Here is a 55,413-nt window from a genome sequence, read left to right as displayed (position 1 = left end):
CGGGTCGATCCGCACCTGGCAGCGCAGCGCGATCGCATGCACGGGGTCGTCGCCGACTGCGGTAACCGCGACGCGCGCCGCCAGCACCGGTGTCACCGCGTACGGCTGCGGCGACACGTCGACAACGCGGAACGTCAGGTCTGTCACCGCGATACCACCTTGCTTCGGGCGGCGAGTTCGTCGAAGAACCCGGTGATGTAATCGCGGACTTCTCGGCCGCCGTCGAACCCGTGCCACAGCATCCGCATCCGGCCGACGAACTCGTAGCAGACGTCGATCGGCACCAGATAGCAATCCGGCGAACAGGTTTCGTCGCTGGGCACCCGAACGATCAGCGCCTCGGTGTCGTCGGCGAGCATGTCCACGCGCGGGTCCGCGTCGCGAATGGCGCTCCAGGCGCCCAGGTCCAACTCTGATTCCGTCGCACCGGCCGGTCCGGGATAGAACGCGACGACACGGCCGAGCGCCGAGTTGCGGAAGAAGAATGCCAGACCGACCGGGATCTGCAACGCATCCCACTGCCGGCGATCGATGCCGAAATCGCCGAAGCTCAGAACTCGGTCCGGAATCGCCCGGTAACGCAGGTCGGCGTTGGTGTCGGTGAACAGCAGATAGCATCCGCGGCACACGCACATCAGTTGCCGGCCTTCGACGTTGACGACGTGCTGGTGTTCGTCGGCGATCGGATCGGCGCACATCTCGCACCGCTCGCCGGCCGGTTGGGTCGACCCGCGGCTTGCCCGGATACGGGCCAGCACGTCGTACGCGCCGTCCATCACGAGCCGCCCTGCAAAGCCATCGACAGCACACCATCGCGTTGCAGCAACGGAATCGGCTCGAGGTGCGCATCAGCGTGGCCGTTCCCGTCGACACAGCGCCCGGCGTGAACCACGTCGAAGTGAGCGTGACAGCGCGGACATCGCAGCACCGGTGCCGTCGAACCCATCACCCGGTGCAGCGCCGCGCCGGCCAGCGATTCGCCACAGCATCCGCAGCGGTCGCGGTAGGCGAACAGGGTGTCGTCGACGCGGCACGCCAGCACCACTGCGCCGTCGACCCGGAAGCCGCCCACCTCACCCGGGGCCAGCGTGGCGACGTCGGGCACCCGATGCCAGACGGGTTTGGTGTGGACACGGCTCATCAGAGAGTCGGCGGGAATCGGCTGCGGCGGTTTGGGTTCGGCCGCGACGACTTCGATCGACTCGATCTCGGGAGCGGCAGCGCGAATCGCCTCCTCGACCGCCAGCTCCAGGGTCACCGAGGAGGACGGACAGGTGCGGCAGCTGCCGGTGAACTGCAGCCGCACGACCTGACCCGTGACCTCGATCAGATCCACGTCGCCACCGTGACTGCCCAGATACGGCCTCACGCTGTCGAGGGCATCAGCCACCCGCCGCTGGACCGGATGCGGGTGAAGGTTGTGCACCAGAAGCAGGCTGGCAATCAGTGGGTCCGCTGCGAAGGCTTCTGCCAGTTCGGGATTCGCGGACACGACGAGCCGCATCACCCTTTCCAGACCGGCGCCGTAGAGATCGGTGACCTCACGGACCAGTTGCTCGGCACGCTGCTGCGCCACCGGGCCCGCGGCTGCGCTGGCCTCGAGCAAATTCTGAATCCGATCGCCGGCCGTGCGCCAGTGCGCCTCTGGCTCAAACCCTTCCGGCTCGGTCACACTTGCTCCTCGCGCCGGCGATCGGCCATACGTCACTCCCCGGTCACGGACTGGGTCGGAGAGTGCAGTCTCTCGAGCGTCTTGCCCTTGCCCAGATACATGTGCACACCGCAGGGCAGGCACGGATCGAAGCTGCGGACCGTGCGCATGATGTCGATGCCCTTGAAATGCTCCCTGTCGTTCTCCTCGAAGATCGGCTGGCCTTGCACGGCATCCTCGTACGGCCCCGGGGTGCCGTAGCTGTCGCGTGGGTTCGCGTTCCATGGGGTGGGCGGATATGGGTGGTAGTTGGCGATCTTGCCGTCGCGAATCACCATGTGGTGGCTCAGCACACCGCGAACCGCCTCGGTAAAGCCGCACCCGATGCCCTCGTCGGGCACGTCGAACTTCTCCCAGGTCTTGGTGCGCCCGGCACGGATCTCCACCAACGCCTTCTCGGCGAAGTGCAGGGCGGCCGCCGCAGCATAGGCCTGGAAGTAGGTGCGGGCCCGGTTGCGTTCGATGGTGTTGCTGCCGTGCTGCGGCACCTTCCACTCCAGCTCGACCGGGCCTTTCAGCGCCGTCTTGGGAAGGTTGATCTTCACGCTGTGGCCGGTCGACTTGATGTAGCCGATGTCGACCAGCCCGGCCAGTGCCGTCGACCACAAGCGGGCCAGCGGCCCGCCGCCGGTGTCGAGGGCGAGATGATCTTTACCGTCGAACCAGCGCGGCGCCATCACCCAGCTGTAGTTGCCGTCGAAGTCGCGCTTCTGCGGCTTGGGATTGGTGTGTTGGTTCCATGGGTGGCGCCGGTCCACCGGATTGCCCAGCGGATCGGTCTTGACGAACATCTCCTGGTCGGTCCAGTCGTCATAGTAGCTGTGCCCCAACAGGATTCGAATGCCGAGGTTGATGTCGACCAGCGAGGTGGTGACGAGCTTGCCGTCCACCACCACGCCCGGCGTGACGAACATCTTGCGGCCCCAGTTCTCCATGTCCTTGTAGGAGAAGTTGCAGTGCTCGGGATCCTGGAACGACCCCCAGCAGCCGAGCAGGGTTCGACGCAGGCCGACCTTCTCGTACCCCGGCAGCGCCTCGTAGAAGAAGTCGAACAGGTCGTCGTGCATCGGCACCACGCTTTTCATGAACTCCACGTAGCGCATCAGCCGCGTCATGTAGTCGGTCATCAACTGGATGGTGGCGGTGGTGCCGACACCACCCGGGTACAACGTCGACGGGTGAACGTGGCGACCTTCCATGAGGCAGAACATCTCTCGTGTCCACCTGCTGACTTGCAGTGCCTGCCGGTAGAACTCGCCGGTGAACGGGTTCAGCGCGCGCATGATGTCGGCGATGGTCTTGTAGCCGTGCATGTCTGCGTGTGGTGCCGCAGTGTTCTCGGCCTTGGCCAGTACACCGGGATTGGTCTCCGCGACCATCTTCTCGCAGTAGTCCACGCCGACCAGATTCTCCTGGAAGATGTTGTGGTCGAACATGTATTCCGCGGCCTCGCCGAGGTTGACCAGCCACTCGGCCAGGTGGGGCGGCTGGACGCCGTACGCCATCTGCTGCGTGTAGCAGGAGCAGGTGCAGTGGTTGTCACCGCAAATCCCGCAGATGCGGCTGGTGATGAAGTGCGCGTCGCGCGGGTCCTTGCCCTTCATGAACAGCGAGTAGCCGCGGAAGATCGACGATGTCGAATGGCATTCCACCACTTCTTTGTTCTCGAAGTCGATCTTGGTGTAGATGCCCAGGCTGCCCACGATCCGGGTGATCGGATCCCACGCCATCTCGACCAGCTGGCCGGGTTCACGCTTCGCCTGTGTCGGTTCGGGGGTGATCGTTGTCATCGGACTTCTCTCTCGTTGATGCGTGTGGCGCTGCTAGAAGACGCGAAAGCCGCTGGCAGAGCGCAGAACACAACGCGCACCTACCAGGTGCGGGTTGCTCCCGTTTCCAGCTTGGTTCCCGGATGCCGCCACTTCGGCTCTTTGTCGACAGTGCGGCCGGTGATGTGACGCAGGCTGCGGATCACCGAGCCGTACATCGTCGACGCGGTGGACGACAACTTGCCGCCCGGGGGTTCGTCCATGAACGGCATGAACTTGTCCGGGAAGCCCGGCATGGTGCAGCCGATGCAGATGCCGCCGACGTTCGGGCAACCGCCGATACCGTTGATCCAGCCACGCTTGGGCACGTTGCACTTCACCACCGGACCCCAACATCCCAGCTTCACAATGCATTTCGGGGATCCGTACTCGGTCGCGAAATCGCCCTGCTCGTAATATCCGGCCCGATCGCACCCCTCGTGGACGCTCTGGCCGAACAACCACTTCGGCCGCAGCGCGTCGTCGAGCGGAATCATCGGCGCCTGACCTGTGGCCATGTACAGCAGGTATGTCAATGTCTCGGAGAGGTTGTCGGGATGGATGGGGCAACCCGGGACACAGACGATCGGGATGCCCGCTTTGCTCTTCCAGTCCCACCCCAGGTAGTCGGGGACTCCCATCGCGCCGGTGGGGTTACCGGCCATCGCATGGATGCCTCCGTAGGTCGCGCAGGTGCCGACGGCGACCACTGCGGTGGCCTTCGGCGCCAGCCGATCGAGCCATTCGCTGGTGGTCATCGGTTGACCGGTGGCCGGATTGTTACCGAATCCGCACCAGTAGCCCTCGTCGTGCAGCTGCTCGTTCGGAATGGACCCTTCGACGACGAGCACGAACGGTTCCAAATCGCCGCGGTCGGCTTTGAAGAACCATTCGAGGAAGTCGTCGGCGCCCCCGTTCGGCCCGCATTCGAAATCGATCAGGGGCCAATGGACGGCGACCTTTGGTAGCCCCGGAAGTGCGCCGAGAGCAATTTCTTCGACACTGGGTTGGGTGGCGGCAGTCAACGCCACGGAATCGCCGTCACAACTCAGACCGGCATTGATCCACAAGACATGGATCAAGGTCTCTTCTGCTTGGACTGCTGCCTCAGTTGGCATTTAGCAGCTCTTTCCGGGACGACCCGTGTCCCTGCACCACAGGAGTCGACCATCGGCCCACTTGCGTGGCGCTAGTTTCTGGGTCTACTCCCGGAGCAAAGACTTGTCAACGTCCAGTTTCGCAATAGTTGTTTGCGTGAGCGTCAATCCACGCGTACCACGCAGAGGCGCCGTCACCCGTCGTGGCCGACACCGGGATGATGTCGACATTCGGGTTGATCGACCGCGCATACGATGCGCAGACATCAAGATCGAAATCGACATAGGGGAGTAAGTCGGTCTTGTTGATCAGGACGAGTTCGGCGGCAGAGAACATATGGGGATACTTCAGCGGTTTGTCGGCGCCTTCTGTCACCGAAATGACGACGACTTTGGTTTGCTCGCCCAGGTCGAACAGGGCCGGGCAGACCAGATTGCCGACGTTCTCGATGAACACCACCGAGTTGGGCTCTGGTGCCAGGCTTTCCAGCGCACGGCGGGTCATCTCGGCGTCGAGGTGACACCCGGCGCCGGTGTTGACCTGAACCACGCGGCAGCCGGTGGCGCGGATGCGTTCGGCGTCCAGCAACGTCTCCTGGTCACCCTCGATGACGGCGACCGGTCGCCGGCCCTGCAGCTCGCGAATAGTGCGCTCCAGCAGAGTGGTCTTGCCGGCGCCGGGGGAACTGGTGAGGTTGAAGGCGGCAATGTTGCGCTGCGCCAACCATTTTCGGTTCCGCTCCGCGAGCTCGTCGTTCTTGGCTAGGACTTTCTGTTCCAGCGAGATGGTGTGCGTCGCCGGCCCATGCTCGTGGGGGTGATCGTGGTGATGGTCATGGCTGTGCGGGTGGTGGTGGCCGGTCTCGCCGGCGACGGTGATGACTGCACCGTCGTCGCCGCATCCACAGGTAGCGCACATGTCAGCTCACTTCCATCGAGAGAATCCGCAGTTCGCGTCCGGCAAGCACTTCGACGTCGGCGCTGCCGCATCCGCACAGCAAGATCAGGTCGTCGACGCCGAACTCGGCGCCGCAGGCGCGGCACCGCGCCAACGCGGGCTGCAGATCGAGATCCAGGCGCGCTCCTTCGGCAACGGTGCCTTCAGTGGCCAAGCCGAAACAGAACTGCATGGAGTCGGGAACCACGGCGCACAGCGCGCCGACTTGCACCCGGACGCTGTGCACGCGCCGGCCTCCGGCGTGTTCGCAGACGGTGTCGACCACGCTCTCAGTGATGGCCATCTCGTGCATCGCCCGCTCCGTCGCCCCGATGATCCTCACGATAGGACCGTGCTGCGCCTGTGCACAATGGCGCTTCCCGCCGCGCGGCCCCGAGCGTGCTTACGATCGTGCGATGGCGGAATCGCTTACCGACGAGGACCTCGCGGTGCTGCGGAACTGGATACGGGAGCACGGCATCGGGTCAGAGGTCACCGACGTGACACCGCTTGCCGGGGGCACTCAGAACATTGTGGTGGGACTGCGCGTCGACGGACGCCGGATGGTGTTGCGCCGCCCGCCGGCACATCCGCGGCCGACCAGTAACAAGACCATGCAGCGCGAGATCGCGGTGCTCCGCACGCTCGCGGGCACTGGCGTACCGCATCCCGAATTCGTCTGTGGCTGTGAAGATCTGGACGTTCTGGGGGTGGTGTTCTACCTCATGGCCTACGTCGACGGGTTCAACCCCGGCACTGAGGTGGCCCCGACCTACGTCGACAAGCCGAAGTTTCGCCACGACGTCGGCCTGCATTACGCGGCGGGTCTGGCCACCCTCGGCCAGGTGCCATGGGAAGGCAGCCCGCTGGCCGAGCTCAAACGACCGGGATCCTTTGTGGCACGCCAAGTTCCGCAATTTCGCGGCTTCGTCGAGGCCTACCGTCAGCAGCCCAACTACCCGCACGATGCGCTGCCTGGTGTCGATCGGCTCGCGGATTGGCTGGAGGACAACCAGCCACCGGATTCCGCTCCGGGCGTCATGCATGGCGATGCTCACCTCAACAACGTGTTGTTGCGTCGCGACCGGCCAGAGGTGGCGGCGTTCGTCGACTGGGAGATGTGCACGGTCGGCGATCCGCTGTTGGACCTCGGCTGGATGCTGGTGTGCTGGCCCAGCGATGCCGACCCACTGGGCAGTGGTAAGGCGTTGGCTGCGCTCGGCGGTTTGGCCAGCCGTCGCGAGCTGCTCGAGGCCTACCACGTGGCCGGCGGCCGTCGCACCGATTACCTGCCCTGGTATCTGGCGCTGGCGTGCTTCAAGCTCGGCACGGTGATCGAAGGGACCTGGGTGCGCTATCTCCAAGGGCAGGCCACTCGCGAGGCCGGCGAGTACCTGCACGCCGCCGCCATTCACCTTGTGACCCTGGGCAATCAGATCGCGTCGGGCCGAGATCTTCTCGCTTCGTAGGTCTGCTGACGAGGGCGTCAGAGAGCTACGGTGATGAACGTGAACATTGCTTTGTCAACCGCGCTGCGCACGTCGTTCGAGGATGCAGTCGAAAAGACCCGGGCTGCGCTCGCCCAGAACGGGTTCGGGGTACTCACCGAGATCGACGTCAAGTCGACGCTCAAGGAGAAGATCGGCGTCGACATGGAGGCCTACCTCATCCTGGGGGCGTGCAACCCACCGCTGGCACATCGAGCCGTCGATGCCGATCGCCAGATCGGCCTGCTACTGCCGTGCAATGTCGTCGTGCGAGAAGACCCCGACACCCCGGGCACAGTCCTGGTTGAGGCAATGAACCCGAAGGTCCTGGTGGACGTCACCGAAAACGCCGGCCTGCAACCAGTCGCCGACGAGGTTACGAAGAAGCTGCAGGATGCCATCGATTCGCTAGCTACCAGCTGATTCGGTTGCACCGACTGCGCAGCAGCGTCTATTGTCGGCGACGTGCCTAGGCTTCTCGTAGTAGCGGCCCGCAGCGGGGTCTGATTCAGGCCGACCCCCCGCTGTGGGTCGAGCTACTACGTCGGTCATCTTCCTTCGATCCGAGGACCGGCACCCATGACACCTTCACCGAGCACCGACACCGCGGCTCACGCCTACGACTCACCGTCGAGCCGTTTCCGCGTTCCCCTGCCGCGGGGGCTTCGCGAGGACGCCGAGCACATGTCGTGGGAGATATTCACCGCCACCTACAGTCCCGTCTCCGGCCCGCTGCGGCTCGGTTCGTTCACCTGTGCGGATGCCGACAAGCCGGCCACCCGGCTCGGACCTCAGCCGCGGATCTATCACGCGACCTTTGCGATCGGCGACCGCATCGAGACCGCCACCGTCGCGTCCACCGGGGCCGTCGACGCATTGATCTCTATGTTGTTCGGCTGCGGGATCTTCATCGACATGCTGCGCTTCCACCAGCTCGAGTCCGGAACCCACACCGCCACGTTCATCCAAGGCACCGACGGCCAGCACGTCCAATGGGCAATGGGCTGGGCGGAGGACAAGACCGAGTCGGCGCTGCGCGCGATCATCGCGTGCGCCAATCGCTTGATGTCGGTCGCGTGGTACACCGAGCTCGACGTCGACGCGAAGAAGTTCACCTGGCGGCGTCGATGAGCGCTTGCGCGAAAAGCGACAAGCGCCGAAATCACCGGCCGGTGAGCGGCCGCAGCACGATCGGCATGCCGTCCATCGGCACCGGCATGCCCGCGTAATCCCAGCGAGCCTTGTAGTCGGGCCGTGGCAGCTCGAGCCGGTAGTGGCGCAACAGCCGGTGCAAGATCGTCTTGATCTCCAGCTGGCCGAACACCATGCCGATGCACTTGTGCGCGCCACCGCCGAACGGGGTGAACGCGTAGCGGTGCCGCTTGTGCTCGTTGCGCGGTTCGGTGAAGCGCTCCGGATCGAACTTCAGGGGGTCCGTCCAGATCTCGGGCAGCCGGTGATTCATCCCCGGGTACGCGATGACCTGGGTGCCCTCGGGAATGTAGTAGCCCAGCAGGTCGGTGTCCCGCACGGTCTGGCGCATGGCCCACTGCACAGGCGTCACCAACCGGATCGACTCGTTCATCACAAGGTCCAGCGACTCCAGCTTCTCTAGTGAGTCGATGTCCAGCGGCCCGTCGCCAAGCCGGTCCGATTCGTCGCGGCAGCGATCCTGCCATTCTGGGTGCGCCGCAAGGTTGTACACCATCGTCGTCGCGGTCGACGTGGACGTGTCGTGTGCGGCCATCATCAAGAAGATCATGTGGTTGACGATGTCCTCGTCAGAGAACCGGTTGCCGTCTTCGTCTTCGGTCTGGCACAGCACGGTCAGCAGGTCGTTGCCTTCCTTGCCGCGGCGTTCGGCGACCCGCTCTTCGAAATAGTTCTCCAGGAGCCGGCGCGCCCGCAGTCCGCGCCACCACTTGAACGGCGGCACGCTGGTGCGGATGATCGCGTTTCCTGCGCGGGTGGTTACGGCAAACGCGTTGTTCACCTTGGTCACCAGCTCTTTGTCGGTGCCCGGTTCGTGGCCCATGAACACCATCGACGCGATGTCGAGGGTCAGCTCCTTCATCGCCGGATACAGCAGAAACCGCGCGTCATTGGCCACCCAGTCCCGCACGACGACCTGAGACACGACCTTGTCCATCTGCTCGACATAGCCGACGAGCCGGGAGCGGACGAACGCCTCCTGCATGATCCGCCGGTGATACATGTGCTCGTCGAAATCGAGCAGCATCAGCCCGCGGTGGAAGAACGGGCCGATCACCGGTACCCAGCCCTGCTGCGAGTAATCCTTGTTGCGGTTGGAATAGATGACCTGCGCGGCGTCCGGCCCCAGCGCCGCGACACCGGGCAGCACCGGCGAATCGCCGAACACGACGGGGCCTTTGGTCCTGTACAGATGCAGCATGTAGTCCGGGCCGCCGCGCAGCATTTCGATCATGTGCCCGAGGATGGGCAGTCCCGCGTCGCCCACGACCGGCTTCAGCCCGCTGCCCGGCGGCGGATCGGCAAGCTTTTTCTGCGGGAAATCCGTTTGGAGAAGTTTGCGTTCGACCGCACCCATGCCAGGGAAGTTGTTGAACGATGGCGTCAACCGGCGCTTCGCCTGATCGATCAAATAATCCCGGGTACTGATGGTCGCCATGCGTTCTCCCGCCGTTGAAGTGTGTGGTCGAGGTCACTCGGCTTTATCCTGACGGGCATACTTGACGGCTGTCAAGTTTGTCGTCGACCAGCGGTGATGGAACAGTGCAAGGCATGACTGCTGAGCCCGCACAGTCGGCCGCCCGCCGCAGCCGCGGCGACCGGCAGCGCGAGGCGATCGTCACCGCGGTCCGAGAACTGTTGCAGGAGCAGTCCTTTGCGGACTTGTCGGTCAGTGCGATCAGCGAGCGGGCCGGCATCGCCAGGTCCGGGTTCTACTTCTACTTCGACTCGAAATACGACGTGCTGGCCCTGATCCTGGCCGAGGCCACACATGAGCTCGAGGAGCTCACGCACTACTTCGCGCCGCGGGGCGCCGACGAGACGCCGGCCGAGTTCGCCACGCGGATGGTCGGCAGCGCCGCCGCGGTTTTCGCGCACAACGATCCGGTGATGACGGCGTGCAACAACGCCCGCAATACCGACGCCAAGATCCGCGAGATCCTCGACGGTCAGATCGACACCGTGATCGACCAGATCGTGCGCGTCGTCGAGGCCGAATGCGCGGCCGGCACGGCGCGGCCTATCAGCGACGACATACCGGCATTGGTACGCACTCTCGGTGCAGCTACGGCGCTGATGCTCTCCGGCGACGCGACCTTCCTGGGCCCGGACCGCGACGTGCAACGTGGGCTGCGAGTGCTCGAACGGCTGTGGCTCGCGGCACTGTGGGGCGGTGCGGGCGATACCCGGTAGGGTCACGCCCGTGGCGCAGGGGTTCGCAGGAAAACGGGTTTTCTTGACGGGCGCGGCCAGCGGCATCGGCCGGGCGACCGCACTGAAGTTGGCGGCCGACGGCGCCGAGTTGTACCTCACCGACCGTGACGCGGACGGCCTCGCCACCACCGTCGCCGACGCCCGCGCACTGGGCGCCACGGTGGCCGAGCACCGCGCGCTCGACATATCCGACTATGACGAAGTCGCCCGCTTCGCCGCCGACATCCACACGGCCCATCCGAGCATGGACATCGTCATGAACATCGCGGGCGTGTCGGCATGGGGGACCGTCGACCAGCTCACCCACGACCAGTGGAGCTCGATGATTTCGATCAACCTCATGGGGCCGATCCACGTGATCGAGACGTTCGTGCCGCCGATGGTGGCCGCGGGTCGCGGCGGGCATCTGGTGAACGTATCGTCGGCTGCTGGATTGGTGGCATTGCCGTGGCATTCCGCTTATAGCGCAAGCAAATTCGGACTGCGGGGGTTGTCTGAGGTGTTGCGCTTCGACCTCGCGCGCCACCGGATCGGTGTGTCGGTGGTGGTGCCAGGAGCTGTCAACACCCCGCTGGTGAATACGGTGGAGATCGCCGGTGTCGACCGGAACAACCCGCGGGTGCAGCGCTTAGTCAGTCGGTTCACCGGGCATGCAGTCGCGCCGGAGGCGGTCGCCGACAAAATACTGGCCGGAGTTCGCAAGAACCGCTTCCTGATCTACACGTCCAACGACATACGCGCGCTGTACATGTTCAAGCGGTTTGCGTGGTGGCCGTACAGCATCGCAATGCGAGTGGCCAACGACACCTTCACCCGCGTGATGCCGCGGACGTGATCGGCGCGGGCGCCGCCAACTCCAGGCGCACGCCCAACAGCCGCACCGGCCGGTCCAGCTCGAAGAGGTTGAGGACACCCAATGCCGCCGGCACGACCACGTCGGGGTCGACCGTCGGCTTCGGCAGCTTGCGGATCTTGGTGCGGGTGAAGAACGTCGACGTGCGGACGGTGACAGCGACACGCGTGACGATCCGCGACTCCGCAGTCACCTCGGCGAGTGTGCGACGCGCCAAATCGGCTATCGCTGCGTCCATTTCGGTGCGATCGGTCAAGTCGCGCGGAAAGGTGATCACGTGGCTGCGCGATCGCGGGATCCACGGCTTGGCGCTCACGGTGGTGTCGCCACCACCCTTGGCCAACAACAGCAACCACAGCCCGATTGTCGGGCCGAAGGCGCACGTAAGTGCGTCGGCGTCCGTCGCAGCGAGTTGGGAAACTGACGTAATCCCCATCGCCGCAAGCCTTTTGGCGGTTTTCGGGCCGACGCCCCACAGTGCGTCGACCGCGCGGTCGCCCATCACCGCCATCCAGTTCGCATCGGTGAGCGCGAAGATGCCGCCCGGCTTGGCGAATCCGGTCGCCACCTTCGCGCGTTGCTTGTTGTCGCTGATGCCGACCGAACACGACAGCTGCGCCTCCGCGGCGATCGTCGCGCGGATGCGCTCGGCCAGCTCCACCGGGTCATCCACGTCGGCGCCCACATACGCCTCGTCCCAGCCCCACACCTCGACCGGAAAACCCAAGTTGCGCAACAGGTTCATCACCTCTTCGGAGGCGGCGTCATAGGCGGCGGGATCCGACGGCAGGAACGTCGCATCTGGGCACTTGCGCGCCGCGGTGCGCAGCGGCATCCCCGCATGCACGCCGAACTCGCGGGCCGCGTAAGACGCGCAGGTGACGACTTTGCGCGGCTCTGTCGGGTCTCCGCTGCCGCCGACGATGACCGGCAATCCCGCTAGTTCGGGATGGCGCCGCTCCTCGACGGCCGCGAGGAACTGGTCGAGGTCGACATGCAGAATCCAGCGCGGCGAATTCGTCATCGGTGCCGTCTGCTCTTCGCGCGAGCGCTCATCGTCCGCACAACTTGCGCGCGACGTCTTCCCAACGGTCCCCGAGGGTGTCGAGCGCCAAGCCGGCGTCGCGCAGCTGATGAGCGACATAACTGGGCTCGAGAAGCGCTAAAAGCGCGTCGGCCTGGGCGTCGAGACTTCCGGTTGTTCCGGCCGCCTCGAGCAGAACGCGGACATGGGTGCGATGCAGGGTGGCCGGCGCGTTGTAGCGGGTCTGCGGGTCGCGGGCAGCGTCGCACAGCACGCCGAGGTGCTCGGCGACGAAAGTCAACCGCGCGCGGCCGTATGCCAGCAGGCGGTCCAGCGCAGGCGCGCCGGGCCCCAGCGGCGGCGGGCCGGACAGAAAGGCCCGCTGGAGCGCCTGCTCGTCCTCGTCGAGCAGCACGACCATCAACCCGGCGCGGCTGCCGAATCGGCGGAACAGTGTGCCCTTGCCGACGCCCGCCTCGGCGGCGATGTCGTCCATCTTCACCGCATCCGGGCCGCGCTCGGCGATGAGCCGCCGCGCCGCACCCAACAGCAGTTCGCGATTGCGGGCAGCGTCGCCGCGTTCCTGTGTGGTCTGGTCTGAGACGCGCAGCGGCTCGTGGGCGGCGACCATGCTTGACTTTAACTCAGCTGGAACAATTCGGACTGTGGTCCGGTTAGGGCATGCGAGGATCGACTCGAACGGCGGAAGGATCATCACATGTCGGACATCAGGGTGCTGGTCTTGGTCGGAAGCCTGCGCGCCGCCTCGGTCAACCGTCAGATCGCCGAGCTCGCGGCAGCCAATGCGCCGGAAGGTGCTGCCGTGACGCTGTACGAGGGGCTCGGCGAGCTGCCGTTCTACAACGAAGACATCGACGGCCAAACGGCGCCGGCGGCGGCCGGCAGGCTGCGCGCCGCGGTTGCCGACGCCGACGCCCTGTTGGTGATCACCCCCGAATACAACGGCGGCATCCCGGCCGTGGTCAAGAATGCGATCGACTGGTTGTCGCGGCCGTACGGCCAAAGTGCAGTCGCCGGCAAGCCCGTCGCGGTGATCGGTGCAGCACTCGGCCGCTACGGCGGGGTGTGGGCGCACGACGAAACGCGCAAGTCGTTCGGCATCGCCGGCGCCAACATCGTCGACGCGCTGGCACTGTCGGTGCCGATCGGATCGCTGGACGGCAAACATCCCGGGGAGAACGCCGCGCTCGTGGCCAACCTGCACGACGTGCTGCGGAAGCTTGTTGCTGAGTCTGGCTAACTAGTTTGCTATGCGGATGATCGCCGACGCTGCGGAGCGTCGGCGACCAACTTGTCGGTGCCTGGTGGTAGACCTGTCGTCAGGCTGCCCCAGCGACACGCCGAACGCGGCGCGACACGCCGTGGTCGGGCTCAGGCACCGGCTTACGACCAGGGAATTTCATCAATGTGGTTTCGAATATGTTGTATGTCCTCGCTTTGTGGGACACTAGGTGTAGTGTCCCAAGCACCGACAGACGCCGAGATGTTCGGGTCGACGGGAACGAGGATCCGGTGGTGAAAGCCCCGGTGCAGATCGGCCCCAGATCCGTCGAAATCTCGGAGTCCGGCGGTCCGCTGAGCCCCTGGGCTCTTGGTTTCGAGTGTCCGTGTCAACTTTCGCTGAGGAGCCGTACCGCCGATGACGATCACCGTGTACACCAAGCCCGCATGCGTGCAGTGCAACGCGACCTATAAGGCGCTGGACAAGCAGGGCATCTCTTATGACGTCGTGGACATCAGCCTCGACAGCGAGGCGCGCGACTACGTGATGGCTCTGGGATACCTGCAGGCACCGGTGGTGGTGGCGGGCAGCGAGCACTGGTCGGGTTTTCGGCCGGACCGCATCAAGGCTCTGGCGGGCGCGCTGAGCGCCTGACGCCGAGGCCGTAGCGAAGGAGGTTCAAGTGAGTCCGCACGGCGGGTTGGTGTACTTCTCCAGCGTCTCGGAGAACACCCACCGGTTCGTGCAGAAGCTCGGGTTGCCGGCCACCCGGATTCCACTGCACGGGCGGATCCGGGTGGACCAGCCTTACGTGCTGGTCCTGCCCACCTACGGCGGAGGCCGCGCGACGCCGGACATCGGTGCCGGCGGCTACGTGCCCAAGCAGGTCATCGCCTTCCTCAACGACGAACACAATCGGTCGCTGTTGCGCGGAGTCATCGCGGCCGGCAACACCAATTTCGGCGCGGAGTACTGCTATGCGGGCGACGTCGTGTCACGCAAGTGCAAGGTGCCGTATCTCTACCGCTTTGAATTGATGGGCACCGACGAGGACGTGCACGCCGTCCGTGCGGGCCTGGCTGAGTTCTGGAAGGACGCAACGTGCCACCAACCGTCACAACTGCAGAGCCTGTAGCGGCCACGTCCAGCGCGGGGCATCCGTCGACGGAGACGGATTACCACGCGCTGAACGCGATGCTGAATCTGTACGGGCCCGACGGCAAGATTCAGTTCGACAAGGACGTGCAGGCCGCGCGCCAGTACTTCCTGCAGCACGTCAACCAGAACACGGTGTTCTTCCACAACCTCGACGAGAAGCTGGACTATCTCGTGGAGGAGAACTACTACGAAGCCGAGGTGCTCGAGCAGTACTCGCGGGAGTTCGTCAAGTCGCTGTTCGACCGCGCCTATGCCAAGAAGTTTCGGTTCCCGACGTTTCTCGGCGCGTTCAAGTACTACACCTCCTACACGCTGAAGACATTCGACGGAAAGCGGTACCTCGAGCGGTTCGAAGACCGGGTGTGCATGGTGGCGTTGACGCTCGCAGCGGGCGACACCGACTTGGCGGAGAAACTGGTCGACGAGATCATCGACGGCCGATTCCAGCCGGCGACTCCGACGTTCCTCAACTCGGGCAAAAAGCAACGCGGCGAGCCAGTTTCGTGCTTTCTCCTTCGCGTCGAGGATTGCATGGAGTCCATCGGCCGGGCCATCAACTCGGCGCTGCAGTTGTCGAAGCGTGGCGGTGGAGTTGCGTTGCTGCTCACCAACATTCGCGAGCACGGCGCGCCGATCAAGAACATCGAGAACCAGAGCTCGGGCGTCATCCCGATCATGAAGCTGCTCGAGGACTCGTTCTCCTACGCGAACCAGCTCGGTGCGCGCCAGGGTGCAGGTGCGGTGTATCTGCATGCCCACCACCCCGACATCTACCGCTTCTTGGACACCAAGCGGGAGAACGCCGACGAGAAGATCCGCATCAAGACGCTGTCGCTGGGTGTGGTGATTCCCGACATCACGTTCGAGCTGGCCAAGAAGAACGAGGACATGTACCTGTTCTCGCCCTACGACGTCGAGCGGGTGTACGGCGTGCCGTTCGCGGACATCTCGGTCACCGAGAAGTACTACGAGATGGTCGACGACGCGCGAATCCGCAAGAGCAAGATCAAAGCGCGCGAGTTCTTCCAGACGCTGGCGGAGCTGCAGTTCGAGTCCGGCTATCCGTACATCATGTTCGAGGACACGGTGAACCGGGCCAACCCGATCGAGGGCAAGATCACGCACTCCAACCTGTGTTCGGAGATCCTGCAGGTGTCGACGCCCTCGGAGTTCAACGAGGATCTGACGTACAAGAGGGTCGGCAAAGACATCTCGTGCAACCTCGGGTCGCTGAACATCGCCAAGGCCATGGACTCGCCGGACTTTGCGCAGACCATCGAGGTGGCTATCCGGGCGTTGACGGCGGTGAGCGATCAGACGTCGATCAAGTCGGTGCCGTCAATCGAACAGGGCAACAACGACTCTCACGCGATCGGGCTCGGGCAGATGAACCTGCACGGGTATTTGGCGCGCGAGCGGATCTACTACGGGTCCGAAGAGGGCATCGACTTCACCAACATCTACTTCTACACGGTGCTCTACCACGCATTGCGGGCGTCCAACAAGCTCGCGATCGAACGCGGCACGCACTTCAAGGGCTTCGAGCGGTCGAAGTACGCGTCGGGAGAGTTCTTCGACAAGTACACCGACCAGGTGTGGGAGCCGAAGACGTCGAAGGTGCGAAAGCTGTTCGCGGACGCCGGCATTGCGATTCCGACGCAAGCGGATTGGCGGGAGCTCAAGGCGTCGGTGCAAAAGCACGGCATCTACAACCAGAACCTGCAAGCGGTGCCGCCGACGGGGTCGATCTCGTACATCAACCACTCGACCAGCTCGATCCATCCGATCGTGAGCAGAATCGAGATCCGCAAGGAGGGCAAGATCGGGCGGGTTTACTACCCGGCGCCCTACATGACCAACGACAACCTCGAGTACTACGAGGACGCATACGAGATCGGCTACGAGAAGATCATCGACACGTATGCCGCTGCCACGCAGCACGTCGACCAAGGGCTGAGCCTGACGTTGTTCTTCAAGGACACGGCGACCACGCGGGATGTGAACAAGGCGCAGATCTACGCCTGGCGCAAAGGAATCAAGACTCTGTACTACATCCGGCTGCGGCAAATGGCCTTGGAGGGAACCGAAGTCGAGGGTTGCGTCAGCTGCATGCTGTAGCGGCCTGCCGCTTCACGGTAGCGCTTCGCTCAGTTCACCCTCGGTGAGGCGGTCTGCTGCCACGGCACCCTGATCCACGGGTTCTGCCACAGCTGCGACTGCCACAGCGGGGACTGCCAGAACCGCTGCTGCCAGAACTCACACGGCACGAATTGTTCGGCAGGACACCATTGACGGTCCGCCGGACCAGTCCCCGGGTCGGCCGTGGCAACGGTCGGCAAGCCGATGCCCGACAACGCCACACCAGCGCCCACAACTGCCGCACCGACGATTGCCCGCATCCGCATACCGAAATGGTGCGCCGAGTGGGCAGCTGATACACGCGTTTCGCGAAAAAGCGTGGCTCAAGTGGCCACTCGGCACCAGTCAGTAGGTGTGCTGCGGGCCTTGCGCTTTTTTGTACATCCGCTTGAGCAGAAAGTCGCGCACGCGGCCGTTGTCGAGCACCTTGATTCCGGCGTTGGCGATGGCCGGGATGCCGGCCAGCTTGTGGAAGTAGCGGCCGCGGCGATACTCCCGACCCCACGCCTCTTCCATGCGCAGCGCGTAGTTGGTGAAGTCGTCGGGCCCGCCGTTCTGCAGCGCCATCACCGCGCATTCGCCTGCGGCCAAGCCTGATTCGAGCGCCTTGGAGATGCCCGCACCCGACGCCGGCTTGCCGGCCCCCAGCGAGTCGCCGGTGAACAGCACACCGGGACGCCATGGCGGCCACGCCGTGAAGCCCATCGGCAGCCGCCAGGCCCGCACGCTCTTGTTCTTCTTGAGCTCCTCGATCGGCGGCAGGTCCCATTCGGCTGGCAGCGACCGCAGGAACTCGCCCAAGAATTGCGTGGCGTTGATCTGCTGCCAGTTCTTGTAGCTGTTCACGTACCCCAGGCCGATGTTGAACCGCCCGGAGCCCATGGGGAAAACCCAGCCGTAGCCGGGCAATTGGTCGCCCCGGAAGGCCAGTTTCAGATAGATGTCGAGGCTGTCGGAGTCAGGGCGGTTCGCATACATCTCCGAGCGAATCGCGATCGCCGAGTATCCGTTGTATTCAGAGTCGATCTTCAGTGCGCGCTTGATCGGAGAGTACGCACCGTCGGCGGCGATCACGGCGTCGCCGTACACCTTCTCGCCGCTCTTGAGCGTCACGCCGATGACCCTGCCGTTGTCATCGACGATCGGCCCGGTGACTTCGGCGGACTGCCGCACCTCGGCCCCGGCCGACTCTGCGTGCTTGAGCAGCAACGTATCCAGCTCGGTGCGGCTGACGGTGTGTCCGTGATCAGGCATGCCCGGGCGCTTGGGGAACGACAGCTCCCACTGGCTGGGGCTGAAGACCGTCACTCTGTTGACGCGGTGGAATTTGGCCACTTCGCTGGCCAGGCCCATCTTCTGCAGATAGCTGACCGCGCGGGCGGTCAGGCCGTCACCGCACGGCTTGTCGCGCGGGAATTCGGCCTTGTCCAAGACCACGACATTGGCCCCGGCCTGCACGGCCTGCCATGCTGCGGCCGACCCGGACGGTCCGCCGCCTGCTATGACCAGGTCGTAGTGCTGCGTCATCGATCTCGCAATCGGTAATCGGATTTGATCCCGAATAGTACCCACGACCCGCGCATACAATTCGCCCCGCGACAGTCGGAAAGCGCTTATGAGCAGGTCAGCAGCCTGATACGGGTAGAGTGTTGCCCGTGCGCAGACCGGCGATGCCCAGACCCAGCGTGACCGCGGGCGGCAAGGTGGACGCCCGCAGCGAACGCTGGCGCGAGCACCGCAAGAAGGTGCGCGCCCAGATCGTCGACGCCGCGTTCCGTGCCCTCGACAAGCGCGGCCCTGAGCTGTCGATCCGCGAGATCGCCGAGGAGGCCGGTACCGCCAAGCCCAAGATCTACCGGCACTTCACCGACAAGTCCGACCTTTTCCAGGCCATCGGGGAGCGGCTGCGCGACATGCTGTGGTCGGCCATCTTCCCGTCGATCGACCTGTCCACCGACTCGGTGCGCGAGATCATCCGCAGCAGTGTCGAACACTACGTCGACCTGGTCGACCAGCATCCCAACGTGCTGCGGTTCCTCATTCAGGGCCGCTTTGTCGAGCAGACGGAGTCCACGATGCGGACCCTGAACGAGGGCCGCGAGATCACGCTCGAGATGGCCGCGTTGTTCAGCAACGAGCTGCGGGAGATGGAACTCGATCCGGCCGCCCTGGAGCTGGCGGCGTTCGCGACGTTCGGCTCAGCAGCGTCGGCGACGGACTGGTGGCTGGGCCCGAATGCCGACAGCCCGCGACGGATGGCGCGCGAGAAGTTCATCGAGCACCTGACCACGGTGATGCTGAGCGTGATCACGGGGACCAGCGAACTTCTCGGCATCAAGCTCGACGCCGAGCGGCCGATCAGCGAAGCGGTTCCGCTGCCCAGCCACTCGGTCGCCTGACGTCGCCGCGGGTCAGAGGCCGACGGGCACGACGGCGTCGGAGTTCTGCCCGCGCCGCACGAACATCGCGAGCACCGCGCCCACGCCGGCCGCAGCCGCTGCGACCACAAGTGACGTGTGCAGCCCTGCCATGAACGCGTTGTGGCTGCCCTCGGCGATCGCGGCCGACAGCGGGGCCGGCGCGCCGGGTATCGACGGTGCCACTCCTTGTGCGACGAGCTGCTTGGCCGCAATCAGCTTGGCCGCCAACGGTTCTGGGGTTCCAGCGGCCGTCAGCTCACCCGGCAGCGCCGCACCCACGCGGCTGCTCAGCACCGAGCCGAGGATCGTCGTACCCAGCACTCCGCCCAACTGCACGGCGGTGCTCTGCAGGCCGCCGGCCACCCCGGCGTCGTCGACGCTGGCGTTGCCGACGATCGCGTCCGAGCTCGCCGTCAGCACCAGCCCGATACCCGCGCCGAGCAGCGCAAACGCCGGCCACAGCGCGTCATAGCCGGAATCGGTCTGCAGACCCGTGAGCAGGAACAGGGCAGCCGCCACGGCGCCGAGCCCCGCGACCATGGCCGGACGCGGTCCGAACCTTTCGGTGACCAGGCCGCTCATCGGGGCCGACACCATCAGTGCCAAGCTCAGCGGCAGCGTCCGTACGCCCGACTCGACAGGCGACATCCCGTGCACGTTCTGCAGATACAGCGTCATGAAGAACAGCGCCCCGAAGAGTGCGAAGAAGTTGATGACGACCACAGCCGTTCCGATGGACAGCGACCGGTTGGCGAAAAGGTGCATGGGAACCAGCGGCTCCGGCGACCGCAACTCGATCATCACGAACGCCGCCAGGGCCGCCAACCCGGCCACGATGAACGCCAACGTGCTGCCCGCCAGCCAGCCCCAGTTCTGCGCCTTGATCAGACCGAACACGATGAGGAACAACCCGCCGCTGAGCGCGGTGATGCCGGGCACGTCCAGCCGGTGGGCGTTCGTGCTGCGGCTCTCGACGATCGCCATGGCGCCAATGATCAAGGCGGCCACGGCAATTGGCGCGTTGATGTAGAACACCGACTCCCAGCTGACGTGTTCGACCAGAAGGCCGCCGACGATCGGGCCCGCAGCGATCGACACACCCGACGCGGCGCCCCAGATTCCCACGGCTGTGTTGAGCTTGTCGGCTGGGAAGGCGCTGCGGACGATGGCCAGCGTGCTCGGCATCAGCAATGCGCCGAAAACGCCCTGCAGCGCGCGCAGCGCGATCACCCCGGACACCGAGCCGACCAGCCCGATGCCGACCGACGTCAGCGCGAAGCCGGCCACGCCGATGAAAAACATCTCGCGACGGCCGAACCGGTCTCCCAGCTTGCCGCCGAAGATCAGCAGCGATGCCAGCGCCAGCAGGTAGGCGTCGGTGATCCATTGCAGATCCGACAGCGACGCGTGCAGGTCGGCCGCGATGCGCGGGTTGGCGATCGCCACCACCGACGCGTCGAGCCCGACCATGATGACGCCGATCGACACTGCGGCCAGCGTCCACCACGGGTGGCCTCGCAGGCCGCGCTTCTCGGGCGCCCGATGCCGACCGCCGTGGGTCAGCTCCGGCGCCATCGTTACGACTGACATATTTGCTCCGTTCCTTAAGTGGAGGACAACTGCCACTTACCGCTATCGACAATACGGATAAATGGACGCGCGCCTCCACTTCAGCGGGTAGTCTGGGCCTGTGATTTCAAGCGCAACGAGGCACGCGAAGAAAGCCAGGCCACTGCGCGCCGATGCTCAGCTCAACCGCGACCGCATCTTGTCGGCGGCCGCCAAAGTGTTCGCAGAGCGCGGTCTCGGAGTTCCGCTCGAAGAAATCGCACGTCGGGCCGGGGTAGGAGTGGCCACTCTGTACCGGCGGTTTCCCACCCGGGCCGACCTGGCAGAGGCGGCGTTCGAGCGCAGCATGTCGCAGTACACGGAGGCGGTAGACAGGGCGCTGGCCAATCCCCGCGCCGGCGACGGCTTCCGCGACCTGATCTTCGAGGTCTGCGAATTGCAAGCCCGCGACGCCGGTCTGCGGGACTTGCTCACCACCGCATTTCCGGCGACCAGCACGGTCGAGCAACAGACGGCCGAGGCCGTCGACAAGCTCAAGGCACTGATCGCGCGAGCGCAGGCCGAAGGTGCTGTGCGCGCCGACTTGGTGGTGGCTGACGTCGTCGTGTTGCTCTTGGCCAATTCCGGCGTACTGGCCGCGACGGCCACGGCTGCGCCGGATGTCTGGCGGCGGTTCGCCGCGCTGATGCTCGACGCGTTCCAAACCGGAACCTCGCAGCTGCCGGCGCCGCCCGACGAGCAGCAATTGCGTCGCTCCGTCGCACTTCTCACCGGTTCCGGGTGACGCCTACACTGTTCCGCAGTTACCCGGTACCGGCGTTCCCAGGAAAGGACGGACCGCCATGACTGTCGCCGAACCGAGCGTGGCCACCCGACCGGACGCTTCGCCCGTCCATACCCGCGCGCTGATCATCGGCACCGGCTTCTCCGGCCTCGGCATGGGCATCGCCCTGCAGAAGCAGGGGGTGGACTTTCTGATCCTGGAGAAGGCAGACGAGGTCGGGGGCACCTGGCGCGACAACACCTATCCAGGATGCGCCTGTGACGTCCCGTCGCACCTGTACTCCTTCTCCTTCGAGCCGAAGCCGACGTGGAGCAAGCTGTTCTCGCCGCAGCCGGAGATCTGGGATTACCTCAAGGGCGTCACCGACAAGTACGGGTTGCGCCGCTACATCAAGTTCAATGCCTTTGTCGACCGCGCGAATTGGGACGACGCCGAGTGCCGCTGGCATGTGTTCACCGCGGATGGCCAAGAGTACGTCGCGCAGTTCCTGATTTCCGGGGCCGGTGCACTGCACATACCGTTGATCCCCGACATCGACGGCAAGGACGTATTCCGCGGTGTCGCTTTCCATTCCGCGCAGTGGGACCACAGCGTCGACCTCGCGGGCAAGCGGGTTGCGGTGATCGGGACCGGAGCCAGTGCCATCCAGATCGTGCCCGAGATCGTCAAGGACGTCAGCGAACTGCAGCTCTACCAGCGCACGCCGCCGTGGGTGGTGCCGCGGCCCAACAAGCCGTTCCCGGAAAGCCTCAAGCGGGCCTTTGCAACTGTTCCGGGTTTGCGGCTGGCCGTTCGCGGCGGCATCTATTGGTGGCTCGAGGGGCTGGGGTTCGCGATGACCCGGCAGCCGGCACTGCTGCGGGCAGTCGAGCTGGTGGGCCGGTGGAACATCCGGCACCACGTCAAAGACAAGGAGCTGCGCCGCGAGCTGACTCCGACATACCGGGCAGGATGTAAGCGAATTCTTTACTCGCCCAACTACTATCAGGGCGTCGCGAACCCGAAGACGAAATTGATCACCGACCGGATCAACCGGATCACGCCGGACGGGATCGTCACCGCCGACGGCACCGAGCGCAAGGTCGACGTGATCGTCTACGCGACCGGATTTCACGTCACCGACTCCTACACCTACGTCGACGTCAAAGGCGCCGGGGGCGAAGACCTGGTGGATCGGTGGAACCGCGAAGGCGTCGTGGCACACCGCGGCGTCGCCGTGGCCGACGTGCCCAACCTGTTCTTCCTGCTCGGTCCCAACACCGGGCTCGGGCACACCTCGGTTGTGTTCATGATCGAGGCGCAGATTCGATACGTGGCCCAGGCGATCGCCGCGGTGGACAAGCGCGGTGCTCAGGCGCTGGCGCCTACCCGCGACGCCCAAAATCGTAAAAACGCCGAACTTCAGCAAAGGCTCGCCGGCTCTGTGTGGAACACCGGCGGATGCCGCAGCTGGTATCTCGACGAGCATGGCGTCAACCGGACTCTTTGGAGCGGGATGACGTGGGAATACTGGCGCGATACCCGCAAGCTGGACCCCAGCGAGTACCGCTTCTGGGACGGCCGAACCGACACGAAAAATCTAGATGTTGGGGTGCCGGAGGTTGTCGCGCCCCAGAGGTAGTGTCGGTGGCGCGCTATAGAACCGCTATAGGCACGTCAAAACTCCTTGGTGAAGTGGGGTCCCGTGAGCGACATGAAACTCATCGACCGCGTTTCGGCGATCAACTGGAACCGTCTCCAGGACGAAAAGGACGCCGAGGTCTGGGACCGGCTGACGGGCAACTTCTGGCTGCCCGAGAAGGTGCCGGTGTCCAACGACATCCCGTCGTGGAACACGCTCACCCCTGCTGAAAAGCAACTCACCATGCGGGTGTTCACCGGCCTGACGCTGCTCGACACCATTCAGGGCACGGTCGGCGCGGTCAGCCTCATCCCTGATGCGCTCACCCCACATGAAGAGGCCGTCTACACCAACATCGCGTTCATGGAGTCGGTGCACGCCAAGAGCTACAGCGCGATCTTCTCGACGCTCTGCTCGACGGCTGAGATCGACGACGCGTTCCGCTGGTCGGAGGAGAATCCGAACCTGCAGCGCAAGGCCGAAATCGTGATGGAGTACTACCGCGGCGACGAGCCCTTGAAGCGCAAGGTGGCCTCGACGCTGCTGGAAAGCTTCCTGTTCTACTCCGGCTTCTACTTGCCGATGTATTGGTCCAGCCGGGCCAAGCTGACCAACACCGCCGACATGATCCGGCTGATCATCCGCGACGAGGCCGTGCACGGCTACTACATCGGCTACAAGTACCAGCGCGGCCTGGCGCTCGAGGATTCGGCCAAGCAGCAGGAGCTCAAGGACTACACGTACGAGCTGCTGTTCGAGCTGTACGACAACGAGGTCGAGTACACCCAGGACCTCTACGACGAGGTCGGGCTGACCGAGGACGTCAAGAAGTTCCTGCGCTACAACGCCAACAAGGCGCTGATGAACCTCGGCTACGAGGCGCTGTTCCCGCGCGACGAGACCGACGTGAACCCGGCGATCCTGTCCGCGCTGAGCCCCAACGCCGACGAGAATCACGACTTCTTCTCGGGGTCGGGGTCGAGCTACGTCATCGGCAAGGCCGTCATCACCGAAGACGAGGACTGGGACTTCTAACGTCTATACGCAGAGCCTCTTACTTAGATGGCCAGCGTGAAGCGAGCTCCTTGCTCTACCCCCATCGGCGTGGCCTGCCAGCGCTCGCCTAACCACGTGACCGAGGTCGTTGACTTTACCCGCCGGGGGCGGTTACTTCCCGTTCATGGCGCACAGTTTCTGTCCTTCAGCGTCGAAGTCGCCGGAGTTGACTTTCGGCGCGAAACCGGTCGGGTCATCTAGCCAGATATCGCGAAAGTTCTTCCAACCCTCTTGTGGTGCCCAGTCCATTGCGGTGCCATTCGACGCATATGTCTCGCTGCTTCCATCCGGAGTGAAGGTGATTGAGCTGCCCTTTGTCGCATCACACGTGAGCGTTCCGCCGTCGACACTAAGCGGCCAAACGCCGTGGAATGTTGCTCTGCTGATGTGCTCGCTGTGGACGAGATTCGTGCCAGCGTCATCGCCGCACGCCGCGGCGGCGCTGAGCAAGAAGATAAGGACATATAGCAATGCTCGATGAGTTGCAAACCCCGCCATGGCAGGAATGCTAGCGTCGTCCGCATCACCGAGAAGTGTTTTTGGCTCACTTTTACGGCGTGATAAAAGAACGCGAACATTCGCGCCGATGTGGATTCATATTGCAGGCACAGCTACGCTTTCCCCATCATTTGCTGCGACGTTTTGGTGCACCGCACAGTTCGAAGTGTGGCACCAGTTTCGACCCCGGGGGCGGTCTCAGAGCGGCGGCCGGCACGGTAGACGGGAGCGACGCGGCGCCCGCTTGTGTCTGGAGCACCAGCTCGACGGCATCGGACCTGGATAGTAGGTAAACGACAGGCACAAGGACTTTTGGGTGTCGCGAACGTCCAATGCCGCGTGGGCAGCAATTTACGATCGCCGATTAGAGTCCGACGGCGGCTACTCCATACAGCGCTTGCGCTGGGGTGAACCCGGAATACTCGAGCTGGTCGATGAGTGCGCTGCGTGAGAAGGCGCTGACCTTAAGGTAGTCCTTTGCGGCCTTGGCCGCCTGTGCGTTCCAGTCAACGGTGATGTGGTCAACGGCGAAAATTGCGTCCTCAGTTGAGTAACCGCTGTATTCCAATTGTTCGATCAGCCCCTGACGGGAGAAGGCACTGACCTTGAGGTAGTCCTCTGCAGCGCGCACCGCATTTTGTTGACTCGCCGGACTGAGCGGTGGCTGATTAACCGGACCGACGGATATTCCGAGTTCAAGCGGGGTTGCCTGTGTCTCACCAGCGGCGAATCCGCTGATCACAACTAACACCGTGGTTGCCAGGGCGGTGAGGAGCCCTTTGCTGTTCATGGCTCGAAATATAACTCTCTTCGCGGGCTGCCGGGGCAGTATCGAAAAGTTAGCTGGTATGTAGCTGTGAGCGCAACTCATGCGCCGAGGGCACAGTGGTGTAGACGAAAGTCACTTGGAATCGCCTACATCGGCGCGGCATGAGAGTCGAATGAGAACGCGATCCCGCGCCCCACTCGTACTGCAACCAACTTCCAAATGCTTCTGTTAAGCGGTGTTAGCGTATGTCGGCACGATCGTGGAGGCCGCGCTTCAAGAGGGTGCACGGAACACGCCGTCGCACCGAATTCGCGAGCCAACCCCTATTGGGGAACGCGCAATCTCGCGCTGTGCTACACGGGGCTGGGACTTTTAGCGTCGCCTACGACCGCGGCTGCGTCTGCGCGGTCCAGACGCGGCCGTCGTAGTAGCGCATCAGGTTCGGATCCTGCTGGTCGGGATACCAGCCAGGGCTCAATCCGCCGGTGGCCGGCGGCGGCGCCTGCTGCACGACTGGCTGCTCCACGACGGTGCCGCCCCTCGGCCGGGCGAACGCTCGCACGACTGCGATGACCACCGCGACGATCAGGATGAGGATCAGAATCCAGAGCAGCGAGTTCAACGCACCGGACAACGACGACATCGAACCTGAACCTCCTGTGTGGCGGTGATGCCGTCAGATACCCCGAGGCGCCCACCACTTAAACGGTGGCCCACGCTAGAGCGCTAGCGCGTGAGGTCCCACTGGCCGAAGTCGGCGGCAAGGACGTCGTCGACGTCGACAACGGTCCCGCCGATCGGCACCCCTGGGCTCGCTGGGCTGTTGACCACGGACTGGTACAGCACCGCGGTGGGTTCGCGTTCACCGTGAGACCACGCACGCGTCTGCCAAGCCCATCGGTGACCAGGGGTGGTCGAGTGCCCGATCACCTCGTCCTGGACCGCCCATGCACACGCCCGGTTGTGCCCGTAGATGCCCGTGCGCTCCACACCCAGCACCGAGTTGATCCCGCGAAACCATTGCAGCGCAAGCGTTTTCCATGTGTTGGCGTCGATGTCCTCGTCGACGCTGAAAAAGATCGGCGCGGAATCGGGTCCACCGGCGGCGGCATGAATCTGCCGCGCTCTCTGTGCGTCTGCCACACCGCCGTCGTAGCCGCGCGTGAAATCCGACGGATCAGGCCAACCGGGTTTGCCGTACTGATAGACGCTGACAATCTGAAGACCCGCGGCGCGCAGTGCATTCGCATACTCGCGTGTGACCGGCTTGAAGTCGAAGTTGGCGCCTGGGCGCGACTCCGACACGTAGACGATGGCGCCGTCGAAGCCCGCCGTTTTGATCTGATCGGCGGGTACCAAGTGCTCGGTGAAGTCGACCAACCGCATGCCCGCCGCGGCTGCCGCAGGCGCGTCGAGAGCGGCGGCCAGGCTCAGCAGAACCGGGCCGGCTAGCGCGTATGTGAGCACCCGGCGCCGCGGCACCGACCGCCAGGGCGCAGGCGAATCATGCACGGCGCGAGGGTAACAAGCCGGATTGTTCCCATGGCGGCTTCGCGGCAGTGATTGCACACTGGGCGGCGTGAACGCTGCTTCGCCACTGCGTCGCATCATCGATTGGCTGCGTGCCGGCTACCGCGAAGGCGTGCCTGGCCCGGACCGCGTGCCGCTGCTGGCGCTGCTGCGCACCACCTCACTGACAGAAGAGCAGATCAAAGAAGTCGTGCGGGCAATCACCGGCCAGGCAGCGGCCGCTTACCCGATCGACCGCGACGAGATCGCCGAATTCATCGAGGATGTCACCCAGCTCGACGCCGACGAGGAGGATGTCAGGCGTGTTGCGGCGCGGCTGGCGGCCGCCGGCAGGCCACTAGCGGATTCGAACGAACAGTCCTAATTGATTGGCGCATTCAGCCATTTCAGATCCGCGACGATGCCGCGGGCCGCGACGATTCCTTGGCCGGTCTGCCAGACCTCGTTGTTGACGACGAACACCCGGTTGTCGCGGTTCGCCGACAGCCGCCGCCACGCGTCGCTCTTCAGGATCTCGGGCGCCCGCTCCTTGGCCGAGGCGGAGGCAAACGACATGTAGACGATGTCCCCGTCGGCGGCCGAGAAGTCCGCCTTGCCCAGGTCGCTGATGCCGATCTCGATGTAGGGCTTGTCGGTGAACCGCTGGGAGGCCGGCCGGTCCACGCCGACGGCGGTGAGCACGCTCGCCGGGAAGTTGGCGGCCCCGTAGACCCGCAAGGTGTTGTCGGTCAGCTGCACTACCGACGCCTGGAAGTGCGCGGCGTCATTCTCGGCACCCGCCTTGGCCGCGAACGCGTTGAACCCGTCGACCAGTCCGTTGGCCGCATCGGCGCGGCCTGTCGCCGCCCCGACCAGCCGTAGATTGTCCTGCCATGCCGCCCCGGGCGGTCCGGTGAAGACGGTCGGCGCGATCGCTGCCAGCGTGGGGTAGAGCTCCGGCGTCAGGGCCTGTGAACCGGAGATGAGGTCGGGCGCCGCGGCGCGGATCGCCGAAAGGTCAGGGGCGCTGCGCGGGCCGACGCCGCGCAGATCGTGAATGACCGTGCCCAGGTAGGACGGCTGACTCGACGAGCTGTCGGGCAACGCAGCCGCGACGATCCGCGACTGCAGACCCAGCGCGCACAGTGCGTCGAGTTGGTCGCCCGAGAGCACGACGATCCGCTGCGGATCGGCGGGCACGTCGGTCTCCCCGGCAACATGGCGTACCCGCCGCACCGGCGGTCCGGGATCAGGCGCGGAGGGTTGGGGAGCACAGGATTCGTCGGGCCGGCGATCGTTGCCCAGCACGCCTGCGTCCGCGATCTTCGTCGTGCTGGTGATCACCGAGGTCGACGGGGAAGTCGCGCCACCGGGGGTTTTGGCGCCGCAGCCCACAGCGCATGTGAGAAGGACCGCCACGACGGCAGCAACACCGGCCCTGACCACGTCGCGACCGTAACACCGCAGCCTACGACACTATGTAGGACCCGCGCCGACGCCCGCGTGCGGCTCCAACTAGGATTTAGTCCGCAACCGATATTTGGAGGAGCTCTTGACCGCGGAAGCGCCCCCTCTCGGAGTACTCGAGGCCCGCCGACCCTTCCCCCAGCGCCTGGGGCCCAAGGGCAATTTGATCTACAAGCTGATCACCACCACCGATCACAAGCTGATCGGCATCATGTACATCGTCACGTGCATGGCCTTCTTCTTCATCGGTGGGCTCATGGCACTGCTGATGCGCGCGGAGCTGGCCGTGCCCGGGCTGCAGTTCCTGTCCAACGAGCAGTACAACCAGCTGTTCACCATGCACGGCACGGTGATGCTGCTGTTCTATGCGACGCCGATCGTGTTCGGGTTCGCCAACATCGTGCTGCCGCTGCAGATCGGAGCACCTGACGTCGCATTCCCGCGGCTCAACGCGTTCTCGTTCTGGCTTTTCCTCTTCGGCGCGCTGATTGCGCTCGCCGGGTTCATCACCCCCGGCGGCGCCGCCGACTTCGGCTGGACGGCCTACAGCCCGCTGACCGACGCCATTCACAGCCCCGGCGCCGGCGGCGACCTGTGGATCCTGGGCCTGGCCGTCGGTGGCCTCGGCACGATCCTCGGCGCGGTCAACATGATCACCACCGTGATCTGCATGCGCGCGCCCGGCATGACGATGTTCCGGATGCCGATCTTCACCTGGAACATCCTGGTGACCAGCATCCTTGTGCTGCTTGCCTTCCCGCTGCTGACGGCCGCACTGTTCGGCCTGGCCGCCGACCGTCATCTGGGAGCCCATATCTACGACCCGGCCAACGGCGGAGTGTTGTTGTGGCAGCACCTGTTCTGGTTCTTCGGGCATCCCGAGGTGTACATCATCGCGCTGCCGTTCTTCGGCATCGTCACCGAAGTGTTCCCGGTGTTCTCGCGCAAGCCGATCTTCGGATACTCGACGCTGGTCTACGCGACGATCGCGATCGCCGCGCTGTCGGTGGCCGTGTGGGCGCACCACATGTACGCCACCGGCGCGGTGCTACTGCCGTTCTTCTCCTTCATGACGTTTTTGATCGCGGTGCCCACCGGCATCAAGTTCTTCAACTGGATCGGCACGATGTGGAAGGGGCAGCTGACCTTCGAGACGCCGATGCTGTTCGCCGTCGGGTTCCTCGTCACGTTCTTGCTGGGCGGTCTTTCCGGCGTGCTGCTGGCCAGCCCGCCCCTGGACTTCCACGTCACCGACAGCTACTTCGTCGTCGCGCACTTCCACTACGTGCTGTTCGGCACCATCGTGTTCGCCACCTTCTCGGGCATCTACTTCTGGTTCCCGAAGATGACCGGCCGGCTGCTCGACGAGCGGCTCGGCAAGATGCACTTCTGGCTCACGTTCATCGGCTTCCACACCACGTTCCTGGTGCAGCACTGGCTGGGCAACCAGGGCATGCCCCGCCGTTATGCCGACTACCTGCCCACCGACGGCTTCGAGGGTCTCAACATCGTGTCGACCATCGGCGCCTTCATCCTCGGCACGTCGATGATCTTCTTCACCTGGAACGTGTTCCGCAGCTGGCGCTACGGCGAGCCGGTGACCGTCGACGACCCGTGGGGTTACGGCAACTCGCTGGAGTGGGCCACCAGCTGCCCGCCGCCGCGGCACAACTTCTACGAGCTGCCCCGAATCCGTTCGGAGCGGCCGGCTTTCGAGCTTCACTACCCGTGGATGGTCGAGCGCATGCGCGCCGAAGCCCACATCGGCAGGCATCCCACGGTGGGGGAGTCGGGCGGCATGGGTCCGCGGACTGAGCCGGACCGCAGCGGACAGGCGGCGCCGGACCGGGGCTGATCCGTGCCGAACGCCGGTGCCGCGGGCTCGATCCTGATCACGGTCACCGGGGTCGACCAGCCCGGTGTGACGTCGGCGCTCTTCGAGGTCCTCTCCCGCTACGACGTCGAACTGCTCAACGTCGAGCAGGTGGTGATCCGCGGCCGGTTGACGCTGGGTGTCTTGGTGGCCTGCTCCGACGCGGTGGCCGACGGACCGCACCTGCGCGAGGACGTCGAGCGCGCGATCAACGCTGTGGGCCTTGATGTTTCGATCGAGCGCAGCCGGGATCTGCCGATCATCGCCGAGCCGTCCACGCACACGATCGTCGTCCTCGGCAGGCCCGTCACCGCGCGGGCGTTCAGCGCCCTGGCCACCGAACTGGCCAACCTCGGAGTCAACATCGACTTCATCCGCGGAGTCTCCGACTACCCCGTGACCGGGCTCGAGCTTCGCGTGTCGGTGCCGCCGGAGCGTCGGGCCGACCTGCCGCACGCCCTGACGCGCGTCGCCACCGCCGAGAAGGTGGACGTCGCAGTCGAAGACACCAGCCTCGAACGGCGCGCCAAGCGGCTGATCGTGTTCGACGTCGATTCCACGCTGATCCAGCAGGAAGTCATCGAGATTCTGGCCGAGCGGGTGGGCGCACGCGACGCCGTGGCCGCGATCACCGACTCCGCGATGCGCGGGGAGATCGACTTCACCGAGTCGCTCAAGCAGCGGGTTGCGACGCTGAAGGGCCTGCCTGCCAGTGTGCTCGACGAGGTCGCCGACGAACTCGAGCTCACCCCGGGCGCCCGCACCACTCTGCGGACGCTGCGGCGCTTGGGTTTTCACTGCGGCGTCGTCTCCGGCGGGTTCCGGCAGGTGATCGAGCCGCTGGCCCACGAGCTGATGCTGGACTTCGTCGCCGCCAACGAACTGGAGATCGTCGACGGCGTGCTGACCGGCCGGCTCGTCGGCCCGATCATCGACCGGGCGGGAAAAGCCAAGGCGCTCAAGAGCTTTGCGCAGCAGGCCGGCGTGCCGCTGGAGCAGACCGTGGCGGTCGGCGACGGCGCCAACGACATCGACATGCTCGCGACGGCGGGGCTCGGGGTCGCGTTCAACGCAAAACCGGCCCTCCGGGAAGTCGCCGACGCGTCACTGTCCCACCCGTATCTGGACACGGTGCTGTTCATCCTCGGTGTCACTCGCGGTGAGATCGAGGCCGCCGACGCAATCGACGGGACGCTGCGCAGGGTCGACATCCCGCCCGATTCGTGATGCGGCACGATGGTCGGGTGGTCGAAACAGCCAACCGCGCGCCCGATCCGGATCTGCTGCTCGACTTCCACAACGTTTCCCTGCGCCGTAGCGGGCGGACCCTCGTCGGGCCGGTCAGCTGGTCGGTGGAACTCGACGAGCGCTGGGTGGTGATCGGCCCCAACGGTGCGGGCAAGACGTCGTTGCTGCGGATCGCGGCGGCCATGGAGCACCCGTCGTCGGGCACCGCGTACGTCCTCGGCGAGCGGCTGGGTCGCGTCGACATGTCGGAGCTGCGCTCGCGGATCGGGCTGAGTTCGTCGGCGCTGTCGCAGCGGGTCCCCGATGGCGAGGTGGTCCGCGATCTGGTGGTGTCGGCCGGCTATGCGGTGATGGGCCGGTGGCGCGAGGTGTACGACGACGTCGACTACACGCGGGCCGTCGACACCCTCGAGAGCGTCGGCGCCGAGCACCTGGCCGACCGCACCTACGACACACTGTCCGAGGGCGAACGCAAGCGGGTGCTGATCGCGCGTTCCTTGATGACAGACCCTGAGCTGCTGCTCCTCGACGAACCAGCCGCCGGCCTGGATCTGGGCGGCCGCGAGGAGTTGGTGGCTCGGCTGGCCGATCTGGCCGCCGATCCGGACGCGCCCGCGCTGGTGCTGGTCACCCACCACGTCGAGGAGATACCGCCAGGCTTCAGCCACTGCCTGATGCTGTCCGAAGGCCGGGTGGTGGCGTCCGGTCTGCTGCGCGACACGCTGACCGCCGAAAACCTGTCCACGGCGTTCGGGCAGTCGATCGCGCTGGATGTGATCGACGGGCGCTATTTCGCCCGGCGGGTTCGCACCCGTGCCGCGCACCGGAGACGGGCGTGAGCACCTCCGGTTCCGATGCCGCGATGACTCCGCGGCCGGCAGCCACCGTGATGCTGCTCCGCGACGCTGCTGACGGCCTCGAAATCTTCCTGCTGCAACGTCATTCGCGTATGGAGTTCGCTCCTGGCACCACGGTCTTCCCCGGTGGCGGCGTGGACGACCGCGACCGCGAATTCGACATCGCCTGGGCGGGGCCCGAACCCGCGTGGTGGGCGCAGAGGCTGGCTGTCGACGAGGAACTCGCGCTGGCGCTGGTGTGCGCCGCCGTGCGCGAGACGTTCGAGGAATGCGGGGTGCTGCTGGCCGGTCCCGACCAGAACAGTGTGGTCGGCGACGCCACCGCGTATGCCGGCGCGCGGGACCGCCTGGCCAGCCGCGAGCTGGCGTTCAGCGACTTCCTGCGCGGTGAAGACCTGGTGTTGCGCTCAGACCTGCTGCGGCCGTGGGCGAACTGGGTGACGCCGGCCAAGGGGCATCGGCGCCGCTACGACACCTACTTCTTCGTGGCGGCGCTGCCCCCGGGTCAGCACGCCGACGGGCGGACCACCGAGGCGGTGTCGGCAGGGTGGTGGTTGCCCGCCGCCGCGATCGAGGAGTTCGCCGCCGGCCGTAGTCTGCTGCTGCCGCCCACCTGGACGCAGCTGGACACGCTGCCCAGGTATGGCAGCACCGTCGAGGAGATCCTTGCCGTCGACCGCGAGATCGTCGCGATGAGAACGGAAGTCATTGGCAGCGAAGGCAATTGGAGTTTGGAGTTCTTCGACTCGGACCGCTACAACAAGCTGCTCGGTGGGCGGTCGTGGTCGTGAACAGCGATGAACGCTTGCGCGAAGAGCAGAGGGCAGAGTTCGTCAGCGTCTACGTCGGCGACGAGCGGCCGGGCATCGCCACGGTGGTCCTCTCGCGGCCGCCGAGAAACACGCTGACCCGTCAGTTCTGCCGGGAGATCGTGGCGGTGGCGGGCGAGGTCGGCCGCCGCGACGACATCGCCGCCGTGATCCTGTTCGGCGGCCATGAGATCTTCTCCGCCGGAGACGACCTCGCCGAATTGCGCGCGCTGGGTGCCGGCGAAGCCGACGCGGTCGCGAAACTGCGCCAGGACGCGGCAGCCGCCGTCGCCGCGATACCGAAACCGACCGTCGCCGCGATCACCGGCTACGCGCTGGGTAGTGGGTTGTCGCTGGCCCTGGCCGCCGACCGGCGGATCGCCGGCGACAACGCGAAACTCGGGTTCACCGAAATCCTGGCGGGGCTGATCCCCGGTGGCGGGGCGCTGCAGCGGTTGCCCGCGTTGGTGGGTGTGAGCAACGCCAAGGACCTCGCCTTCTCCGGGCGGTTCGTGGGCGCCCGGGAGGCGCTGGCGATGGGTCTGCTCGACGAGATCGTCGCACCTGACGCGGTGTACGACGCTGCGGTTGACTGGACGCAACGCTTCGCAGGGTTACCCGTGTCAGCGCTGGGGGCGGCCAAGGCCGCACTCAACGACGGCACCCCGGAGGCGGAGCGGCGCGGCTACGTCGGGGTGTTCGGTGGTGCGGACCGGAGGTACGTCGCGTCGGACCGGGGCCACTAGGCTGGCGGGCTATGACCACGACCAGTCACGACCAGCCGGCTCCGCAGCCGCACGCCACCGCCGAGCAGGTGGAGGCCGCGCGTCACGACAGCAAGCTCGCGCAGGTGCTCTACCACGACTGGGAAGCCGAGAGCTACGACGACAAGTGGTCGATCTCCTACGACAAGCGCTGCGTCGACTATGCGCGCAACCTCTTCGACGCCACGGTGCCGTTCGAGGAGCAGCGCAAGCTGCCGTATGACCATGCGCTGGAGCTGGGCTGCGGCAGCGGGTTTTTCCTGCTCAACCTGATCCAGGCCGGCGTCGCGCGGCGCGGATCAGTGACCGACCTGTCACCCGGCATGGTGCGGGTCGCCACACGAAACGGCCAGAATCTCGGCCTGGAGGTCGACGGTCGTGTCGCCGACGCCGAGCGCATCCCGTACGACGACGACACCTTCGACCTGGTGGTCGGACATGCGGTGCTGCATCACATCCCCGACGTCGAGCTGTCGCTGCGCGAAGCGGTCCGAGTGCTCAAGCCGGGCGGACGGTTCGTGTTCGCCGGCGAACCGACGAACGTGGGCGAAGCCTATGCCCGGCCGTTGTCGACGCTGACGTGGCGGGTCGTGACCAACGTGACGAGGCTGCCCGGCCTGACCGGCTGGCGCCGCCCCCAGGCTGAGCTCGACGAGTCGTCGCGTGCGGCCGCGCTCGAGGCGGTCGTCGACCTGCACACTTTCGACCCGCAAGACCTCGAGCGGATGGCTCGCAATGCCGGCGCGGTCGACGTGTCGACCGCCACCACCGAATTCACCGCTGCCATGCTCGGGTGGCCGCTGCGGACCATCGAGGCCGCGGTCCCGCCCGGGCGCCTCGGCTGGAGCTGGGCGAAGTTCGCGTTCAACAGCTGGATCACGCTGAGCTGGATCGACGACAACGTGTGGCGCCGCGTGGTTCCGAAGGCCTGGTACTACAACGTGATGCTCACGGGGGTCAAACCGTCGTAGCGTTCAGCCTCGACGATGTCGGTTATCTGCAGTCGCAGCCGGGCGCCGAGGCGCTTGCCGAAATCCGCACCTATCCGCTGACCGACGCCAGCCGGATCTCCGACATCGCCGCCGCCAGAGCCAGGTTCGGCGACCGGGCCCGCGTGCTGGTGGAGACCGTGCTGCTGCGCCGTCGGGCGGCCGCCAAGCTCGCCGACGCGGGCGACTGGCTCTTCACCGACGAAGCCCTTCAGCAAGCGACCGCGACCCCGGTAGCCGCCCACCGTGCGCGTCGGCTCGCCGGGATGACAGTGCACGACGTCACGTGTTCTATCGGCGCCGAACTGGCCGAGTTGCGGCGCACAGCCGACGTGCTGGGCAGCGACATCGACCCGGTGCGGCTGGCGATGGCGCGCCACAACGTCCCCGAGGTGCCGCTCGTACGCGCCGACGCGCTGCAACCCGTCAGCCGCAACGCCGTCGTCGTCGCCGACCCCGCGCGGCGCGCCGGAGGGCGTCGCGTTTACAGGCCGGGCGACTTCACTCCGCCGCTGACTGCGCTTCTGGACACCTATCGCAGCCGAGATATCGTCGTAAAGTGTTCTCCTGGAATAGATTTCGGTCGCCTTGACTTCGGAGGGGAAGTCGAGGTGACGTCGCTGGGCGGTGACGTACGCGAGGCGTGCCTGTGGTCGGCGGGCCTGACTCAGCCCGCGGTGTCGCGGCGGGCCACCGTACTGGGCTTCGACGGCAGCGTCGAGCAGATCACTGACGCCGACGCCGACGACTGCCCGGTGCGACCGGCCGGTCGCTGGATCGTCGACCCCGACGGCGCGGTGGTACGGGCGGGTCTGGTCCGCCAGTACGCCGTCCGGCATGGGCTCTGGCAGCTCGACCCGAAGATCGCGTACCTGTCGGGTGACCGATTGCCGCCTGGGACAAGGGGATTCGAGGTCCTCGAGCAGATTCCGTTCGGGCAGCGCCGGTTACGCCAGATGCTGCACGAGATGGATTGCGGCGCTGTCGAGATCCTGGTGCGCGGAGTCGACGTCGACCCGGCGGCGCTGCGCGCTCGGCTGCGGCTGCGCGGACGCCGGTCGCTTTCGGTGGTGGTGACCCGCATCGGTGCCGGCTCGAAAGCGCGGGCGACTGCGTTCATTTGTCGCCCCTCGCAGCGAGCACACAGGTACCCTGGCGCACGACACCCTTTCAAGGACGGTGCATGACACGTTCACACAGGGCGGCCGCGACGTTGGTCGCCGCGCTATTGATCGGGTCGGGGGGAAGCGCTGTGGCGCACGCACAGTCGCCGTGCGCAGATTTCGGCGGAACGCTCGACGGCACCACGTGCCGGCTGCACACCAGCACCGACGCGTACACGGTGGACATCACGTTCCCGGTGGACTACGCGGATCCGGCGCCGATGATGGACTATCTGCGGCAGACCCGCGACGGGTTCGTCAACGTCTCGGACATGCCCGGTTCCTCCGGTCAGCCGTACGCGCTGGACATCACCTCGGAGGAATACCGGTCCGCCGCCACCCAGAGCGTGGTGCTGAAGATCTACCAGAACGTCGGTGGCGCACATCCGCTGACGTGGTATCAGGCCTACAACTACAACGTCTCGGCCCGTAAGCCGATCACCTTCGACACGTTGTTCACGCCGGGCAGCAAGCCGCTGCCGGTGATCCTGCCGATCGTGCAGAAGGAGATCGACACGCAATTGGGCAGCCGGGTGAAGGTTTCACCCGCCGACGGTCTCGACCCGGCGCACTACCAGAACTTCGCGATCACCGACAACGAGTTGATCTTCTTCTTCGGGCAAGGCGAGTTGCTGCCCGCCGCAGCGGGCGCGACCGTCGCGCATGTGCCGCGGTCGGCAGTCGCTTCCATGCTGGCCCCGTTGTGATTTCGGTGCGCTTTTCGGCGCTGAGCGCACGTTTGCGCCCCGAAATCACTGAGTGCTAGGCGGGGTCGAACCCGTACACCTGGCCGTCGCTGGTGGCGGTGAACACCCTCCGGTCGGTCGCGACGGACACGCCGACCGGCCACCCGGTGGCCTGCGGCAGGGCATAGCTGTTGATCGTGTGCCCGTCGCGGATACCGAAGACCAGAAGCGCGAGCCCGTTGCCGGCCGCACGCACCACGGTATAGCCGATGTCGGCACCCGCCTGGCTCGTCGTGCATAGCGCGGTGACGTCGTCGCGGCGCCACACGATGTCGCCGCGATCGCCCGTGTCCCGGACCGCCACCAGCTTCGCGTCCGGCCCGCCACCGGAGATCAGCAGGCCGTCGGGTCCCGCCGACGGCGGCGTTTGCGGCGAAAAGCCAAGCGCCACAGTCCATTTGGGCTTACCATCCGATGCGTTGAGAGCCCACAGCTTGCCGTCGCGACTGTTGACGTAGACGGTCGACCCGTCGTCGGAGAACACCGGGCTGCCCAGCACTCCGCTCGTCACCGCGTCGGTGGACCACTCCACCGCAAGCCCCGGCCCGTCGCCGGTGCTGTATCGCAGCGCGGTCAGCGTCGCTACCGGCGCGCCGGGTTGCCAGATGCCGGTGACCACCCGACCCGTCGCCGACGAGAACGCAGGTGCCGCCGCGATCGGGCATGCGGGACGAGCTTGCTGGCAATCAGTCAGTCCCCGCTGGCTGTCGGTCGGGTCGACGCCGGCCACCAGATCCACCGCCGAGCCGATCATCTCGCCGCGATGGGCGTCGACGACCTGCACCTGCCCCAGATGGGTGATCACCAGCAGTCGTCCGTCGCCGACGAACCGGGGCGTCAGCGGCATACCGATCACCGGATGACGCCAGCGGACCCATTGCGTCGGCGGGAACGACAACATGGTGCCCGGCTGGCCGACGTAGAGGTTGTCGAACTTGTCGAACAGGGCGCTGGCGAACCCGCCGCCCAGCACCAGCCGCGTGCACCAGCGTTGCCTGCCGTTGTTGTCGAACTCCCACACCATCAGCGAGCACCCGGCCGCGGTCTGCGCGTTGGCGGCAAGGTAGTGGGTGTCGGTGGAGCCGAGTGCCACCGACGCGAACAGGCTGCCCTTGACCGAGCGGCTCCACGCGAGTTTCAGCTTGTCTGCGCCCGCGGTGGCAGTGTGGCTGCTGTTGGCGGCGTCGGCATACTGAGCCGACCAGCCCGCTGCGGGCGCAGCGTCAACCCAAGTGTCGGTGTTACCGCAGCCTGACGCCGCAAGTAAGGCGACGCCCGCCATCGCTGCCAGCCGCCGAGAAGTGCGGTGTCGGGGGAACATGCGTCCTTCCGTCGTCGGGCTGGCGTCCCCTGAGGGTAACCCGGCGCCCGAGCCGTCCGGCGTAGGCTTTGCGGCCATGACGACGATGTGGGGAGCACCGTTGCACAAGCGCTGGCGGGGGTCGCGGCTGCGCGACCCGCGCCAGGCCAAGTTCTTGACGACGGACTCGCTGAAGTGGGTGTTGAAGAACCGCGCCTACACCCCGTGGTATTTGGTCAGGTACTGGCGATTGCTGAAGTTCAAGCTGACCAACCCGCACATCATCACCCGCGGCATGGTGTTCCTCGGCAGAGACGTCGAAATCCACGCGACGCCCGAACTGGCCCAGCTGGAAATCGGCCGCTGGGTGCACATCGGCGATAAGAACACGATTCGCGCCCACGAAGGGTCGCTGCGGTTCGGCGACAAGGTGGTGCTCGGCCGCGACAACGTGATCAACACCTACCTCGACATCGAGTTGGGGGATTCGGTGCTGATGGCTGACTGGTGCTACGTCTGCGACTTCGACCACCGGATGGACGACGTCAACATGCCCATCAAGGATCAAGGCATCGTCAAGAGCCCGGTGCGAATCGGGCCGGACACGTGGATCGCGGCGAAGGTGACGGTGCTGCGGGGCACGATCGTCGGCCGCGGCTGCGTGCTCGGGGCACATGCCGTGGTCAAGGGCCACGTCCCCGACTACTCGATCGCGGTCGGAGCCCCCGCCAAGGTGGTGAAGAACCGCAAGCTGGCATGGGAGACCTCGGCTGCAGAGCGTGCGCAGATGGCCGCCGCGCTGGCCGACATCGAACGCAAGAAAGCGGCTCGCTAGGGCAGCTGGGCGGTGGAGCTACTCGCCGAACGTGAGCCCAGTGCGAAAAATCGGCCGAAATTCCGCCGTGGGTTCACGTTCGGCGCAGGGAGTCTCGGCGCTTTAATCCATCCAGTCGATGCCGAACCAGTCGGCGAGTGCCGTGCGACCGTCCGGTGTGACTTTGACCGCCCGCCCGCGCGGCATCCGCTTCACCCAGCCGGCGGCTACGAACCGATCGAGGACCGCACGGCCCAGTGCGCCGGACAAGTGGTGGCGCTGCTCGGTCCAGTCCACGCAGTACCGGATCAACGGCCTTTTGCCCGCCGGGATTTCGACTCCCAGCCCGGCGAGAAAGCTGCGTCCCGTGTCCGTCAGCTCATAGTGGACGTCACGGCCAGGGCTACTGAGCGCGTCTCGGTTGTCCCGGTCGGCGTCGAATCGGCCGTCGCCGCCGATCAGCACCTGCTGCCTCAGCAAGCTGGTCATCACCTCGACGCCGAGGCGTCCTGCCAGGTGGTCGTAACACGTTCGGGCCGAGCGCAATCGGGCCGCCTTGGTGCCCTCCCGCAGCGACCGGACCGGCCGAGGAGGCGCCAGCCGGACGAGGTGCTCCAGCAGCTCGCCAACATGCGGACCGGCCAGCCGGTAGTAGCGGTGCCGGCCGTGTGTCTCGACCCGCAGCAGACCCGCCTCGGTCAGCTTCGTCAGATGGCTACTGGCAGTGGACCTGCTGATTCCCGCCTCCTCAGCCAAAACGCTGGCGGGCAGCGCGCGCCCGTCGTCCAGCGCCAGCAGCACAGCGCAACGCGCGGAATCGGCGAATAGCGATGCCACCGCGGCGATGTCCGCGTCACCGACCGACGGCAGTTCGGCTGCGTCACGCATGGCACGTCTCCTTGCTGTGCGGCGCGGGGGCCGCCCGGCGGGTGACCCACCGCAGGACGACGACCGCCGCCGCCACTTCGACCACTCCGCCCGCCGCCAGGGCGGCGGACACCCCGCCGAGTGCCATCACCGTACCCAGCGCGGCAACACCGACCGTGATGCCGATCAGCCGGGCCAGGTTGACCACGCCGGACGCGAGACCGGCGCGGGTGACCGGGATCGAGGCCATGGCCAACGCGACAGCCGGAGCGGTGTTCAACGCCAGCCCTGCACCCGTCAAGACGAAACCCACTTCCAGCACCCACAGCCGGCCGTTCGGTCCGGCGATCGCATACAGGAACATGCCCGCTGCCATCAGACCCAGACCGGCGACCATCGGCAGCCTCGGACCGGTCCGCTGCGCCACGACGTTGACCAGCGGGACCAGCGCCAGATATGTGAGCGGCATCGGCAGGAATTCGACAGCCGTCGCCAACGCGGTTTCGCCGCGTTGTTGTTGGAACGCAAAGCTATTGATCATCAGCATGCCGTATGTGCCGAATGTCATCGCTACCGTCGCGGCCAACGCCGCGATCAGGGGGCGGCTGCGCAGCAAGTGCAAAGGGAGCATCGGATCGTCTCCCCGCTGCTGCGTCCAGACGAACGCCCCGCCGCACACCACGGCAAGCAGCGCCAGTGCGGCCGCCCATGCCGGCGCCATCGTCCGGCCCTCGACCAGCACGAGCGTCAGCGTCGCCAGACTCGAGATCGCGAACACCTGCCCCGGCAGGTCGATTCGGCCGGCATCGGGATCGCGCGATTCGGACAGATGGCGGTATGTCATCACCAAAGCCAGAACGCCGACGGGAGCGTTGAGCCAGAAGATGTACCGCCAACCCAGCGTGTCGGTGAGTACGCCGCCCAGCACCGGGCCCAACGCTGTACTGCTGGCTGCCGCCACCGCCCATGCTGCCGTCGCTCTGGCCCGGTCCGCCGCATCAGGGAAGGCGTGGGCCGCGATGGCCAAGCCTTGCGGCAGCATGAGTCCGGCCCCCAGGCCCTGCACCGCGCGGGCGGCAAGCAGCAACGGCAGGGAAGGCGTCAATGCGCAACCCAGCGACGCGGCAACGAAGACCAGCAGGCCCACGCGCAGCACGGCGCGCCTGCCGAAGCGATCACCGACCGATCCCGACGTCAACAGCACGGCCGCGAACGCCACGTTGTAGGCGTCGATCGTCCACTGCGCTCCGGAGATTCCTCCACCCAGGTCCGCGCGAATCGCAGGCAGTGCCAGGTTCACCGCATTCGCGTCGATCAGGCCGACGAACAGTCCGAGGTATGCCGCGATCAACGTCACGATCGAGCTGTACGTGATTCTGTTGGTGCCCATACCCGCACGGTATGGCCGAAACGATTCGACGCCGATCGAATCGTCCCGCGCGGAACTAGCGGTCGGGCAATGCCCGTTCGGCGATGACGGGCCGCGCCAGTGGTTGGCGCTCACGGCGTTTGGCGGCCATGTAGACCTGTGCGGTCTCGTCGGCGACGGTGCTCCAGGAGAAGTCGGACGTGAGCCGTTGCCGTGCGGCGTCTGCTCGGTGCTGCGCGGCAACCGGATCGTCGAGCACGCGGCGCACTGCCATCGCCAATCCCGCGACATCTCCTGGGACAAAAGACATTCCAGTGTGACCGTCGATCACTGCCTCACCGAGGCCGCCCACGTTCGACGTCACCAGCGGCGCGCCGGCGGCGGCTGCCTCGAGCGCGACGATGCCGAACGGTTCGTAGTGGCTGGGCAACACGACCGCGTCGGCGTCGTGCAGCTCTTGGAGCAATTGACTGTGGTCGAGATGTCCGAGGAATACCGTAGCCTTCTGCACTCGATGGCGTCGAGCCTGTTCGACGAGCCAATCCTGTTGTGTGCCTTCGCCTGCGATCCTCAGCGTGGTGCCCGGATGGGTCCGCCGGATCCGCGGCAAGGCGGCGATGAGATCGTGGACGCCTTTCTCGTATTCCAGCCGGCCGACGAACAGCAACCGCGCCGGTCCACTGCGCAGCTTCCTGTGCGCGAAAGGCCAAGTGCTGGAATCGATCCCATTTCGGATGACACTCACATCCGGCAGGTCGGGGCCGAACAGCGTGGTGATCTCCTCACGCATCGACGCCGAACACGTGATCAGCTCGTCGGACTGATGAGCCAGCCAGTACTCCAACGCGTGAACCTGACGACTGACCCGCCCGTTGAGCCATCCCGAATGCCGGCCGGCCTCTGTGGCGTGCAGGGTGGAGACCAATGGCACGTCGAGGAATTCGGAGAGGGCAACCGCGGGGTGCGCTACCAGCCAGTCGTGCGCGTGGACAGCGTCCGGAGTGAAGCGCGACGCGAGCCCGGCCCGCACCATCGCGTGGCCCATCGCCAAAACCCAGGCCATCATGTCGGTGCCGAACGTGAAGTCGTGCGGGTCTTGCGCGGCGGCTATGACGCGCACGCCGTCATGGACTTCGTCGGTGGTGGGATGGGTGGCCGGGTCGGTGTCAAAAGGCCGGCGGCTCAACACCACAACCTCATGACCGGTCGCCGCCAAGGACGTCGCGAGGTGATGGACATGGCGGCCGAGGCCGCCGATCACCACCGGCGGGTACTCCCACGACAGCATCAAAACCTTCACTGGCGCACCTTCGTCGGCCGCGAGGGTGCGCTGTGGCACGCGCGCTGCGGCGTGTCGCGGAGCAGACACGCACGCTCGCGGGGCGGGGAAGTCACCGCGGGAGCCTGCGCGCGTCGAGCGCGCCGAACAGGCCGTCGGCGCGGTTCCAGCCGTCCGCGAGCCGCTGCGCCGCGTCGCGGCGCCCAGATGCCAACGCGCCGGCGATCTCTCGGGTTGCGTGGGCGTGAAGATGGGCGCGGTAGCGGGCGTAGTCAGCGGCCGAATCCTTGCTGACCATGAACGGCCAGTCGCTAGACACCGTCAACAGCGTTTCGCGGAGGATCTGGTCGGCGACGAAGTCGCGGGCGTGCGGTGCGTCGGTCTGCTCCAACGCCTTGTCGACGGTAGTCAGCGCGGTGTCGACCACTTCCGCGTTGAGCTGCACCAGATCGGCCACCTGTTCGCCCGCCCACACTTGCCAGTCCTTGCCGGAACCCCAAGAGCTGGGCGGCAATTCGACGGGGGAGCCGACGAACCCGGCGGTCGCGGCGTCGCGCAGCGTGCCGATCCGCACACCGGCCGCCGGCAGTGCCCGCAGCACCCGCTCGAGCCACATCGGACCCTCGTACCACCAGTGCCCGAACAACTCGGTGTCGAATGCGGCGATGACGTGCGCGGGGCGGCCGAGCCGTTCGCTCTCGGCGACGAGGCGGCGGTGGACGACGTCGACGAAATCGGCCACGTGCGCGTCGACCGCCCGTTCGGCCCGCGCGGGGTCATACGGCGCCTTCTGGTCGGCGGGCACATTGCGTCCGGTCACCCGAGCCGGCTTGAGCCCGGTGTGGTGGTCGTAGGTGTGGAAGTCGCGGTAGGCGGCGTGGCCCGGGTAACCCGATTTCGGCGACCACACCCGATAGCTCACCTGCAAGTCGCGACCGAACGCCACCACGTCAGTGGTGCCGACCGGCCGGCCCAGCGCGGTGTCGCCGTGCAACGACGGGCCGTCGACCATGAAATGGCCGACTCCTGCTGCGGCATAATCGAATTCCATACCCGGTGCATAGGCGCATTCGGGAGCCCAGATGCCCGCCGGGGTGTGTGCGAAGCGTTGCTGTGCGTCGGCGAGGCCTTCTCGCAGCGCGAACTCGCGCAGTCGTGGATGCAGCAGCGGCTGGAACGGGTGCGCCAGCGGGCCGCCCAGCAACTCGATGGTGCCGCTGTCGATCAGCTGCCGCAGCAGCGGGCTGGCGCCGTGACGCCAGAGGTTCGCGAAATCGTCGAGCGCCTCCTCGGTCTCGGCATACTCGCGGATTCCGAACTGACGCAACGACGGAATCGTCGTCGCCTCCAGCGCGCGAAGCTGCCAGTTCGCCAGCCAGTGGTGCATGCCGTCGAGACAGTACGGATCGTCGAGCTGGGCGGCCACCACCGGTGTGATGCCCAGAGTCAGTAGGCCAGTGCGGTTTTCAGCGGCCAGCCGCCGCAGCACCCGCATCAGCGGCAAGTACGCCGCAGACCAGGATTGGTACAACCACTCCTCGCCGACCGGCCAGCGGCCGTGGTGCGCCAGCCATGGCAGGTGGGTGTGCAGCACCAACGTGAACATGCCCGGAGCCGCTGCGGCGGCGACATTCGGGTGGGGAGCCACCTGGGCGGCGACGTCGGGGTGGGGTGAGTTGTCGGTCATGGCCGGACCGCGATCGCCACCAGATCCAGGCTGTCGTCGATATCGCGATCGGACGTCAGCTCGAAGTCGTCGACGCTCACCGAAGCCACGTCGGCCAGCAACTCGGCGGGCCAGGGCGCGTCGGCCAGCGCGCGTCGCACCTGCGCGTCGATGATCGAGCCGCCGTGTTTGGCATCCAGCGCCGCCAGCCGCGCTCCGTGGAACACCCCGCTCATCGACTCGACCGTGAAGCCGCCGGCCTCGAGAAGCTCGGTCAGTTCGGCGGCGTTGAGTTCCCGGGTGTGGAACGGGTTGACCGGGGTGTCGCGGCCGGGAGAGAAAGTGATCCTGTTCGGCGTCGACATCATCAGCAGTCCGCCGGGGCGCAGCACGCGAAAGCATTCGGCGACGAATTGCGGCTGATCCCAGAGGTGTTCGATGACTTGGAAGTTGACCACCACGTCTACCGCGGCGTCCGGCAGCGGCAGTGCCGCCAAGTTGCCGTGGCGCACGTCGATTCGGGGATAGCGGGCGCGCACGTGGGCGACGGTGAGTTCGTCGTAGTCGAGCCCGATCACGCTTGCGGCCACGTCGGCGATCAGATCGGCGCCGTAGCCTTCTCCGCAGCCGGCTTCCAGCACGTCACGATCGCGGCAGTGCTCGACCAGCCGCCGGTAGACCACCTCGTGGCGGCGGAACCAGTAGTTCTCCTCGGCCATGCCGGGCACCGTGCGCTCGCCGGTCAGGGCCAAGGAGTCGTGTGCGCTCATCGCATCGCAGGCTAACGCTAATCAGGTTGTTCGGGAGAGGTAGCAGGCACGCGCAGTCAGGCGACCTGCGACGACCCGATATGGTGTACAGGCGAACCACGCAAAGTTACCCGCCAGTAACACGGCGTGCGGTCGAATCGGACATATCCGCACTATTGGGCGCGGCCGGTCCTACGCCGGCTTATTCGAGGAGGGCAAACCACACCCATGACGAACATCGTGGTCCTGATCAAACAGGTCCCTGACACCTGGTCGGAGCGCAAACTCAAAGACGACTTCACGCTCGACCGCGACGCCGCCGATCCGGTGCTGGACGAGATCAACGAGCGCGCTGTCGAAGAAGCGCTGCTGATCAAGGAGAAAGAGGCCGCCAACGGTACGGAGAGCACCGTGACCGTGCTGACCGCCGGCCCCGAGCGTGCGACCGAGGCCATCCGCAAGGCGCTGTCGATGGGAGCTGACAAGGCCGTGCACGTGCTCGACGACGGGATCAAGGGCTCCGACATGGTGCAGACCGGCTGGGTGCTGGCCAAGGCGCTCGGCACCATCGAGGGCACTGAGCTGGTGATCGCGGGCAACGAGGCGACCGACGGTGTCGGGGGCGCAGTACCGGCGATCATCGCCGAGTACCTGGGCCTGCCGCAGCTGACCCATGTGCGGAAGCTGACGGTGGAGAACGGCAAGGTCACCGCCGAGCGCGAAACCGACGACGGGGTGTTCACCCTCGAGGCGTCGCTGCCGGCCGTCGTGAGCGTCACCGAGAAGATCAACGAGCCGCGATACGCGTCGTTCAAGGGCATCATGGCCGCCAAGAAGAAGGAAGTCACCACGCTGACGCTGGCCGACATCGGCGTCGAGCCTGACGAAGTGGGTCTGGCCAACGCCGGCTCGAAGGTGCTGTCCTCGGCGCCCAAGCCGCCCAAGACCGCGGGCGAGAAGGTCGAAGACGACGGCGAGGGCGGCAACAAGATCGCCCAGTACTTGATTTCGCAGAAGATCATCTAGAAGCACCTAAGAGCATCTGAGAGAAGGCAGCGATCATTCATGGCTGAAGTACTTGTACTCATCGAGCACGCGGAGGGTGCCCTCAAGAAGGTGAGCTCCGAATTGCTCACCGCCGCAAGGAAATTGGGTGAGCCGTCGGCAGTTGTCGTCGGCGCGCCCGGTACCGCAGAGCCGTTGATCGGCGAGCTGAAAGCGGCTGGGGCACAGAAGATCTACGTCGCGGAGGCGGACTTCGTCGACAACTACCTGTTGGTGCCGCAGCTGGATGTGCTTGCCTCCCTTGTGGAGTCGGTTAGCCCGTCGGCCGTGCTGCTGGCCGCCAGCGCTGACGGCAAGGAGATTGCGGGCCGCCTGGCGGCGCGCATCGGCAGCGGTGTGTTGGTGGACGTCGTCGACGTGCAGCCCGGCAACAAGGGTGTGCACTCGATCTTCGGTGGCGCGTTCACCGTCGAAGCGCAGGTCGAAGGCGACGTCGCGGTGATGACCGTGCGGCCGGGCGCCATCGACGCCGAGCCGAGCGAGGGCGCGGGCGAGGTGGTCAACGTCGAGGTGCCGCAGCCGCCGGAGAACGCGACCAAGATCACCTCGCGCGAGCCGGCCGTGGCCGGCGACCGTCCGGAACTCACGGAAGCCAGCATTGTGGTCGCCGGTGGCCGCGGCGTCGGCAGCGCCGAGAACTTCCATGTGGTCGAGGAACTGGCCGACGCGCTCGGCGCGGCGGTGGGCGCATCGCGCGCCGCGGTGGACTCCGGCTACTACCCGGGCCAGTTCCAGGTGGGCCAGACCGGCAAGACCGTGTCGCCGCAGCTGTACATCGCGCTCGGCATCTCCGGGGCCATCCAGCACCGCGCCGGCATGCAGACGTCCAAGACGATCGTCGCGGTCAACAAGGACGAAGAGGCGCCGATCTTCGAGATCTCCGACTACGGCGTGGTGGGCGACCTGTTCAAGGTCGCGCCGCAGCTGACCGAGGCGGTCAAAGCCCGCAAGGGCTGATCCTCAAGCGGTTTCGGGGCGCTTTCCCACGCTCAGCGTTGGAAAGCGCCCCGAAATCGTCACTGGGTGTGCACGGACACGTCACCCCACGGCTGTCCGTGGGAGAGGCTGCTCAGCCACGGTGCAGCCATGACCGCTGCATCTGTCCTGCTGGCCACCGATTCCGAATCCTCGACAGCCGCCCCGCAATACACGCTGCTGCTGACCACCGACCCCCGCCTAGTCGAAGACGCGCAGCAGCTGCGCTACGAGGTGTTCGCCGACGAGCCGGGATTTCGGCTGATCTCGAGCACTGACGCCGACCGCTTCGACGAGTACTGCGACCACCTCCTGGTGCGCGAGGACACTTCAGGCGAGCTCGTCGGCTGCTACCGCATGCTGCCGCCGGCCGGTGCCATCGCCGCCGGCGGCCTCTACACCGCCACCGAATTCGACGTCCGCGCCCTCGACCCGCTGCGTCCGTCGCTGGTGGAGATGGGCCGTGCCGTCGTTCGCGGCGACCACCGCAACGGCGGAGTCGTGCTGCTGATGTGGGCCGGCATCCTGGCGTACCTGGACCGCTGCGGCTACAACTACGTGACCGGCTGCGTCTCGGTGCCACTGGCGCATGCCCGTGGCGTCCGCGACGCCGTCCTGCAGCGGTATGGGTGCGACTATCGCGTGCGGCCGTATCGGCCGCTGCCGTTGAACCCGCTTTCAGTGCCACCGCAGGCGCAGGTGCCGCCCCTGATGCGCGGCTACCTGCGGCTCGGCGCGAGGATCTGCGGCGAGCCGGCCTACGACCCGGACTTCGGGGTCGCAGACTTCATGGCGCTGCTGGACAAACGCCAGGCCGACACCCGCTATCTGAAACGGCTGCGATCGGTCGCTGCGGCCACCGCCATGGCGGCCCGATGACGCACGCCTGGCTGCCGCGCGCCACGTGCGACGAGCGTTGCGTACAGCAGCAGGGCAGCCGCACACTGCGAGCGTGGCGTGCGACGTACCGGTGCGTGTTCGTGTCGCTGCTGCTGCCACTGGTTCCCGTGCTGTTGATCTGGTCCGCGCCTGTGCGCTTGTATCTGCGAATCGTGCTGCGCTGCATGGGTGTGCATGTCACCACCACGGGCGGACCGATCCGCAATGTCGCCGGCGTGCTGGTGGTCAGCCCCCACGTGTCGTGGCTGGACGTGTTGGTGATTTCGGCGCTGATGCCGGGTCACTTCGTCGCGAAAGCCGAACTCACTCGCTGGCCGGCACTGCGCGCCCTCGCGAGTGTGATGAACGTCATCCCGATCGACCGTGCGCAGCTGCGCGGACTGCCCGCCGTCGTGGGCACCGTGGCGGCCCGGCTGCGGTCGGGCCGGACGGTGGTCGCGTTCCCGGAGGGCACCACCTGGTGCGGGCTGGCCAACGGGCGCTTTCGGCCGGCGATGTTCCAGGCCGCAATCGACGCGGGCCGGCCCGTGCAGCCGCTGCGACTGCGCTACCACCACCGTGACGGCCGCCCGTCGACGATCCCCGCGTTCGTCGGCGACGACACCCTCGGCCGGTCCTTGCGCCGCGTGCTGTCGGCTCCGAGGACCGTCGCACACGTGTATGTCGGTGCGCTGCAATTGCCGCGCGACGACCGCCGTGACCTTGCCCGGCGTTGCCAACGCGCGGTGCGCCGCACGCAAACCTCGCGCCACGAGCACGCACTGGCGGCCTGAGCGGCCCAGTCGGGGAATTGCCGGCGACGGCTAAGCTGGACGGGCCATGAGGTCTGCCCCCGTGTACCTGGACCACGCCGCCACCACCCCGATGCATCCCGATGCCATCGAGGCGATGACGGCTGTGATGGCGACCGTCGGCAACGCTTCGTCGCTGCACTCCGCAGGTCGTGCCGCCCGCCGCACGGTGGAGGAGTCGCGGGAGCTGCTCGCCGACAAGCTCGGTGCCCGACCATCGGAGGTCGTCTTCACAGCGGGCGGCACCGAAAGCGACAACCTCGGCGTCAAGGGAATCTATTGGGCGCGACGCGACGCTGATCCGCGCCGCCGCCGGATCGTCGTCAGCGCCGTCGAGCACCATGCCGTCCTCGACGCGGTCGAGTGGCTGGCCGAGCACGAGGGCGCGCAGGTGACGTGGTTGCCTACAGAGTCCGACGGTTCGGTGTCGCCGTCGGCGTTGCGCGAGACATTGCAGTCGCACGACGACGTCGCACTGGTCTCGGTGATGTGGGCCAACAACGAGGTCGGCACGATCATGCCGATCCACGAACTAGCCTCGATTGCAGCTGAATTCGAGGTGCCGATGCACAGCGACGCGGTTCAGGCGATCGGCCAGCTGCCGGTCTCGTTCACCGCGAGCGGGTTGTCGGCAATGAGCATCGCCGCGCACAAGTTCGGCGGCCCCACCGGGGTCGGCGCGTTGGTCCTGCGCCGCGACATCCCGTGCGTGCCGCTGCTGCACGGCGGCGGCCAGGAACGCGACGTGCGTTCGGGCACGCCCGATGTCGCGGGCACGGTCGGAATGGCCGTTGCGGCCAGGCTTGCGGTCGACGGCTTGCGGGCTCACTGCGAGAAGCTCACGGGGCTGCGTGACCGCCTCATCGACGGGGTGCTGACGGCGATCGACGACGTGCGGCTCAACGGCTCTCGGCAGTACCGGCTGCCGGGCAACGCGCACTTCACGTTCACCGGATGCGAAGGCGATGCTCTGCTGATGTTGTTGGACGCCAACGGGATCGAGTGTTCCACCGGGTCGGCCTGCACCGCAGGTGTCCCGCAGCCGTCCCATGTCCTGTTGGCGATGGGCGCCGACACCGCATCGGCGCGAGGCTCGATCCGGATCTCGCTGGGGCGTACCAGCGTTGTCGACGACGTCGACGCGGTGCTCGACGTCTTGCCCGGCGCGGTGGCGCGGGCCCGGCAGGCGGCATTGGCCAGCGCGGGGGCGAAATGAGAGTGCTCGCCGCAATGAGCGGTGGTGTGGATTCGTCGGTGGCCGCCGCGCGGATGGTGGACGCAGGCCACGACGTGGTCGGAGTGCATCTCGCGTTGTCGTCGGCGCCGGGAACTCTGCGCACTGGCTCGCGAGGCTGCTGCTCGAAAGAAGATGCCGGCGATGCGCGCCGTGTCGCCGACAAGCTCGGAATTCCTTTCTACGTCTGGGACTTCGCGGATCGCTTCAAGCAGGACGTGATCGACGACTTCGTGTCGGCCTACGCGCGAGGTGAGACGCCCAACCCGTGTGTGCGCTGCAACGAGAAGATCAAGTTCTCCGCGCTGGCCGCACGAGCGTTGGCGCTGGGGTTCGACGCGGTGGCCACGGGCCACTATGCGCGGCTGTCGGCAGGGCGGTTGCGGCGGGCCGTCGACGCGGACAAGGACCAGTCGTATGTGCTGGCCGTGCTCACCGCAGAACAGTTGCGCCATGCGCTGTTTCCGGTCGGTGACACCCCGAAGCCGCAGATACGCGCCGAAGCCGCCGCGAGGGGGCTGGCGGTCGCCGACAAGCCGGACAGCCACGACATCTGCTTCATTCCGTCAGGTGACACGCGTGCGTTCCTCGGGTCGCGTATCGGCCTGCGCCGCGGCGCGGTCGTCGACCGGGCCGGGACGGTGCTCGCCCACCATCAGGGCGTACACGGGTTCACGATCGGCCAGCGCAAGGGCTTGGGCATCGCCGGACCCGGGCCCGACGGCCGGCCGCGCTACGTGACTGCGATCGACGCCCGCACCGCGACGGTCACAGTCGGCGAGGCCACCGATCTGGAAGTCTGGCACGTGCGTGGCGAGCGGCCGGTGTTCACCTCGGGTGCGGCTCCGGCGGGGCCGGTCGAGTGCCAGGTGCAGGTGCGCGCCCATGGTGGCGTGGTCGACGCGGTGGCCGAGCTGGTGGGCGATGAGCTCGAGGCGCGGTTGCGCACGCCGCTGCGGGGGGTGGCGCCGGGTCAGACCATGGTGCTCTACCGTCGCGACCCGGACGGCGACGAAGTCATCGGCAGCGCGACGATCACCTAGTGCCCACCCGCGCCGCGATGCGTGCGGCGACCAAGTTGGGCACCACGTGGCTATAGCCGCAGTAGGTGACTTCGATGAGCACCGTGGACTCGAGCCGGTAGATGCGCCCGCAGTCACCGAGGCTTTCGGCTTGCAACGTGTGGTCGTCGGTGGTCCATTCGTAGACGAAGGCGTACCCGGACGGGGTGTCGCCGCATGCCTGCACCTGACCGGTGAGGTTGTCGAATGCGCGCCGGGCGGCGGCGGCATCGGCGTACGCGGCGGCCGCCTCGGACAGCAGTGCCGACCTGGGCGGCGTCTGAAAGCTGGTCTTGTGGAACTGCTTGACGTCCGGTCCGAAGACCTGGCTTTCGAGGAACACGAAATGGCAAGGCGCCGGCGCGGATTGGACGAGCTGTTCGTCGTCGACGGTGTATCGGGAATCCATACCTGGGATGCCGTTGAGGTCAGTGCCGGCGCCGGTGATGTCGCGCAGCTCGGATGTGGTGAGCAGGAGGTCGTCGACGTCCATGCCGTCGAGATAAGGACCTTCGGTCGGCGGCATGGATGCGATACCGCCGACCATGTTGGTGCAGCCGCTGGCGAGCGTCACCGCGGCCAGGCAGCAAAGCAGCGTGCGGCTGCGTCGGGCCATGATGCGGTCAGACTATCCCGGCGCCATCCAATAGTGTTGGGCAATGAGCGTTTTCGCCGCCGCCACGGGTGTGGGCTCCTGGCCGGGCACGTCCGCGCGGCAGACCGCCGAAGTGGTGGTCGGCGAGCTACATTCGTTGCCGCATCTGGTGGAGTTACCGGCGCGCGGTGTCGGCGCGGACATGATCGGACGGGCTGGCGCGCTGCTGGTCGACATCGCAATCGACACCACACCCCGCGGATACCGGGTGGCGGCCCGGCCCGGTGCCGTCAGCCGGCGTGCGCGCAGCTTGCTGAACGAGGACATCGACGCGCTCGAAGAAGCGTGGGAACGGGCCGGTCTGCGCGGCGGCGACCGCGCGCTCAAGGTGCAGGCGCCCGGGCCGCTGACGCTGGCCGCACAGTTGGAACTGCCCGGCGGACACCGGGTGATCACGGACCGCGGTGCGCTGCGGGACGTGACGGCGTCGCTGGCAGAGGGCCTTGCGGCGCATCGCACGGAGGTGGGCAGACGTCTCGACTGCCCGGTGGTCGTGCAACTCGACGAGCCGTCGCTGCCGGCGGCGGTGGCCGGCACGCTGGCCGGAGTCACCGCGTTGACGCCGGTTGCGCCGGTGGAGCAGACAGAGGCGGTGGATCTGCTCGACGCGTGTGCCGCCGCGGCCGGCAATGACGTCGCGGTGCACTGCTGTGCCGCCGAGCTACCGTGGGAAGTGTTGCAGCGCAGCAGGATTGCGGCGCTGAGTATCGACTGGTCCCGCTTGGATCAGGACCACGTCGACGGCCTCGCCGAATTCCTCGACAGCGGACGCACAGTGCTGCTGGGCCTGGTGCCGTCGGTCACCCCGCAGCGCAGGCCCTCGGCTGAGCAACTGGCCGAAGCAGCGGCGAGGATCACCGACCGGCTGGGATTTGCGCGGCAGATCCTCGCGCGGCGCGTCGGCGTGACGCCGTCGTGCGGCCTGGCCGGCGCGGACATCGAATGGGCCCGCACCGCAACGGAATTGACGCAGAAAGTCGCTGACGTGCTTGCCGAAGACCCGGAGGCGATCTAGCGGCTGTCGAGTTCCTTGACCAGCTTGCGCGGCGCCACCAGCCGGTAGGACGCGTCGACGAGTTCGCGCACCTCGCCCCAGTCGACCCTGCCGGCCGAGAAATCCATCCCCAGCCACCCGTGCGGACCCATGTACGCCGGGTAGAAGAAGCGGCTGTCCTGCTCGAGGGCGGCCCGGTCCACCTCGTCGACCTTGACCAGCATCGAATACGGAAATGCGACCATGCCGTCGGGTCCTTTCGCGTTGCCGCCGTAGATCACGAAGATCTTCGGAACGCAGAACACCGGCCGGCCCCACGAGACCTTCTCGAACGCGCCCGGAAAGCTCAGCGCGATGCCGCGCAGTTCGCGCAGGCCGAAGTCGTCGTCGCGGAACATGACCGGATGCGGCACGGCTACAGCGTATCGGCGCCCGGGCGGGTTGTCGGAGTGCTCCGATAGCCTGCGAGAGTGGCGCAAGAGGCAACACCGGAGGTCGATCCAGTCGACCCCGACGTGCGGCGGCGGTGGCAGGACCTGGCCGACCAAGTCCGTGAACACCAATTCCGTTACTACGTCAAGGATGCGCCGATCATTTCGGACGCGGAGTTCGACAAGCTGTTCAACGAGCTCGTCGCCCTCGAGGAGCGCTACCCGGAGCTTCGGGTTCCCGACTCACCCACCCAGCTCGTCGGGGGAGCGGGCTTCGCCACCGACTTCACCGAGGCGCAGCACCTCGAGCGGATGCTGTCTTTGGACGACGTCTTCAACACCGACGAACTCATCGCGTGGGCCAACCGGGTGGAAACGGAGATCGGCCGCGACCCCTATTACCTGTGCGAACTGAAAGTCGACGGTGTCGCGCTGGCGCTGGTGTATCGCGACGGCAGACTCGAACGAGCGGCCACCCGCGGCGACGGCCGCGTCGGCGAGGACGTCACTCTCAACGCCAGAACCATCGACGATGTGCCTGAAAGACTCAGTAGCTCAAGCGAATTCCCGATGCCACGGGTGCTGGAGGTCCGCGGCGAAGTCTTCTTCCGGATCGCGGACTTCGAGAACCTCAACGCCGCACTCGTCGAGGAGGGCAAGGCGCCGTTCGCCAACCCGCGCAACAGTGCGGCCGGCTCCCTGCGGCAGAAGAACCCGGCGGTCACCGCCAAACGCAAACTGCGCATGGTCTGCCACGGACTCGGCTACACCGAAGGTTTCAGTCCGCAGAGTCTGCATGACGCCTACACCGCGCTGAAAGCCTGGGGGCTGCCGGTCTCCGCGCACACCAGCCGCGTGCGCGGACTGGACGCCGTTCAGGAGCGGATCGCCTACTGGGGTGAACACCGCCACACCGTCGAGCACGAAATCGACGGTGTGGTCGTCAAAGTCGATGACGTCGCGCTGCAACGCAGGCTCGGCGCCACCTCCCGCGCGCCGCGGTGGGCGGTGGCCTACAAGTACCCGCCCGAGGAGGCGCAGACCAAACTGCTCGACATCCGGGTCAACGTGGGACGCACCGGCCGGGTCACGCCGTTCGCGTACATGACCCCGGTGCGCATCGCCGGTTCCACCGTCGGGCTGGCCACGCTGCACAACGCGTCGGAGGTCAAGCGCAAGGGCGTGCTGATCGGCGACACCGTGATGATCCGCAAGGCGGGCGACGTGATCCCCGAGGTGCTGGGCCCCGTCGTCGACCTGCGTGACGGCAGTGAACGCGAGTTCGTCATGCCCACCCATTGCCCCGAATGTGGCACTGCGCTGGCGCCGGCCAAGGAAGGCGACGCGGACATTCGCTGTCCCAATGCGCGATCATGCCCAGCTCAATTGCGGGAGCGGGTTTTTCACGTCGCGAGCCGTGGCGCGCTCGACATCGAGGGCCTCGGCTACGAGGCGGCGATCGCGCTGCTCAAGGCCGGCGTGATCACCGACGAGGGTGACCTGTTCACGCTCACCGAAGACGACCTGCTGCGCACGGACCTGTTCCGGACCAAAGACGGCCGGTTGTCGGCTAACGGCGCCCGGCTGCTGGAAAACCTTCAGCAGGCCAAGGACCGTCCGCTGTGGCGGGTGCTGGTGGCGTTGTCGATCCGCCACGTCGGCCCCACGGCCGCGCGCGCACTGGCCGTCGCGTTCGGCAGTCTCGACGCGATCATGGCCGCGTCCGAAGAGCAGCTGTCGGAGGTCGAAGGCGTCGGCCCCACGATCGCGGCGGCGCTGACGGAATGGTTCACCGTCGACTGGCACCGAGAGATCGTCGAGAAGTGGCGCGCGGCAGGCGTGCGGATGGCCGACGAGCGCGAACCGGGGGTGGAGCCGACGCTGCAGGGCCTGACCATCGTGGTGACGGGCTCGCTGACCGGGTTTTCGCGCGACGAGGCCAAAGAGGCGATCATCGCCCGCGGCGGAAAGGCCTCCGGATCGGTGTCGAAGAAGACCGATTTCGTGGTGGCCGGCGATTCACCTGGCTCCAAGTACGACAAGGCCGTCGAGCTGGGTGTGCCGATCCTCGACGAAAAGGGCTTCCGTGAGCTGCTGCGGCACGGACCACCGTCGGCCTAGCCGGCGAAGGCCGTCGGCCAAGTTGGTGAGCGCGGGCGCTCAGGTGCCCCATAGAATCATCCGCGTCGCATGTTTCGCTGGTGGCGAGGGTGTGGAGCGGCGCGGCTGCGCGGGCTC

58 protein-coding genes (2 of these 58 running past the window's edge) are annotated in these 55,413 nt (G+C 66.3%); 32 read left to right on the top strand and 26 right to left on the bottom strand.

Going from position 1 to position 55,413, the window contains the following annotated elements; translation table 11 throughout:
* The 7 genes from AC5Y4N_RS11405 to AC5Y4N_RS11375 form a co-directional block, all read right to left on the bottom strand.
* On the bottom strand, positions 1-147 hold the beginning of the coding sequence (locus AC5Y4N_RS11405) for a DUF6084 family protein (RefSeq protein WP_499907932.1). The gene continues 498 nt to the left of window position 1, outside the view; the window shows 147 of its 645 coding nt (coding positions 1-147); its start codon is at positions 145-147; its stop codon lies off the left edge, out of view.
* Positions 144-776 (bottom strand): DUF5947 family protein, encoded by a 633-nt coding sequence (locus AC5Y4N_RS11400; protein ID WP_499907933.1) that lies wholly within the window; start codon positions 774-776, stop codon positions 144-146. The genes AC5Y4N_RS11405 and AC5Y4N_RS11400 overlap by 4 nt, the downstream gene beginning before the upstream one ends.
* Positions 776-1,672: a NifU-related iron-sulfur-binding protein gene (locus AC5Y4N_RS11395; protein WP_499907934.1), complete on the bottom strand. Its 897-nt coding sequence runs from the start codon at positions 1,670-1,672 to the stop codon at positions 776-778. Before AC5Y4N_RS11395 ends, AC5Y4N_RS11400 begins: the two co-directional genes overlap by 1 nt.
* 32 nt (positions 1,673-1,704) lie before the next feature.
* Positions 1,705-3,501, bottom strand: a complete 1,797-nt coding sequence (locus AC5Y4N_RS11390) for a nickel-dependent hydrogenase large subunit (RefSeq protein WP_499907935.1) — start codon at positions 3,499-3,501, stop codon at positions 1,705-1,707.
* Positions 3,502-3,581: 80 nt separating this feature from the next.
* Entirely contained in the window at positions 3,582-4,637 is a 1,056-nt protein-coding gene (locus tag AC5Y4N_RS11385; protein WP_499907936.1) for an NADH-quinone oxidoreductase subunit B family protein, read from the bottom strand.
* A gap of 106 nt (positions 4,638-4,743) precedes the next feature.
* Positions 4,744-5,535 carry a hydrogenase nickel incorporation protein HypB gene (hypB, locus tag AC5Y4N_RS11380; protein WP_499907937.1) on the bottom strand — a complete coding sequence of 264 codons (792 nt, stop codon included), beginning with the start codon at positions 5,533-5,535 and terminating at the stop codon, positions 4,744-4,746.
* A 1-nt stretch (position 5,536) separates the two neighbouring features.
* Entirely contained in the window at positions 5,537-5,866 is a 330-nt protein-coding gene (locus AC5Y4N_RS11375; RefSeq protein WP_499908076.1) for a hydrogenase maturation nickel metallochaperone HypA/HybF, read from the bottom strand.
* A gap of 103 nt (positions 5,867-5,969) precedes the next feature.
* Between AC5Y4N_RS11375 and AC5Y4N_RS11370 the strand changes: the two genes are divergently transcribed.
* The 3 genes from AC5Y4N_RS11370 to AC5Y4N_RS11360 all read left to right on the top strand — a co-directional run bounded on the left by AC5Y4N_RS11370 (position 5,970) and on the right by AC5Y4N_RS11360 (position 8,171).
* Positions 5,970-7,022: a phosphotransferase family protein gene (locus AC5Y4N_RS11370; protein ID WP_499907938.1), complete on the top strand. Its 1,053-nt coding sequence runs from the start codon at positions 5,970-5,972 to the stop codon at positions 7,020-7,022.
* A gap of 39 nt (positions 7,023-7,061) precedes the next feature.
* A complete protein-coding gene (locus AC5Y4N_RS11365) occupies positions 7,062-7,463 on the top strand; it encodes a DUF302 domain-containing protein (protein ID WP_499907939.1) in 402 nt (133 codons plus the stop codon).
* 156 nt (positions 7,464-7,619) lie between these two features.
* Positions 7,620-8,171, top strand: a complete 552-nt coding sequence (locus AC5Y4N_RS11360) for a homocitrate synthase (protein WP_499907940.1) — start codon at positions 7,620-7,622, stop codon at positions 8,169-8,171.
* Between the two features lie 31 nt (positions 8,172-8,202).
* Here AC5Y4N_RS11360 and AC5Y4N_RS11355 read toward each other — a convergent pair whose 3' ends face one another.
* Positions 8,203-9,690 (bottom strand): cytochrome P450, encoded by a 1,488-nt coding sequence (locus AC5Y4N_RS11355; protein WP_499907941.1) that lies wholly within the window; start codon positions 9,688-9,690, stop codon positions 8,203-8,205.
* A 113-nt stretch (positions 9,691-9,803) separates the two neighbouring features.
* Here AC5Y4N_RS11355 and AC5Y4N_RS11350 point away from each other — a divergent pair, with 113 nt between their 5' ends.
* Entirely contained in the window at positions 9,804-10,445 is a 642-nt protein-coding gene (locus AC5Y4N_RS11350) for a TetR/AcrR family transcriptional regulator (RefSeq protein WP_499907942.1), read from the top strand.
* Positions 10,446-10,455: 10 nt separating this feature from the next.
* Positions 10,456-11,301 (top strand): SDR family oxidoreductase, encoded by an 846-nt coding sequence (locus tag AC5Y4N_RS11345; RefSeq protein ID WP_499907943.1) that lies wholly within the window; start codon positions 10,456-10,458, stop codon positions 11,299-11,301.
* On the opposite strand, the gene AC5Y4N_RS11340 is transcribed toward AC5Y4N_RS11345, so the two are convergent.
* Both AC5Y4N_RS11340 and AC5Y4N_RS11335 read right to left on the bottom strand, forming a co-directional pair.
* Positions 11,276-12,343 carry a DNA polymerase IV gene (locus AC5Y4N_RS11340; RefSeq protein ID WP_499907944.1) on the bottom strand — a complete coding sequence of 356 codons (1,068 nt, stop codon included), beginning with the start codon at positions 12,341-12,343 and terminating at the stop codon, positions 11,276-11,278. The two genes, AC5Y4N_RS11345 and AC5Y4N_RS11340, sit on opposite strands and share 26 nt — an antisense overlap.
* Positions 12,344-12,371: 28 nt before the next feature.
* Complete coding sequence (locus tag AC5Y4N_RS11335) at positions 12,372-12,974, bottom strand: TetR/AcrR family transcriptional regulator (RefSeq protein ID WP_499907945.1); 603 nt, start codon at positions 12,972-12,974, stop codon at positions 12,372-12,374.
* An 87-nt stretch (positions 12,975-13,061) separates the two neighbouring features.
* Between AC5Y4N_RS11335 and AC5Y4N_RS11330 the strand changes: the two genes are divergently transcribed.
* The 4 genes from AC5Y4N_RS11330 (at position 13,062) to nrdE (ending at position 16,862) form a co-directional block, all read left to right on the top strand.
* On the top strand, positions 13,062-13,604 hold the full coding sequence (locus tag AC5Y4N_RS11330; protein ID WP_499907946.1) for an NAD(P)H-dependent oxidoreductase: 543 nt from the start codon (positions 13,062-13,064) through the stop codon (positions 13,602-13,604).
* 399 nt (positions 13,605-14,003) lie between these two features.
* Positions 14,004-14,240 (top strand): redoxin NrdH, encoded by a 237-nt coding sequence (locus tag AC5Y4N_RS11325; RefSeq protein WP_499907947.1) that lies wholly within the window; start codon positions 14,004-14,006, stop codon positions 14,238-14,240.
* Between the two features lie 28 nt (positions 14,241-14,268).
* Positions 14,269-14,721: a class Ib ribonucleoside-diphosphate reductase assembly flavoprotein NrdI gene (nrdI, locus tag AC5Y4N_RS11320; RefSeq protein ID WP_499907948.1), complete on the top strand. Its 453-nt coding sequence runs from the start codon at positions 14,269-14,271 to the stop codon at positions 14,719-14,721.
* Positions 14,688-16,862 carry a class 1b ribonucleoside-diphosphate reductase subunit alpha gene (nrdE, locus tag AC5Y4N_RS11315; protein ID WP_499907949.1) on the top strand — a complete coding sequence of 725 codons (2,175 nt, stop codon included), beginning with the start codon at positions 14,688-14,690 and terminating at the stop codon, positions 16,860-16,862. Before nrdI ends, nrdE begins: the two co-directional genes overlap by 34 nt.
* 29 nt (positions 16,863-16,891) lie before the next feature.
* Here nrdE and AC5Y4N_RS11310 read toward each other — a convergent pair whose 3' ends face one another.
* Positions 16,892-17,149: a hypothetical protein gene (locus AC5Y4N_RS11310; protein ID WP_499907950.1), complete on the bottom strand. Its 258-nt coding sequence runs from the start codon at positions 17,147-17,149 to the stop codon at positions 16,892-16,894.
* 79 nt (positions 17,150-17,228) lie between these two features.
* The gene (locus AC5Y4N_RS11305; protein WP_499907951.1) at positions 17,229-18,410 is read right to left on the bottom strand and encodes a geranylgeranyl reductase family protein; all 1,182 of its coding nucleotides are present in this window, start codon (positions 18,408-18,410) and stop codon (positions 17,229-17,231) included.
* Between the two features lie 128 nt (positions 18,411-18,538).
* Here AC5Y4N_RS11305 and AC5Y4N_RS11300 point away from each other — a divergent pair, with 128 nt between their 5' ends.
* Positions 18,539-19,282 carry a TetR/AcrR family transcriptional regulator gene (locus AC5Y4N_RS11300; protein WP_499907952.1) on the top strand — a complete coding sequence of 248 codons (744 nt, stop codon included), beginning with the start codon at positions 18,539-18,541 and terminating at the stop codon, positions 19,280-19,282.
* A 12-nt stretch (positions 19,283-19,294) separates the two neighbouring features.
* Here the strand turns inward: AC5Y4N_RS11300 and AC5Y4N_RS11295 are convergent, their stop codons facing one another.
* Entirely contained in the window at positions 19,295-20,893 is a 1,599-nt protein-coding gene (locus AC5Y4N_RS11295) for an MFS transporter (RefSeq protein ID WP_499907953.1), read from the bottom strand.
* A gap of 100 nt (positions 20,894-20,993) precedes the next feature.
* Between AC5Y4N_RS11295 and AC5Y4N_RS11290 the strand changes: the two genes are divergently transcribed.
* The 3 genes from AC5Y4N_RS11290 to nrdF all read left to right on the top strand — a co-directional run bounded on the left by AC5Y4N_RS11290 (position 20,994) and on the right by nrdF (position 24,312).
* On the top strand, positions 20,994-21,656 hold the full coding sequence (locus tag AC5Y4N_RS11290; RefSeq protein WP_499907954.1) for a TetR/AcrR family transcriptional regulator: 663 nt from the start codon (positions 20,994-20,996) through the stop codon (positions 21,654-21,656).
* A gap of 58 nt (positions 21,657-21,714) precedes the next feature.
* Entirely contained in the window at positions 21,715-23,277 is a 1,563-nt protein-coding gene (locus AC5Y4N_RS11285) for a flavin-containing monooxygenase (protein WP_499907955.1), read from the top strand.
* Positions 23,278-23,349: 72 nt separating this feature from the next.
* Entirely contained in the window at positions 23,350-24,312 is a 963-nt protein-coding gene (gene nrdF, locus AC5Y4N_RS11280) for a class 1b ribonucleoside-diphosphate reductase subunit beta (protein ID WP_499908077.1), read from the top strand.
* 132 nt (positions 24,313-24,444) lie between these two features.
* Here nrdF and AC5Y4N_RS11275 read toward each other — a convergent pair whose 3' ends face one another.
* The 4 genes from AC5Y4N_RS11275 to AC5Y4N_RS11260 form a co-directional block, all read right to left on the bottom strand.
* Positions 24,445-24,831, bottom strand: coding sequence for a YebY family protein (locus tag AC5Y4N_RS11275; RefSeq protein WP_499907956.1), 387 nt, complete (start codon positions 24,829-24,831; stop codon positions 24,445-24,447).
* A 364-nt stretch (positions 24,832-25,195) separates the two neighbouring features.
* A complete protein-coding gene (locus AC5Y4N_RS11270; protein WP_499907957.1) occupies positions 25,196-25,621 on the bottom strand; it encodes an Ltp family lipoprotein in 426 nt (141 codons plus the stop codon).
* 361 nt (positions 25,622-25,982) lie between these two features.
* Positions 25,983-26,243 (bottom strand): DUF2510 domain-containing protein, encoded by a 261-nt coding sequence (locus tag AC5Y4N_RS11265; protein WP_499907958.1) that lies wholly within the window; start codon positions 26,241-26,243, stop codon positions 25,983-25,985.
* A gap of 83 nt (positions 26,244-26,326) precedes the next feature.
* A complete protein-coding gene (locus tag AC5Y4N_RS11260; protein ID WP_499907959.1) occupies positions 26,327-27,112 on the bottom strand; it encodes a DUF1906 domain-containing protein in 786 nt (261 codons plus the stop codon).
* Between the two features lie 67 nt (positions 27,113-27,179).
* Between AC5Y4N_RS11260 and AC5Y4N_RS11255 the strand changes: the two genes are divergently transcribed.
* Positions 27,180-27,494: a DUF3349 domain-containing protein gene (locus tag AC5Y4N_RS11255; protein WP_499907960.1), complete on the top strand. Its 315-nt coding sequence runs from the start codon at positions 27,180-27,182 to the stop codon at positions 27,492-27,494.
* On the opposite strand, the gene AC5Y4N_RS11250 is transcribed toward AC5Y4N_RS11255, so the two are convergent.
* On the bottom strand, positions 27,491-28,555 hold the full coding sequence (locus tag AC5Y4N_RS11250; RefSeq protein ID WP_499907961.1) for an iron-siderophore ABC transporter substrate-binding protein: 1,065 nt from the start codon (positions 28,553-28,555) through the stop codon (positions 27,491-27,493). The two genes, AC5Y4N_RS11255 and AC5Y4N_RS11250, sit on opposite strands and share 4 nt — an antisense overlap.
* A gap of 106 nt (positions 28,556-28,661) precedes the next feature.
* Here AC5Y4N_RS11250 and ctaD point away from each other — a divergent pair, with 106 nt between their 5' ends.
* The 8 genes from ctaD to AC5Y4N_RS11210 are packed head-to-tail and all read left to right on the top strand — an operon-like array spanning position 28,662 to position 36,986.
* Complete coding sequence (gene ctaD, locus AC5Y4N_RS11245; RefSeq protein WP_499907962.1) at positions 28,662-30,431, top strand: aa3-type cytochrome oxidase subunit I; 1,770 nt, start codon at positions 28,662-28,664, stop codon at positions 30,429-30,431.
* Between the two features lie 3 nt (positions 30,432-30,434).
* Positions 30,435-31,676 (top strand): phosphoserine phosphatase SerB, encoded by a 1,242-nt coding sequence (gene serB / locus AC5Y4N_RS11240; protein WP_499907963.1) that lies wholly within the window; start codon positions 30,435-30,437, stop codon positions 31,674-31,676.
* Entirely contained in the window at positions 31,676-32,536 is an 861-nt protein-coding gene (locus tag AC5Y4N_RS11235; RefSeq protein WP_499907964.1) for an ABC transporter ATP-binding protein, read from the top strand. Before serB ends, AC5Y4N_RS11235 begins: the two co-directional genes overlap by 1 nt.
* Positions 32,537-32,559: 23 nt before the next feature.
* Positions 32,560-33,345: an NUDIX hydrolase gene (locus AC5Y4N_RS11230; protein WP_499908078.1), complete on the top strand. Its 786-nt coding sequence runs from the start codon at positions 32,560-32,562 to the stop codon at positions 33,343-33,345.
* On the top strand, positions 33,342-34,109 hold the full coding sequence (locus AC5Y4N_RS11225; protein WP_499907965.1) for an enoyl-CoA hydratase: 768 nt from the start codon (positions 33,342-33,344) through the stop codon (positions 34,107-34,109). The genes AC5Y4N_RS11230 and AC5Y4N_RS11225 overlap by 4 nt, the downstream gene beginning before the upstream one ends.
* Before the next feature lie 11 nt (positions 34,110-34,120).
* A complete protein-coding gene (locus tag AC5Y4N_RS11220; RefSeq protein ID WP_499907966.1) occupies positions 34,121-35,098 on the top strand; it encodes a methyltransferase domain-containing protein in 978 nt (325 codons plus the stop codon).
* On the top strand, positions 35,056-36,303 hold the full coding sequence (locus tag AC5Y4N_RS11215; protein WP_499908079.1) for a THUMP-like domain-containing protein: 1,248 nt from the start codon (positions 35,056-35,058) through the stop codon (positions 36,301-36,303). The genes AC5Y4N_RS11220 and AC5Y4N_RS11215 overlap by 43 nt, the downstream gene beginning before the upstream one ends.
* On the top strand, positions 36,300-36,986 hold the full coding sequence (locus AC5Y4N_RS11210) for an esterase (protein WP_499907967.1): 687 nt from the start codon (positions 36,300-36,302) through the stop codon (positions 36,984-36,986). The genes AC5Y4N_RS11215 and AC5Y4N_RS11210 overlap by 4 nt, the downstream gene beginning before the upstream one ends.
* A 55-nt stretch (positions 36,987-37,041) precedes the next feature.
* On the opposite strand, the gene AC5Y4N_RS11205 is transcribed toward AC5Y4N_RS11210, so the two are convergent.
* Positions 37,042-38,346, bottom strand: a complete 1,305-nt coding sequence (locus AC5Y4N_RS11205; protein WP_499907968.1) for an outer membrane protein assembly factor BamB family protein — start codon at positions 38,344-38,346, stop codon at positions 37,042-37,044.
* 76 nt (positions 38,347-38,422) lie between these two features.
* Between AC5Y4N_RS11205 and AC5Y4N_RS11200 the strand changes: the two genes are divergently transcribed.
* Positions 38,423-39,160 (top strand): acyltransferase, encoded by a 738-nt coding sequence (locus AC5Y4N_RS11200; protein WP_499907969.1) that lies wholly within the window; start codon positions 38,423-38,425, stop codon positions 39,158-39,160.
* A 102-nt stretch (positions 39,161-39,262) separates the two neighbouring features.
* Here AC5Y4N_RS11200 and AC5Y4N_RS11195 read toward each other — a convergent pair whose 3' ends face one another.
* The 5 genes from AC5Y4N_RS11195 to AC5Y4N_RS11175 all read right to left on the bottom strand — a co-directional run bounded on the left by AC5Y4N_RS11195 (position 39,263) and on the right by AC5Y4N_RS11175 (position 45,090).
* Entirely contained in the window at positions 39,263-40,027 is a 765-nt protein-coding gene (locus AC5Y4N_RS11195; RefSeq protein WP_499907970.1) for an ArsR/SmtB family transcription factor, read from the bottom strand.
* Positions 40,020-41,396 carry an MFS transporter gene (locus AC5Y4N_RS11190; protein ID WP_499907971.1) on the bottom strand — a complete coding sequence of 459 codons (1,377 nt, stop codon included), beginning with the start codon at positions 41,394-41,396 and terminating at the stop codon, positions 40,020-40,022. Before AC5Y4N_RS11190 ends, AC5Y4N_RS11195 begins: the two co-directional genes overlap by 8 nt.
* A 55-nt stretch (positions 41,397-41,451) precedes the next feature.
* Positions 41,452-42,675: a glycosyltransferase family 4 protein gene (locus tag AC5Y4N_RS11185; RefSeq protein WP_499907972.1), complete on the bottom strand. Its 1,224-nt coding sequence runs from the start codon at positions 42,673-42,675 to the stop codon at positions 41,452-41,454.
* A gap of 91 nt (positions 42,676-42,766) precedes the next feature.
* Entirely contained in the window at positions 42,767-44,260 is a 1,494-nt protein-coding gene (locus tag AC5Y4N_RS11180) for a 1,4-alpha-glucan branching protein domain-containing protein (RefSeq protein ID WP_499908080.1), read from the bottom strand.
* Between the two features lie 77 nt (positions 44,261-44,337).
* On the bottom strand, positions 44,338-45,090 hold the full coding sequence (locus AC5Y4N_RS11175) for a class I SAM-dependent methyltransferase (RefSeq protein ID WP_499907973.1): 753 nt from the start codon (positions 45,088-45,090) through the stop codon (positions 44,338-44,340).
* A 207-nt stretch (positions 45,091-45,297) separates the two neighbouring features.
* Between AC5Y4N_RS11175 and AC5Y4N_RS11170 the strand changes: the two genes are divergently transcribed.
* The 6 genes from AC5Y4N_RS11170 (at position 45,298) to mnmA (ending at position 51,077) form a co-directional block, all read left to right on the top strand.
* Positions 45,298-46,095: an electron transfer flavoprotein subunit beta/FixA family protein gene (locus AC5Y4N_RS11170; protein WP_499907974.1), complete on the top strand. Its 798-nt coding sequence runs from the start codon at positions 45,298-45,300 to the stop codon at positions 46,093-46,095.
* A 39-nt stretch (positions 46,096-46,134) separates the two neighbouring features.
* Positions 46,135-47,091 carry an electron transfer flavoprotein subunit alpha/FixB family protein gene (locus AC5Y4N_RS11165; protein ID WP_499907975.1) on the top strand — a complete coding sequence of 319 codons (957 nt, stop codon included), beginning with the start codon at positions 46,135-46,137 and terminating at the stop codon, positions 47,089-47,091.
* A gap of 129 nt (positions 47,092-47,220) precedes the next feature.
* Positions 47,221-47,988 (top strand): GNAT family N-acetyltransferase, encoded by a 768-nt coding sequence (locus AC5Y4N_RS11160; protein ID WP_499907976.1) that lies wholly within the window; start codon positions 47,221-47,223, stop codon positions 47,986-47,988.
* Positions 47,985-48,782: a lysophospholipid acyltransferase family protein gene (locus AC5Y4N_RS11155; protein WP_499907977.1), complete on the top strand. Its 798-nt coding sequence runs from the start codon at positions 47,985-47,987 to the stop codon at positions 48,780-48,782. Before AC5Y4N_RS11160 ends, AC5Y4N_RS11155 begins: the two co-directional genes overlap by 4 nt.
* Before the next feature lie 46 nt (positions 48,783-48,828).
* A complete protein-coding gene (locus AC5Y4N_RS11150) occupies positions 48,829-50,016 on the top strand; it encodes a cysteine desulfurase family protein (protein ID WP_499907978.1) in 1,188 nt (395 codons plus the stop codon).
* Positions 50,013-51,077 (top strand): tRNA 2-thiouridine(34) synthase MnmA, encoded by a 1,065-nt coding sequence (gene mnmA / locus AC5Y4N_RS11145; protein WP_499907979.1) that lies wholly within the window; start codon positions 50,013-50,015, stop codon positions 51,075-51,077. Before AC5Y4N_RS11150 ends, mnmA begins: the two co-directional genes overlap by 4 nt.
* Here mnmA and AC5Y4N_RS11140 read toward each other — a convergent pair.
* Positions 51,070-51,711, bottom strand: a complete 642-nt coding sequence (locus AC5Y4N_RS11140) for a sensor domain-containing protein (protein ID WP_499907980.1) — start codon at positions 51,709-51,711, stop codon at positions 51,070-51,072. The genes mnmA and AC5Y4N_RS11140 overlap by 8 nt on opposite strands.
* Before the next feature lie 43 nt (positions 51,712-51,754).
* Here AC5Y4N_RS11140 and AC5Y4N_RS11135 point away from each other — a divergent pair, with 43 nt between their 5' ends.
* The gene (locus AC5Y4N_RS11135) at positions 51,755-52,765 is read left to right on the top strand and encodes a methionine synthase (RefSeq protein WP_499907981.1); all 1,011 of its coding nucleotides are present in this window, start codon (positions 51,755-51,757) and stop codon (positions 52,763-52,765) included.
* Here the strand turns inward: AC5Y4N_RS11135 and AC5Y4N_RS11130 are convergent.
* Positions 52,762-53,157, bottom strand: coding sequence for an MmcQ/YjbR family DNA-binding protein (locus tag AC5Y4N_RS11130; RefSeq protein WP_499907982.1), 396 nt, complete (start codon positions 53,155-53,157; stop codon positions 52,762-52,764). The genes AC5Y4N_RS11135 and AC5Y4N_RS11130 overlap by 4 nt on opposite strands.
* 57 nt (positions 53,158-53,214) lie before the next feature.
* Here AC5Y4N_RS11130 and ligA point away from each other — a divergent pair, with 57 nt between their 5' ends.
* Together ligA and AC5Y4N_RS11120 are read left to right on the top strand one after the other, a co-directional pair.
* Positions 53,215-55,296: an NAD-dependent DNA ligase LigA gene (ligA, locus tag AC5Y4N_RS11125; protein WP_499907983.1), complete on the top strand. Its 2,082-nt coding sequence runs from the start codon at positions 53,215-53,217 to the stop codon at positions 55,294-55,296.
* An 80-nt stretch (positions 55,297-55,376) separates the two neighbouring features.
* On the top strand, positions 55,377-55,413 hold the 5' portion of the coding sequence (locus AC5Y4N_RS11120; RefSeq protein WP_499907984.1) for an Rv0361 family membrane protein. 1,244 nt of this gene lie beyond the right edge of the window; 37 of the gene's 1,281 nt are visible here — the first part of the coding sequence; its start codon is at positions 55,377-55,379; the stop codon falls past the right edge of the window.

The organism is Mycobacterium sp. NGS19 (genome assembly GCF_059813155.1).
The sequence above is the reverse complement of the archived record's forward strand: the minus strand, read 5'-3'. Positions and strand labels throughout refer to the sequence as shown.

What these genes read in the sequence shown, in the direction of transcription:
- AC5Y4N_RS11400 (WP_499907933.1), bottom strand. Translation starts at nt 776, where the DNA reads ATGGACGGCGCGTACGACGTGCTGGCCCGTATCCGGGCAAGCCGCGGG.
- AC5Y4N_RS11390 (WP_499907935.1), bottom strand. Translation starts at nt 3,501, where the DNA reads ATGACAACGATCACCCCCGAACCGACACAGGCGAAGCGTGAACCCGGC.
- AC5Y4N_RS11385 (WP_499907936.1), bottom strand. Translation starts at nt 4,637, where the DNA reads ATGCCAACTGAGGCAGCAGTCCAAGCAGAAGAGACCTTGATCCATGTC.
- hypB (WP_499907937.1), bottom strand. Translation starts at nt 5,535, where the DNA reads ATGTGCGCTACCTGTGGATGCGGCGACGACGGTGCAGTCATCACCGTC.
- AC5Y4N_RS11375 (WP_499908076.1), bottom strand. Translation starts at nt 5,866, where the DNA reads ATGCACGAGATGGCCATCACTGAGAGCGTGGTCGACACCGTCTGCGAA.
- AC5Y4N_RS11370 (WP_499907938.1), top strand. Translation starts at nt 5,970, where the DNA reads ATGGCGGAATCGCTTACCGACGAGGACCTCGCGGTGCTGCGGAACTGG.
- AC5Y4N_RS11360 (WP_499907940.1), top strand. Translation starts at nt 7,620, where the DNA reads ATGACACCTTCACCGAGCACCGACACCGCGGCTCACGCCTACGACTCA.
- AC5Y4N_RS11355 (WP_499907941.1), bottom strand. Translation starts at nt 9,690, where the DNA reads ATGGCGACCATCAGTACCCGGGATTATTTGATCGATCAGGCGAAGCGC.
- AC5Y4N_RS11350 (WP_499907942.1), top strand. Translation starts at nt 9,804, where the DNA reads ATGACTGCTGAGCCCGCACAGTCGGCCGCCCGCCGCAGCCGCGGCGAC.
- AC5Y4N_RS11340 (WP_499907944.1), bottom strand. Translation starts at nt 12,343, where the DNA reads ATGACGAATTCGCCGCGCTGGATTCTGCATGTCGACCTCGACCAGTTC.
- AC5Y4N_RS11335 (WP_499907945.1), bottom strand. Translation starts at nt 12,974, where the DNA reads ATGGTCGCCGCCCACGAGCCGCTGCGCGTCTCAGACCAGACCACACAG.
- AC5Y4N_RS11330 (WP_499907946.1), top strand. Translation starts at nt 13,062, where the DNA reads ATGTCGGACATCAGGGTGCTGGTCTTGGTCGGAAGCCTGCGCGCCGCC.
- AC5Y4N_RS11325 (WP_499907947.1), top strand. Translation starts at nt 14,004, where the DNA reads ATGACGATCACCGTGTACACCAAGCCCGCATGCGTGCAGTGCAACGCG.
- AC5Y4N_RS11310 (WP_499907950.1), bottom strand. Translation starts at nt 17,149, where the DNA reads ATGCGGATGCGGGCAATCGTCGGTGCGGCAGTTGTGGGCGCTGGTGTG.
- AC5Y4N_RS11305 (WP_499907951.1), bottom strand. Translation starts at nt 18,410, where the DNA reads ATGACGCAGCACTACGACCTGGTCATAGCAGGCGGCGGACCGTCCGGG.
- AC5Y4N_RS11295 (WP_499907953.1), bottom strand. Translation starts at nt 20,893, where the DNA reads ATGTCAGTCGTAACGATGGCGCCGGAGCTGACCCACGGCGGTCGGCAT.
- AC5Y4N_RS11285 (WP_499907955.1), top strand. Translation starts at nt 21,715, where the DNA reads ATGACTGTCGCCGAACCGAGCGTGGCCACCCGACCGGACGCTTCGCCC.
- nrdF (WP_499908077.1), top strand. Translation starts at nt 23,350, where the DNA reads ATGAAACTCATCGACCGCGTTTCGGCGATCAACTGGAACCGTCTCCAG.
- AC5Y4N_RS11275 (WP_499907956.1), bottom strand. Translation starts at nt 24,831, where the DNA reads ATGGCGGGGTTTGCAACTCATCGAGCATTGCTATATGTCCTTATCTTC.
- AC5Y4N_RS11270 (WP_499907957.1), bottom strand. Translation starts at nt 25,621, where the DNA reads ATGAACAGCAAAGGGCTCCTCACCGCCCTGGCAACCACGGTGTTAGTT.
- AC5Y4N_RS11265 (WP_499907958.1), bottom strand. Translation starts at nt 26,243, where the DNA reads ATGTCGTCGTTGTCCGGTGCGTTGAACTCGCTGCTCTGGATTCTGATC.
- AC5Y4N_RS11235 (WP_499907964.1), top strand. Translation starts at nt 31,676, where the DNA reads ATGCGGCACGATGGTCGGGTGGTCGAAACAGCCAACCGCGCGCCCGAT.
- AC5Y4N_RS11230 (WP_499908078.1), top strand. Translation starts at nt 32,560, where the DNA reads ATGACTCCGCGGCCGGCAGCCACCGTGATGCTGCTCCGCGACGCTGCT.
- AC5Y4N_RS11220 (WP_499907966.1), top strand. Translation starts at nt 34,121, where the DNA reads ATGACCACGACCAGTCACGACCAGCCGGCTCCGCAGCCGCACGCCACC.
- AC5Y4N_RS11210 (WP_499907967.1), top strand. Translation starts at nt 36,300, where the DNA reads ATGACACGTTCACACAGGGCGGCCGCGACGTTGGTCGCCGCGCTATTG.
- AC5Y4N_RS11205 (WP_499907968.1), bottom strand. Translation starts at nt 38,346, where the DNA reads ATGTTCCCCCGACACCGCACTTCTCGGCGGCTGGCAGCGATGGCGGGC.
- AC5Y4N_RS11200 (WP_499907969.1), top strand. Translation starts at nt 38,423, where the DNA reads ATGACGACGATGTGGGGAGCACCGTTGCACAAGCGCTGGCGGGGGTCG.
- AC5Y4N_RS11195 (WP_499907970.1), bottom strand. Translation starts at nt 40,027, where the DNA reads ATGCGTGACGCAGCCGAACTGCCGTCGGTCGGTGACGCGGACATCGCC.
- AC5Y4N_RS11190 (WP_499907971.1), bottom strand. Translation starts at nt 41,396, where the DNA reads ATGGGCACCAACAGAATCACGTACAGCTCGATCGTGACGTTGATCGCG.
- AC5Y4N_RS11180 (WP_499908080.1), bottom strand. Translation starts at nt 44,260, where the DNA reads ATGTTCACGTTGGTGCTGCACACCCACCTGCCATGGCTGGCGCACCAC.
- AC5Y4N_RS11175 (WP_499907973.1), bottom strand. Translation starts at nt 45,090, where the DNA reads ATGAGCGCACACGACTCCTTGGCCCTGACCGGCGAGCGCACGGTGCCC.
- AC5Y4N_RS11170 (WP_499907974.1), top strand. Translation starts at nt 45,298, where the DNA reads ATGACGAACATCGTGGTCCTGATCAAACAGGTCCCTGACACCTGGTCG.
- AC5Y4N_RS11165 (WP_499907975.1), top strand. Translation starts at nt 46,135, where the DNA reads ATGGCTGAAGTACTTGTACTCATCGAGCACGCGGAGGGTGCCCTCAAG.
- AC5Y4N_RS11160 (WP_499907976.1), top strand. Translation starts at nt 47,221, where the DNA reads ATGACCGCTGCATCTGTCCTGCTGGCCACCGATTCCGAATCCTCGACA.
- AC5Y4N_RS11155 (WP_499907977.1), top strand. Translation starts at nt 47,985, where the DNA reads ATGACGCACGCCTGGCTGCCGCGCGCCACGTGCGACGAGCGTTGCGTA.
- AC5Y4N_RS11150 (WP_499907978.1), top strand. Translation starts at nt 48,829, where the DNA reads ATGAGGTCTGCCCCCGTGTACCTGGACCACGCCGCCACCACCCCGATG.
- mnmA (WP_499907979.1), top strand. Translation starts at nt 50,013, where the DNA reads ATGAGAGTGCTCGCCGCAATGAGCGGTGGTGTGGATTCGTCGGTGGCC.
- AC5Y4N_RS11140 (WP_499907980.1), bottom strand. Translation starts at nt 51,711, where the DNA reads ATGGCCCGACGCAGCCGCACGCTGCTTTGCTGCCTGGCCGCGGTGACG.
- AC5Y4N_RS11135 (WP_499907981.1), top strand. Translation starts at nt 51,755, where the DNA reads ATGAGCGTTTTCGCCGCCGCCACGGGTGTGGGCTCCTGGCCGGGCACG.